The sequence below is a fragment of the Mucilaginibacter straminoryzae genome (assembly GCF_022953055.1).
Taxonomy (GTDB): domain Bacteria; phylum Bacteroidota; class Bacteroidia; order Sphingobacteriales; family Sphingobacteriaceae; genus Mucilaginibacter; species Mucilaginibacter straminoryzae.
Genome location: NZ_JALJEJ010000001.1, coordinates 519044 through 576714 on the forward strand (window position 1 = coordinate 519044; position 57671 = coordinate 576714).

General features: G+C 41.8%; 52 protein-coding genes, 1 tRNA gene and 1 pseudogene (2 of these 54 running past the window's edge). 39 read left to right on the top strand and 15 right to left on the bottom strand.

All coding sequences use genetic code 11. The features are described 5' to 3' along the window. The 3 genes in view from MUY27_RS02290 to MUY27_RS02300 are tightly spaced (at most 58 nt apart) and all read left to right on the top strand, a layout consistent with a single transcriptional unit that may run on beyond the window. Nucleotides 1–1974: the 3' portion of a BamA/TamA family outer membrane protein gene (locus MUY27_RS02290; protein ID WP_245128350.1), read on the top strand. It extends 561 nt beyond the left edge of the window; 1974 of the gene's 2535 nt are visible here — the last part of the coding sequence; its start codon lies beyond the left edge, outside the window; the stop codon is at nucleotides 1972–1974. Between the two features lie 58 nt (nucleotides 1975–2032). Continuing rightward, on the top strand, nucleotides 2033–2995 hold the full coding sequence (locus MUY27_RS02295) for a helix-turn-helix transcriptional regulator (protein WP_245128351.1): 963 nt from the start codon (nucleotides 2033–2035) through the stop codon (nucleotides 2993–2995). Between the two features lie 56 nt (nucleotides 2996–3051). Further along, a complete protein-coding gene (locus tag MUY27_RS02300) occupies nucleotides 3052–3582 on the top strand; it encodes a DinB family protein (RefSeq protein WP_245128352.1) in 531 nt (176 codons plus the stop codon). Nucleotides 3583–3612: 30 nt separating this feature from the next. Here MUY27_RS02300 and MUY27_RS02305 read toward each other — a convergent pair whose 3' ends face one another. Together MUY27_RS02305 and MUY27_RS02310 are read right to left on the bottom strand one after the other, a co-directional pair. Then, on the bottom strand, nucleotides 3613–4068 hold the full coding sequence (locus MUY27_RS02305; protein WP_245128353.1) for a 3-oxoacyl-ACP synthase: 456 nt from the start codon (nucleotides 4066–4068) through the stop codon (nucleotides 3613–3615). 100 nt (nucleotides 4069–4168) lie between these two features. Further along, nucleotides 4169–4477 (bottom strand): hypothetical protein, encoded by a 309-nt coding sequence (locus tag MUY27_RS02310; RefSeq protein WP_245128354.1) that lies wholly within the window; start codon nucleotides 4475–4477, stop codon nucleotides 4169–4171. A 113-nt stretch (nucleotides 4478–4590) separates the two neighbouring features. Between MUY27_RS02310 and MUY27_RS02315 the strand changes: the two genes are divergently transcribed. Then, complete coding sequence (locus MUY27_RS02315) at nucleotides 4591–4749, top strand: hypothetical protein (RefSeq protein ID WP_245128355.1); 159 nt, start codon at nucleotides 4591–4593, stop codon at nucleotides 4747–4749. Nucleotides 4750–4760: 11 nt separating this feature from the next. Here the strand turns inward: MUY27_RS02315 and MUY27_RS02320 are convergent, their stop codons facing one another. From MUY27_RS02320 to MUY27_RS02330, 3 genes are all read right to left on the bottom strand, one after another. Next, nucleotides 4761–4997 carry a hypothetical protein gene (locus MUY27_RS02320; RefSeq protein WP_245128356.1) on the bottom strand — a complete coding sequence of 79 codons (237 nt, stop codon included), beginning with the start codon at nucleotides 4995–4997 and terminating at the stop codon, nucleotides 4761–4763. Nucleotides 4998–5049: 52 nt separating this feature from the next. Next, nucleotides 5050–5511 carry a thioredoxin family protein gene (locus MUY27_RS02325; RefSeq protein ID WP_245128357.1) on the bottom strand — a complete coding sequence of 154 codons (462 nt, stop codon included), beginning with the start codon at nucleotides 5509–5511 and terminating at the stop codon, nucleotides 5050–5052. Between the two features lie 69 nt (nucleotides 5512–5580). Beyond that, nucleotides 5581–7602, bottom strand: a complete 2022-nt coding sequence (locus MUY27_RS02330) for a DUF6600 domain-containing protein (RefSeq protein ID WP_245128358.1) — start codon at nucleotides 7600–7602, stop codon at nucleotides 5581–5583. A gap of 168 nt (nucleotides 7603–7770) precedes the next feature. Here MUY27_RS02330 and MUY27_RS02335 point away from each other — a divergent pair, with 168 nt between their 5' ends. Continuing rightward, entirely contained in the window at nucleotides 7771–8733 is a 963-nt protein-coding gene (locus MUY27_RS02335) for an isopenicillin N synthase family dioxygenase (RefSeq protein ID WP_245128359.1), read from the top strand. A 79-nt stretch (nucleotides 8734–8812) separates the two neighbouring features. Here the strand turns inward: MUY27_RS02335 and MUY27_RS02340 are convergent, their stop codons facing one another. Next, nucleotides 8813–10426, bottom strand: a complete 1614-nt coding sequence (locus MUY27_RS02340) for an amidase (RefSeq protein WP_245128360.1) — start codon at nucleotides 10424–10426, stop codon at nucleotides 8813–8815. Between the two features lie 224 nt (nucleotides 10427–10650). Continuing rightward, nucleotides 10651–11370: a class I SAM-dependent methyltransferase gene (locus tag MUY27_RS02345; protein ID WP_245128361.1), complete on the bottom strand. Its 720-nt coding sequence runs from the start codon at nucleotides 11368–11370 to the stop codon at nucleotides 10651–10653. 117 nt (nucleotides 11371–11487) lie between these two features. On the opposite strand from MUY27_RS02345, the gene fabG reads away from it, so the two are divergent. From fabG to purN, 6 genes are all read left to right on the top strand, one after another. Continuing rightward, nucleotides 11488–12228: a 3-oxoacyl-[acyl-carrier-protein] reductase gene (fabG, locus tag MUY27_RS02350; RefSeq protein WP_245128362.1), complete on the top strand. Its 741-nt coding sequence runs from the start codon at nucleotides 11488–11490 to the stop codon at nucleotides 12226–12228. Nucleotides 12229–12255: 27 nt separating this feature from the next. Next, a complete protein-coding gene (locus MUY27_RS02355) occupies nucleotides 12256–12522 on the top strand; it encodes a DUF3253 domain-containing protein (RefSeq protein ID WP_338042643.1) in 267 nt (88 codons plus the stop codon). A gap of 76 nt (nucleotides 12523–12598) precedes the next feature. Continuing rightward, the gene (locus tag MUY27_RS02360; RefSeq protein ID WP_245128364.1) at nucleotides 12599–13075 is read left to right on the top strand and encodes a YybH family protein; all 477 of its coding nucleotides are present in this window, start codon (nucleotides 12599–12601) and stop codon (nucleotides 13073–13075) included. A 65-nt stretch (nucleotides 13076–13140) separates the two neighbouring features. Beyond that, a complete protein-coding gene (locus tag MUY27_RS02365; RefSeq protein ID WP_245128365.1) occupies nucleotides 13141–15231 on the top strand; it encodes a hypothetical protein in 2091 nt (696 codons plus the stop codon). Nucleotides 15232–15301: 70 nt separating this feature from the next. After that, nucleotides 15302–15793, top strand: a complete 492-nt coding sequence (locus MUY27_RS02370; protein WP_245128366.1) for a lipocalin family protein — start codon at nucleotides 15302–15304, stop codon at nucleotides 15791–15793. Between the two features lie 77 nt (nucleotides 15794–15870). Further along, entirely contained in the window at nucleotides 15871–16449 is a 579-nt protein-coding gene (purN, locus tag MUY27_RS02375) for a phosphoribosylglycinamide formyltransferase (RefSeq protein ID WP_245128367.1), read from the top strand. Here purN and MUY27_RS02380 read toward each other — a convergent pair. Then, nucleotides 16446–17543 carry a PAS domain S-box protein gene (locus tag MUY27_RS02380; protein WP_245128368.1) on the bottom strand — a complete coding sequence of 366 codons (1098 nt, stop codon included), beginning with the start codon at nucleotides 17541–17543 and terminating at the stop codon, nucleotides 16446–16448. The two genes, purN and MUY27_RS02380, sit on opposite strands and share 4 nt — an antisense overlap. 183 nt (nucleotides 17544–17726) lie before the next feature. Here MUY27_RS02380 and purH point away from each other — a divergent pair, with 183 nt between their 5' ends. The 6 genes from purH (at nucleotide 17727) to rodA (ending at nucleotide 25111) form a co-directional block, all read left to right on the top strand. After that, nucleotides 17727–19253: a bifunctional phosphoribosylaminoimidazolecarboxamide formyltransferase/IMP cyclohydrolase gene (purH, locus tag MUY27_RS02385; RefSeq protein ID WP_245128369.1), complete on the top strand. Its 1527-nt coding sequence runs from the start codon at nucleotides 17727–17729 to the stop codon at nucleotides 19251–19253. A gap of 109 nt (nucleotides 19254–19362) precedes the next feature. Then, nucleotides 19363–20385 carry a rod shape-determining protein gene (locus MUY27_RS02390; RefSeq protein WP_074487496.1) on the top strand — a complete coding sequence of 341 codons (1023 nt, stop codon included), beginning with the start codon at nucleotides 19363–19365 and terminating at the stop codon, nucleotides 20383–20385. A gap of 99 nt (nucleotides 20386–20484) precedes the next feature. After that, the gene (gene mreC, locus MUY27_RS02395; RefSeq protein WP_245128370.1) at nucleotides 20485–21333 is read left to right on the top strand and encodes a rod shape-determining protein MreC; all 849 of its coding nucleotides are present in this window, start codon (nucleotides 20485–20487) and stop codon (nucleotides 21331–21333) included. Then, the gene (locus tag MUY27_RS02400; RefSeq protein WP_245128371.1) at nucleotides 21311–21829 is read left to right on the top strand and encodes a rod shape-determining protein MreD; all 519 of its coding nucleotides are present in this window, start codon (nucleotides 21311–21313) and stop codon (nucleotides 21827–21829) included. Before mreC ends, MUY27_RS02400 begins: the two co-directional genes overlap by 23 nt. Next, a complete protein-coding gene (gene mrdA / locus MUY27_RS02405) occupies nucleotides 21826–23841 on the top strand; it encodes a penicillin-binding protein 2 (RefSeq protein ID WP_245128372.1) in 2016 nt (671 codons plus the stop codon). Before MUY27_RS02400 ends, mrdA begins: the two co-directional genes overlap by 4 nt. After that, nucleotides 23831–25111 (top strand): rod shape-determining protein RodA, encoded by a 1281-nt coding sequence (gene rodA, locus MUY27_RS02410; RefSeq protein ID WP_245128373.1) that lies wholly within the window; start codon nucleotides 23831–23833, stop codon nucleotides 25109–25111. The genes mrdA and rodA overlap by 11 nt, the downstream gene beginning before the upstream one ends. Here rodA and MUY27_RS02415 read toward each other — a convergent pair whose 3' ends face one another. After that, nucleotides 25112–26353, bottom strand: coding sequence for a hypothetical protein (locus tag MUY27_RS02415; protein ID WP_245128374.1), 1242 nt, complete (start codon nucleotides 26351–26353; stop codon nucleotides 25112–25114). It abuts the gene before it with no gap. A gap of 73 nt (nucleotides 26354–26426) precedes the next feature. On the opposite strand from MUY27_RS02415, the gene MUY27_RS02420 reads away from it, so the two are divergent. The 4 genes from MUY27_RS02420 to MUY27_RS02435 all read left to right on the top strand — a co-directional run bounded on the left by MUY27_RS02420 (nucleotide 26427) and on the right by MUY27_RS02435 (nucleotide 28536). Continuing rightward, complete coding sequence (locus MUY27_RS02420) at nucleotides 26427–27005, top strand: thymidine kinase (protein ID WP_245128375.1); 579 nt, start codon at nucleotides 26427–26429, stop codon at nucleotides 27003–27005. 252 nt (nucleotides 27006–27257) lie between these two features. Then, complete coding sequence (locus MUY27_RS02425; RefSeq protein ID WP_245128376.1) at nucleotides 27258–27548, top strand: putative quinol monooxygenase; 291 nt, start codon at nucleotides 27258–27260, stop codon at nucleotides 27546–27548. Between the two features lie 116 nt (nucleotides 27549–27664). Further along, nucleotides 27665–28039, top strand: coding sequence for a response regulator (locus MUY27_RS02430; RefSeq protein ID WP_245128377.1), 375 nt, complete (start codon nucleotides 27665–27667; stop codon nucleotides 28037–28039). A 59-nt stretch (nucleotides 28040–28098) separates the two neighbouring features. Then, the gene (locus MUY27_RS02435) at nucleotides 28099–28536 is read left to right on the top strand and encodes a DUF2147 domain-containing protein (protein ID WP_245128378.1); all 438 of its coding nucleotides are present in this window, start codon (nucleotides 28099–28101) and stop codon (nucleotides 28534–28536) included. Nucleotides 28537–28541: 5 nt separating this feature from the next. On the opposite strand, the gene MUY27_RS02440 is transcribed toward MUY27_RS02435, so the two are convergent. Further along, on the bottom strand, nucleotides 28542–29417 hold the full coding sequence (locus MUY27_RS02440) for a YitT family protein (RefSeq protein ID WP_245128379.1): 876 nt from the start codon (nucleotides 29415–29417) through the stop codon (nucleotides 28542–28544). An 86-nt stretch (nucleotides 29418–29503) separates the two neighbouring features. Here MUY27_RS02440 and MUY27_RS02445 point away from each other — a divergent pair, with 86 nt between their 5' ends. Both MUY27_RS02445 and MUY27_RS02450 read left to right on the top strand, forming a co-directional pair. Then, nucleotides 29504–30505 carry a WD40/YVTN/BNR-like repeat-containing protein gene (locus MUY27_RS02445; RefSeq protein ID WP_245128380.1) on the top strand — a complete coding sequence of 334 codons (1002 nt, stop codon included), beginning with the start codon at nucleotides 29504–29506 and terminating at the stop codon, nucleotides 30503–30505. Nucleotides 30506–30629: 124 nt separating this feature from the next. Continuing rightward, nucleotides 30630–30702: transfer RNA gene (locus MUY27_RS02450), tRNA-Lys, on the top strand. A 149-nt stretch (nucleotides 30703–30851) separates the two neighbouring features. Here the strand turns inward: MUY27_RS02450 and MUY27_RS02455 are convergent. Further along, nucleotides 30852–31073 (bottom strand): hypothetical protein, encoded by a 222-nt coding sequence (locus tag MUY27_RS02455; protein ID WP_245128381.1) that lies wholly within the window; start codon nucleotides 31071–31073, stop codon nucleotides 30852–30854. Between the two features lie 30 nt (nucleotides 31074–31103). Further along, nucleotides 31104–32576 carry a recombinase family protein gene (locus tag MUY27_RS02460; protein ID WP_245128382.1) on the bottom strand — a complete coding sequence of 491 codons (1473 nt, stop codon included), beginning with the start codon at nucleotides 32574–32576 and terminating at the stop codon, nucleotides 31104–31106. A gap of 432 nt (nucleotides 32577–33008) precedes the next feature. Between MUY27_RS02460 and MUY27_RS02465 the strand changes: the two genes are divergently transcribed. From MUY27_RS02465 to MUY27_RS02515, 11 genes and pseudogenes are all read left to right on the top strand, one after another. Further along, a complete protein-coding gene (locus MUY27_RS02465; RefSeq protein WP_245128383.1) occupies nucleotides 33009–33962 on the top strand; it encodes a DNA-methyltransferase in 954 nt (317 codons plus the stop codon). Beyond that, nucleotides 33959–35980 (top strand): ATP-binding protein, encoded by a 2022-nt coding sequence (locus tag MUY27_RS02470; RefSeq protein WP_245128384.1) that lies wholly within the window; start codon nucleotides 33959–33961, stop codon nucleotides 35978–35980. Before MUY27_RS02465 ends, MUY27_RS02470 begins: the two co-directional genes overlap by 4 nt. Continuing rightward, entirely contained in the window at nucleotides 35980–37323 is a 1344-nt protein-coding gene (locus MUY27_RS02475; protein WP_245128385.1) for a hypothetical protein, read from the top strand. Before MUY27_RS02470 ends, MUY27_RS02475 begins: the two co-directional genes overlap by 1 nt. After that, nucleotides 37320–39575: an AAA family ATPase gene (locus MUY27_RS02480; protein WP_245128386.1), complete on the top strand. Its 2256-nt coding sequence runs from the start codon at nucleotides 37320–37322 to the stop codon at nucleotides 39573–39575. Before MUY27_RS02475 ends, MUY27_RS02480 begins: the two co-directional genes overlap by 4 nt. Further along, on the top strand, nucleotides 39572–40453 hold the full coding sequence (locus MUY27_RS02485; protein WP_245128387.1) for a hypothetical protein: 882 nt from the start codon (nucleotides 39572–39574) through the stop codon (nucleotides 40451–40453). The genes MUY27_RS02480 and MUY27_RS02485 overlap by 4 nt, the downstream gene beginning before the upstream one ends. 130 nt (nucleotides 40454–40583) lie before the next feature. After that, on the top strand, nucleotides 40584–41828 hold the full coding sequence (locus tag MUY27_RS02490) for a hypothetical protein (protein ID WP_245128388.1): 1245 nt from the start codon (nucleotides 40584–40586) through the stop codon (nucleotides 41826–41828). A 65-nt stretch (nucleotides 41829–41893) separates the two neighbouring features. Further along, nucleotides 41894–44626 (top strand): tetratricopeptide repeat protein, encoded by a 2733-nt coding sequence (locus MUY27_RS02495; RefSeq protein WP_245128389.1) that lies wholly within the window; start codon nucleotides 41894–41896, stop codon nucleotides 44624–44626. 304 nt (nucleotides 44627–44930) lie between these two features. After that, entirely contained in the window at nucleotides 44931–45635 is a 705-nt protein-coding gene (locus MUY27_RS02500) for a phage integrase SAM-like domain and Arm DNA-binding domain-containing protein (protein WP_245128390.1), read from the top strand. A 90-nt stretch (nucleotides 45636–45725) separates the two neighbouring features. Continuing rightward, nucleotides 45726–49214 (top strand): ABC transporter permease, encoded by a 3489-nt coding sequence (locus MUY27_RS02505; protein WP_245128391.1) that lies wholly within the window; start codon nucleotides 45726–45728, stop codon nucleotides 49212–49214. Between the two features lie 73 nt (nucleotides 49215–49287). After that, entirely contained in the window at nucleotides 49288–49650 is a 363-nt protein-coding gene (locus tag MUY27_RS02510) for a hypothetical protein (RefSeq protein ID WP_245128392.1), read from the top strand. After that, nucleotides 49607–49873 (top strand): annotated as a pseudogene (locus MUY27_RS02515) (site-specific integrase); the annotation flags it as partial. The gene MUY27_RS02510 and the pseudogene MUY27_RS02515, both read left to right, overlap by 44 nt. Nucleotides 49874–50810: 937 nt before the next feature. Here the strand turns inward: MUY27_RS02515 and MUY27_RS02520 are convergent. The 3 genes from MUY27_RS02520 to MUY27_RS02530 form a co-directional block, all read right to left on the bottom strand. Beyond that, nucleotides 50811–51077, bottom strand: coding sequence for a helix-turn-helix domain-containing protein (locus MUY27_RS02520; RefSeq protein WP_245128393.1), 267 nt, complete (start codon nucleotides 51075–51077; stop codon nucleotides 50811–50813). 148 nt (nucleotides 51078–51225) lie between these two features. Beyond that, nucleotides 51226–51435 carry a hypothetical protein gene (locus MUY27_RS02525; protein WP_245128394.1) on the bottom strand — a complete coding sequence of 70 codons (210 nt, stop codon included), beginning with the start codon at nucleotides 51433–51435 and terminating at the stop codon, nucleotides 51226–51228. Nucleotides 51436–51444: 9 nt separating this feature from the next. Then, the gene (locus MUY27_RS02530; protein WP_245128395.1) at nucleotides 51445–51987 is read right to left on the bottom strand and encodes a hypothetical protein; all 543 of its coding nucleotides are present in this window, start codon (nucleotides 51985–51987) and stop codon (nucleotides 51445–51447) included. Nucleotides 51988–52278: 291 nt separating this feature from the next. Here MUY27_RS02530 and MUY27_RS02535 point away from each other — a divergent pair, with 291 nt between their 5' ends. The 5 genes from MUY27_RS02535 to MUY27_RS02550 all read left to right on the top strand — a co-directional run. Then, nucleotides 52279–53403: a Wzz/FepE/Etk N-terminal domain-containing protein gene (locus MUY27_RS02535; protein WP_245128396.1), complete on the top strand. Its 1125-nt coding sequence runs from the start codon at nucleotides 52279–52281 to the stop codon at nucleotides 53401–53403. A gap of 131 nt (nucleotides 53404–53534) precedes the next feature. Continuing rightward, entirely contained in the window at nucleotides 53535–55088 is a 1554-nt protein-coding gene (locus MUY27_RS02540; RefSeq protein WP_245128397.1) for a lipopolysaccharide biosynthesis protein, read from the top strand. Continuing rightward, complete coding sequence (locus MUY27_RS02545; RefSeq protein ID WP_245128398.1) at nucleotides 55085–56074, top strand: glycosyltransferase family 2 protein; 990 nt, start codon at nucleotides 55085–55087, stop codon at nucleotides 56072–56074. Before MUY27_RS02540 ends, MUY27_RS02545 begins: the two co-directional genes overlap by 4 nt. Before the next feature lie 98 nt (nucleotides 56075–56172). Continuing rightward, on the top strand, nucleotides 56173–57192 hold the full coding sequence (locus MUY27_RS20695) for an EpsG family protein (RefSeq protein ID WP_420846892.1): 1020 nt from the start codon (nucleotides 56173–56175) through the stop codon (nucleotides 57190–57192). Between the two features lie 3 nt (nucleotides 57193–57195). Next, on the top strand, nucleotides 57196–57671 hold the 5' portion of the coding sequence (locus MUY27_RS02550; RefSeq protein WP_245128399.1) for a glycosyltransferase family 2 protein. 343 nt of this gene lie beyond the right edge of the window; only the first 476 of its 819 coding nucleotides appear in the window; the start codon lies at nucleotides 57196–57198; its stop codon lies off the right edge, out of view.

Here is a 57671-nt window from a genome sequence, read left to right on the forward strand (position 1 = left end):
AAGGTAGAGGGCGATAATGATAACCGTTTCAATCAGCGAATGGTACTAAGAGCCCGCCTGCTGGATATGATCATCGGTGATTGGGACCGCCACGAAGACCAATGGCGCTGGGACAGGGAAAAGAATGATACCGGTATCGTATACCAGCCCATCCCGCGCGACAGGGACAAAGTATTTTATACCACTTCAGGCATATTTCCCTGGGTGCTGGCACACCAGAGCTTGAAATCACAGCTACAACCGTATAGGGGAGATATCCGTGCTATCAGTGAGTGGAACTTTAATGCGCGTTACTTCGATCGTTATTTTCTGACACAATTGAGCAAGGAAGACTGGGAACAGGAGATCCGTTTTGTGCAGCAAGCCTTGACGGATAACCTGATCGATTCGGCAATGAAACGCATGCCGGCGAATATCTATAAGCAGTCAACCTGGATCACCCCTTACATCAAACAACGACGCGATAACATTGAACGCGAGGGGCTGTCTTATTATAGCTTCCTGGCAGACCATGTTGATATCCCCGGTACGGATAAGCACGAACAGTTTGATGTAGACGAGCAGGCCGGGGGCAAGGTAGCGGTGACCATCCGTAAGATTAAAAAAGACGGTACGCCTGCCCAGGTAATCTACCAACGAACTTTTGATCCTAAGGAAACGAAAGAGATCCGCCTTTATGGTTTAGATGATGCCGATGTTTTCAGCGTAAAAGGCACTGAACCTTCGCCTATTAAAGTACGCATGATCGGTGGTGGCGGTGTAGATAGTTTTTACGTAGACAAGAACCTGAACAATAAAAGCAAGCTGTTTATTTACGACCGTAAGGACAAGAAAAATATTATTCCGGATGGTTCGCTGGCCCGCATCAGAACTTCACGCGATTCGGACGTGAACACTTTCGACCGCAAGAATTTTAAATATGACCAGACAGGGCCAATCGTATTGGCCAATTACAATACAGACGAAGGTCTGATCCTGATCGGTGGCATCATGAGCGAGCGCGAAGGCTTCCGGAAATCGCCCTATGCCAGCCATCAATCGTTGTTAGCCGGTTACTCGCTCGGCAGGCAATCGTTCATGATCAATTACAATGGCGATTTCAGACGGGTAATTGGTAACAATGACCTTAATATTAGTATTGTGTCGCGCGGGCCAAATAACGTAAGCAACTTTTTTGGTGTTGGAAACAATACCGTGTTCGACAGGAGCGAAGATGTCGGCATCACCTATTACCGCAACCACTACAACTTTGTAAATGCAGATGTACGCCTGTTTCATAATTACAACAGGTGGCAGCTAAGCGGTGGCGTTACCGGGCAGCTCTACTACAGCAGTGATTCTCCTAATAAAGGCCATTTTTTGTATACCTATGCACAGCAAAACCCTGATCAGAAAGTGTTTGATACCAAAGGTTACGCTGGTGTAATTCTGGGTGTGAAGTTTGACAGCCGGAACAATATCACCAATCCGGTAAGCGGCGTTTTCTGGAACACCACCGTGAATACCTCTACTGGTATAGCCAATGCCCATAATACCTATACACAGGTGGCAAGCGAGTTCAACTTCTACCTTAACCCCGACCGTGATTCTGTACTGATTGTAGCCAACCGTATCGGCGGGGGGACGATCATCGGCCACGCAGAATTCTTTCAGCAGATCAAGATCGGTGGTCCGCAAAATCTGAGAGGCTTCCATACTTTCAGGTTTATCGGTAAAACTGGTGTTTATGATAACCTTGAGTTGCGCCTGAAACTGTTCAACTTTACCTCTTACCTGTTTCCGGGAACGTTTGGTTTAATTGGCTTTAATGATATCGGCCGGGTATGGGTGCCCGATGAAAAATCTAACAAATGGCATGATGGTTACGGCGGCGGCTTCTTCCTGATCCCTGCCCGAACGCTGATTGTACAGGCTGCTGTAGGTTTTTCAACAGAAGGTGCGCTGCCTTATATCAGCCTCGGATACCGCTTTTAATTTATAACAGGTTTGCTTGCCTGCTTTTTCTTTAATTTGCAGAAACAGGCAATCCTAAATGAACCGCATCGACCGTATTTCTGCCATACTTATACAACTGCAATCCCGGCGGACGGTAAAAGCATCGGATATAGCAGAGCGTTTTGGAATTAGTTTACGCACCGTCTATCGCGATGTAAAAACGCTGGAAGAGGCGGGTGTGCCTATCATTGGCGAAGCTGGTGTAGGCTATTCGCTGGTTGAGGGGTACCGGTTGCCGCCGGTAATGTTTACACGCGAAGAAGCGGCAGCGTTTCTTACCGCAGAAAAGCTGGTAGATAAACTGACCGATGAAGCGAATAGCGCCAGCTACCGCTCAGCCATGTATAAGATAAAATCCGTATTGCGGAACAGCGACAAGGATTTTCTGGAAACCATTGATAACCGCATCGAAGTGATTCGTTCGCGGGGCGCAAGACATAAGCAGTTGCGGCTGAACCCGCTTCAGGATATCCTGCAGGCTATTGCCCACAAAAAGGTATTGCAAATTGTTTATCAGCCTGCTTACCGCGCCGAGGCCACCGAACGGGCGATTGAACCGGTAGGTGTGTTTTATCTGGATAATAACTGGCACCTGATTGCTTATTGCCGTTTAAGGAAGGATTACCGCGATTTTCGTTTCGATCGTCTGATGAGTATGGAATGTACTGATGAAATTTTTTCAGCATCGCATCCGCAGTTACAGGAACATATCCGTTGTATATTTAAAGATCAGCAGTTATTTAATGTGACGATAGAGGTGAAGAAAGAAGTGGCCATGTACCTGGGCGAGCAAAAGTATTATCACGGTTATGTAGGTGAAAGCATTATTGGCGATGTGATAGAAATGAAGTTTGTCTGCTGGTCTTTAGAAGGGTTTTCGCGTTGGTTTGTGATGTTTGCAGATATGGCGCGCATAGTAGAACCCGCGGAGTTGAATGAACGGATTCATACGCTGGTAAGAAAAATTTCAGAAAATTTAACTACCTCAAAATCCTGCTGACATAGGGCTGTCACTTGCGCGTAGTTGTTTTGTATCGTCATCAAAAACAAAACACTATGTCACAGATTAAAATTTTCACCGAAGAATTAGCAAACGAAGCTGTAACTACCCGCAAAATGCTGGGGCGTATCCCGTCTGATCAGTTTGCATGGCAGCCGCATCAACGCAGCATGACCATTAAACGCCTTGCCACTCACATTGGCGACCTGCCGGGATGGATACAAATGGTGCTCGATACAGACGAACTTGATTTTCAAAACACTACCTGGGCCGAACCTGATTTAAATACCACGGAAGAAGTGCTGGCTTTCTTTGAGGAGTCGCTTAAGAAGGCGAAGAAAAGCCTTAGCGAAGCTAACGAAGAAGAACTGGATAAGATATGGACGTTAAGAAGTGGCGAAGCTATTTACGACCGCTCGACAAAAGCGCAGGTGATCCGCATGTGCCTTAATCAAATCGTACATCACCGTGCGCAAATGGGCGTTTACCTTAGACTGTTAGACATCCCAATCCCTGGTAGCTATGGCCCAAGTGCCGATGAGCATGAAGACATGATTCCAAAAGAAGAGACCGAGGCAGCAAGCTAATCTTTTAAAATTTTGCAACAGGAGGATCTGTTACAGCACCTGCTTAATCTGGTATTGGTTGCCGTTAACGCTGAAAGATTCTCCTGTTTTTTTACCTCTCAGCTGTACACCTATCGGCGAGCTGATAGAAACGGCAAAATATTTCTGACTCTCAAGCGTCAACGTTCCGGCACTGACAGAGATATAGAAGTTCCCCTTATCGGTAACTACCAGGCTACCTGTATCCGCGCTGGTATTCGCACTGCCCGCGTTAATGCCATTCAGTATTACCAGTTGTTTATTGGCTTCGTTCAGCATCAGCATATTGCGGTCAGTCTCCTGCTGCATCATCTCGCGGCTGGTTTCATACTTATCTCCCGCGCTTGATTTAGTTTCATTTTCTGTCGCTTCCTGTATCTCTGCAAGCGCTAATTGTGCATTTTCTATACGCTGTTTAATAGCGTCGGTACAGAGCTTAAACAGGCGGGTTTTAGTTTCGGTGTTCATGGATTGAATAGTCGCTCTTTAACAAAATAAAGGTCGCAATGGTTTTGCTGTAACGGGTTACAGAACATGTTAAAAAGTAAGAGATAAATAGTGATAGCTATTATACCGCTATATCGCCGTGACGCGGATCTTCGGGCAGAATCTCCATATCCGGGCATTCAACATAGTTGGCATACCATTGTATGGCGCTCACCACATCTAAAGCATCTTCGGGGGTAATCCTTATGGTTTCGAAAGCATAAAGCTTGTTGTTAGCATAACCGTAAAGCTGTATTTCGTTAATATCGGGGACGAAGTTTTCATCGGTCAAACAGAAAACTTTAACCTTCAGATCAGTATCTCTGGAGTGGATAACATCTCTGCACGGATCTTTCGGATCGGTCGCCAGCAAATATACATTATGATCCATATGTTGGTTTAACAAAGCGTAATTAAGAAGGTTTAATATTAAATATATAATTGTAGCGGCTTAATATACTAAACAAATGGGGTGATGCTTTGTCTGGATTTAAGAAAGAGCTTATGAAGGGAATGATATTTATCCTGGCAGCACTGGTAGTTGCGCTAACCTGCTGTCACCAGGATCCGCATAATAAATTCGGTGGACCATCAAATCAGCCACAAGACACCGCCGCAAAAAAGCGTGATACCTCATCTGTCGGTACACGGACCGACAGGTAGTTGCACTGCGATTAATAATACATGTCGCTGGTATAATTTTTTCTTCTGCTGGCGAGGGTAAAAGTTCCACCCATAAAAAACAGGATGAGGCCGGTATGTACAGGCCAGCGGAAAGCAGTCGGATTGTTGTTTTTAATTAAGGCGACAGAGCTGTTGGCCGCTGTGTTTGGTTTAGCTGTATAGAAGAAGCTCCCGGCGATAATTAAAACTATCCCGATCATCATCAGGTAGATACATATCTTTCTCATAAGCTGTACTTGTTTTTAAAGCACAACACATAAGAGCGACAGCTGTTTTAAACTAACGTTTGGTTAACCCCTGTTGGCCGAATTTGATCAGGTCACTTGCGCCAATGTAACCTACCGTTCCGTAAACAGGTTTACCATCCGGGGTGCAGATAATTAAAGTTGGGTAAGCCTGTATATTCCACGCAGATGATAAGGCAGGGCCTTCGCCACGCTCCATATCTATCGCCACGTTTACAAAATTGGCGTTAAAAAAAGCTGCCGCCTTGTTGTTTTTAAACGTAGTGGCTTTAAGCATTTTGCACGGGCCGCACCAGGTAGCGTAGGCATCTACAAAAATATATTTATGCTTTGCCGTAGCCTGTTTTACGGCTTCTTTCCAGGAGTTTTCTATAAAATTAATCTGCGAATCTGGTCCTTTCACAGTTTTGCTGCCGGGGCCGAAACTGCAAAATGATAGGGCGAAAAATGCGAGCAGGATAAATATCCCACCTTTATAACGAGCAATGTTGTTCATGTTGGATTAAATAATGCATAAAAATAGCACATATCTTTTGAGGATATGTGCTATTCATAAAAACTATTCTTAGCGGTTGGGGCGTCCCGGTCTTTCGCGTTCTTGCTCCTGTTGCTGCTGACGTTGCTGTTGCTGCTGTTGCATTTGTTGTTGGCGCTGTTGCTCCATCTGCTGCTGGCGTTGCTGTTGTTGCTGTTGCATTTGTTGTTGGCGCTGTTGCTCCATCTGCTGCTGTTGTTGCTGCTGCATTTGTTGCTGGCGCTGTTGCTCCATCTGCTGCTGACGTTGCTGTTGTTGTTGCTGCATCTGTTGCTGGCGCTGTTGCTCCATCTGCTGCTGACGTTGCTGTTGTTGTTGCTGCTGCATTTGTTGCTGGCGCTGTTGATCCATCTGCTGCTGACGTTGCTGCTGCATTTGTTGTTGGCGCTGTTGATCCATCTGCTGCTGACGCTGCTGTTGTTGTTGCTGCTGTATTTGTTGCTGCTGTATTTGTTGCTGCTGTATTTGTTGCTGGCGTTGCTGATCCATTTGCTGCTGGCGTTGCTGACGCCATTGTTCGCGCTGCTGATCGGTAGGTTGGCTTTGTTGCTGGCCTTGCTGTTGCTGCTGCATTTGCTGCTGGCGTTGTTGACGCCATTGTTCGCGTTGCTGATCAGTAGGCTGACTTGGTTGCTGACCTTGCTGCATTTGCTGCTGACGTTGTTGACGCCATTGCTCGCGCTGCTGATCGGTAGGTTGGATGGATTGCTGGCCTTGCTGTTGCTGCATTTGCTGCTGGCGTTGTTGACGCCATTGCTCACGCTGTTGATCAGTAGGCTGGCTTGGCTGCTGACCTTGTTGACCTTGCTGCTGCTGTTGTATTTGTTGCTGGCGTTGTTGGCGCCATTGTTCGCGCTGCTGATCAGTAGGCTGGCCCTGTTGCTGGCCTTGCTGCTGTTGCATTTGCTGCTGGCGTTGTTGGCGCCATTGTTCGCGCTGCTGATCAGTAGGCTGGCCCTGTTGCTGGCCTTGCTGCTGTTGCATTTGCTGCTGGCGTTGTTGACGCCATTGCTCACGCTGCTGATCAGTAGATTGGCCGGATTGCTGGCCTTGCTGGCGCCATTGTTGTCCCTGTTGATTGTTAGGCATACCTTGCTGCTGAGGCTGGCCTGGATTACCAGGACGGGTTGGCCTGTCTATGGTCTTTACAAAAGGCCTGTTATTATTGTTGTTGTTATTATTTCTTGCCTCTTGTGCCAGCCGTTGCGCATTTTGATAGTTTATGCGACCAAAGTCACGGTCGCCTATCCTGTCGTTAGGGTGGGCATTACGGTAAGCATCAGCATCTACCACACGTATCGGGCGGGTAGGGGCATTGCGGTTCACCTGCGGGCGATAGATATTCAAGGCATCATTCCTTAACATCGGCCTCCCTGGGCGGCTGATATCATTAATGTGATACACGTTTACCGGGCCACGCACCACACGCTGAATGTCTTCCCTGCGCGGGCCGCACCAATACGGGCGGTTGTTCACCACGTAGGTATTGCGTATAATAGTAGTTCGGTTAATAATATTCACCACCCTTGGGCGCGGAACGTAATAATTGTAAATAGCCGGGCTGGTAATATAGGCGCGCGGAGCGAAGGTCCAGTAATAGTCTGGCACATCGAAACCGCCAAAGCTTACATCGATACTTACACCTGGGGTTAAAGGTGCCCAGCCGTAATATTCGCCGCCGCTTCTCCAGCTAACCCATGCCGGTCCCCACTCGTAGCCGGGTATCCATTCCCAGCCGTAGTAATCATCAAAACGCCAGCGGCCGTAGTGGAACGGCGCCCAGCCCCAGTCGTAATCAGATACCCAGGTATTACCGTAATCGGTAAGCACCCAGTGTCCATTGGTGGCATAGGGTTGAAAATCCTGGTCTACATCGGGCACCCAAACCGTACCGTACTGTGGGTCGTCAACCCAGGTGCCGTAAGGCTGTAATTCGTCATAAAACTCCTGGAAAGAAATGGTAGCGCCCTGCGCCTGCGTTTTATGTGGTATCGCCGCTACTAACAGCATAAGCAGTAAGCTGCGGCAGAAAAGTGAAATTAACTTCTTCATATATTTATGGTTTAAAGGCCTTTGCGAGGGGCCTTTATTGTTAGTTCGACTATATTTAAACAGAAGCGTTTAATCGATGGTTATGTTTGTGGATTTTGTGAGATTATGATGAGGAAGTGAAAATTTAATCAGATGTTTGCAGATAGTTTTAATTAAATTTTATTGGTTATGAGCACTATAAATATTCCAAGACTCGACCTTAATACCTATTTAAATGGTACACCGGAAGAGCGTAAACGCTTTTCTGACGATATAGGCCGCGCCTTTAATGAAACCGGTTTTGTTACCATCACCAACCACGGTTTAAGCAAAGAACTGATAGATAATTTATATAAGCAAGTAAAAGCTTTATTTGCACTACCGGAAGCTGTTAAACTAAAATACGAGAAGCCTGAACTGGCGGGCCAGCGTGGGTATACCAGCAAAGGCAAAGAAACGGCAAAAGGCTTTAAGGTGCCGGATCTGAAAGAGTTTTGGCAGATTGGTCAGACCGTTACCGATGGCGACCCTATTAAAGAACAATATCCGGACAATATTTATGTAGACGAACTGCCGGAGTTTAATAGCGTTACCCGCGAGATTTACCAGAAGCTTGAAACCGCCGGCACAAACCTGCTGCGTGCCATAGCGGTTTACCTGGGCTTACCCGAAAGCTATTTTGACGATAAGGTACATAATGGAAATTCTATCCTGCGTACACTGCATTACTTCCCGATTGAGGACCCTGATGCGCTGCCGCCAGATGCCGTTCGTGCCGGTGCGCATGAGGACATTAACCTGATCACCCTGTTGATCGGTGCCAGTGCTGACGGTTTGGAAGTACTTACCCGCGAAAATACCTGGTATGCTATAAAAGCCCATGGCGAAGATATTGTAGTGAACGTAGGCGATATGCTGCAGCGTTTAACTAACGGCAAGCTGAAATCTACCACTCACCGCGTGGTAAATCCGCCTAGAGAAGAAATGAAAAACTCACGTTTTTCTGTACCGTTCTTCCTGCACCCGAAATCAGACATGGATTTAACCAGCCTGGAGTCCTGCATAGATGAGCAGCATCCGAAGCAATTCAGCGACATGACAGCCGGCGAATACCTGGATGAGCGTCTTCGCGAGATTGGTTTGAAGAAGTAATCCCGAAAATTTCAAACAGAAAGGCTTCCCATCGACAGGAAGCCTTTCTGTTTTTATCGGGGTTTTTGATTAAAAAGTATCAAACCACAATAGGCGATTTAAATTGCGGCGCTTTTCTTTTTTTGCTGGCTTGCTCATAAGCGTAGGCCATTGCCAATAGTTGTGGTTCGTGCCAGGCGGTGCTGAAGAAAGACAGTCCCATCGGCAGATCGTGCCACTGGCCCATGGGTACGGTAATATGGGGGTATCTGGCCATTGCCGCTGGTGACGAAAACGAGAAACCATTATTGTAATCGCCGTTGATAAGGTCGATACAAACGGCGAAGCCATTCGTCGGGCCGATAATGGCATCCAGGTTATTTTCTTTCAGCATGTTGTCGATAATGGTCCGGCTTAACCCGTTCGACTTTTTTAATGCTTCCAGGTACTCCGCACTGTTCAGGTCGCCTTTTTGGTTCGCCATTTCCAACGTTTCCTGCTTGAAAAATGGCATCGCTTTCGCTTCGTTCTGACGGTTGAACGCAATCACATCATCCAGCGATTTCATTTTGGAGTTTGCTCCTTTTAAGTAATTATTTACGCCGTCTTTAAACTCATATAGCAATACCTGGAAAGATGCGTTGCCCGTTTGCTGACGAATCTCTTTCATCAGATCGACTTCCACTATAGTGGCGCCCTTGCTTTTCAGCACTTCTACAGCCTCTTTTAATAAGGCAACGGCAGCGGCACTTCCTTGTAACGCAGATTTTTCCAGCCCCAGGCGTTTGCCTTGTAATCCGTCAGTTTTCAGGTAAATGGTATAATCTTTTTTTGCTTTGCCTTCACTTTCCTGTGTTACCAGGTCTTGCGCATCCGTTCCGGTAAGTGCGCCTAATAATATGGCAGCATCTTTTACAGTGCGCGCCATCGGTCCGGCGGTATCCTGCGTTTTAGAAATCGGGATGATATGGCTTCGGCTCCATAAGCCGACTGTTGGTTTAATACCTACCAGGCCGTTAACAGATGATGGCGATACAATAGAACCATTAGTTTCCGTACCGATAGCAATAGCGCAAAGGCTGGCTGCTACGGCTGCACCCGAGCCGGAGCTTGATCCGCTAGGGTTGCGGTCTAACACATATGGGTTTTTAGTTTGGCCGCCACGGCTGCTCCACGCACTGGTTGAATGATTAGAGCGAAAGTTTGCCCATTCGCTCAGGTTGGTTTTGCCAAGAATTACAGCACCCGCATCGCGCAGTTTAGTTACGATAAAGGCATCCTTACTGTAAATGTTATCTGCGAGTGCCATGGCGCCTGCCGTGGTATGCATCCGGTCGCCGGTGCTGATGTTGTCTTTTATCAGTACGGGGATACCGTGGAGTGGGCCGCGTACTTTTCCGCTTGCGCGTTCTTTATCTAACTGGTCTGCCAGGATCAGCGCATCTGGGTTTAATTCTATTACGGCATTCAGCTTTGGCCCGGCTTTATCGATAGTCTGGATGCGCTTCAGGTACATTTCCACCAACTGGCGCGAGGTATACTTTTTATCGCGCATCAGTTGCTGCAGGTCGGTGATAGATTTTTCCGTCAGGTCGAATGCTGTCGCAGGGGCCGATACTGCATCATTTTCTGCTTTTGCGGCGTTTGTGTTAAATATGGAACCAATAGTCAGACTAGCTAAAGAGCTGGTTTGAAGGAATTTTCTTCTTTGCATGAATGATTAAAGTAGACGGCTTAATTTAGGAAAAAGGTTCGATTTGAATGACAGCCTTTGAAGTATATTGTTGCCAAACTACGGCCCTTGTTATCTCGAATGCAGTGAGAAATCTTCTTCTGGCAACAGGCATTTGGAAGGAGACTCTTCGCTTCGCTCTGAATGATAGCCTTTTTTAAATTCGTCTTGATTCCTGACTCTTGCTTCTACTCAGATTTTTGCCCCTATTTCCTCGCCCAAATCACTGCCCACATGATGTTCTTCCAGATCACATCAGTTAAGGCAAAACAGGCGCCTTCCAGTTGTTTTAAATGCCAGCCCACCGGTGCATGGTAATCATGCGCGTCCTGGTGGTCCATCCATAACTGCCAGTCGGCCTCGGTTGATCCCAGCTTCATTGCCTCCTCTTTCCACCGGCCAATGTGTTTCTGATAAATTTCGTCGGTGGCGCCTTTGGTCTGGTCTGCAAAAACAAATATCCCGTTTGGTTTCAACAAAGAATAAATCTTCGGATAAAGCCTTGCCTTATCCTCATCATTAATATGGTGGATGGCAATGCTGGAAATTATCAGGTCGAAAGATCCTTCAGGGAGGTCGAGGCGGGTGAAATCCTGCTGATGATAGTAAATGTTATTATGGCCTTCAAACCTTTTGCGGCATTCGTTCAGGATATCGGCAGAGATATCCAGCGCATGAATTTCTGCATTGGGGTAATGTTTCAGGGCGGCTTCGGTAAGGTTGCCTGTTCCGCAACCTAAATCCAAAATTCTTTTTGGCTGCAGATCATCCGGGATATAGTAGAACAGGTTATAAAAAATCTCGGTATAACGGGGTACGCACCGGCTGATCAGCTCGGTATAGCGGCTGCTCAACTGGTCGTAAAATGCTTCTACGGTTTGCATAAAGTGAATGTAGTCAGAAAGTCCGGAAGTCGGTAAGTCCAAAATTAAAATTTGACAAATTAGTTCGCCATCAGATTATTGCTTCCGGACTCGCGGTCTTTTCTAACTTTCGGACTAAAATGCCTATCTTCACCGCCCAAAATAGACATTTCGAAACTCATGAAACTATTAGAAGGAAAAACTGCTTTGGTTACCGGTGCTTCTAAAGGCATTGGCCGCATGATTGCGCAAAAATTTGCCGAGCACGGCGCCAACGTTGCGTTTACCTATTTATCGTCTGTAGAAAAAGGCCTAGCCCTGGAGCAGGAACTGCAGGCTTATGGCACAAAGGTAAAAGGTTACCGATCTGATGCCTCTAAATTTGACGAAGCTGATCAGCTGATCAATGATATTGTTGCCGATTTTGGTACCATAAACATCGTGGTAAACAATGCCGGTATCACTAAAGATAACCTATTGATGAGGATGACCGAAGAAGCATGGGACGAAGTGCTGAACGTAAACCTGAAATCAATCTTCAACGTTACCAAAGCTGCTTCTAAGATTATGATGAAGAACCGCCAGGGTGTGTTTATCAACATCAGCTCTGTTGTTGGTGTGGATGGTAACGCAGGGCAGGCTAACTACGCAGCTTCTAAAGCAGGTATCATCGGTTTCTCTAAATCAATGGCGAAAGAACTGGGTTCGCGTAATATCCGTACCAACGTAGTTGCACCGGGCTTCATCCGTACCGAAATGACTGACGTATTAGACCCTAAAGTGGTGGAAGGCTGGACAGCAGGCATCGCCCTGAGACGTGGTGGCGAAACTACCGAGGTGGCAGATGCTTGTGTATTCCTGGCATCAGACATGAGCTCATACATCACCGGGCAGGTACTGGTGGTTGACGGGGGAATGTAATCAGTTGCGAGTGGCGGGGAGCGAGGTGTGAGTAAAGAAGCACAAAACAAAAAAATTATTACTGAAACCATTATAGCAATGGCTACAGAAAGAGGGGCGGATAAATCTATCTGCCCCTCTGACATTGCAAGGGTTTTGTTTCCTGCCGACTGGCGCAAGCATATGGATGATGTCCGTACCGAAGCTTTCGAGTTAGAACGACAGGGTAAGGTGCTCATCACCCAGAAAGGGCAGCCGGTAGAGATCGAAAATATCAAAGGGCCTATCCGGATTAAGATTGTGGTAAGATGTTGATTTTTTGCTAATTATGTTTTCGGTTGTGATAATTTCTTAGGCAAATTTTCGTTTTGTCCTCATAACCTTAACAATCGTGAAAACTTTTCTTGCCTTATTATTTGCTGTTTTTACCTGTCTGAGTTTAAGAGCTCAAGACGTAAATGGATCAAATGCAGACAGCGGGTCTTTAGAACGGGCTACTGCAGCACTTCGCGAAGCTTTTGCCAAAGGCGATATTGCATTAGTAGTTAAGCTTCATCATCCGGATATAGTTAAATATTTCGGCGGAAAGAATGTGGTAACAGGCCGGGCCGAACTTGAAAAAGGGGTACGTGAATGGCTGACGAATTCGCATGTAGAATTTATTGAAAATAAAGTGGAAAGTACCTTTTTCAACAAGGGTACAGCTGTACAAACATCGATATTCACTATTCGTAACACGCCTAAATCTGGCGGCAAACCTACCATTGGCAGGGGACGTTCTATGGTTGTATATGTAAAAGATAGCAGCAGCCCAACTGGCTGGTTGTCGGTACGGGAAATTGTTCAGGAAGCACCCCCTGAAATCTGAACGTTATAGTGTGCCTTCACAATAAATTTCGCATTTTGCAGTCATCGTAGTACGCTTTACGTAACATGCTGCTTTTATTTACTGTAACCTGGGGAGCCGTTTCGGGCTGGTGGTCGGTGGCCTGCCTGCTGCTTGGCGTACTATATGCCTGGCTGATGTACAGGCAGCCTGTTTTATTCTCCGGGGGGTATCGCTGGCTGTTAGCTGTTTTTAGGGCATTAGCTGTCACCCTGATCGGGATACTACTCTTAGCCCCTTTGATCCAAACGGTAAAATACCAGCCGCAAAAGCCGCTCATTCTCATCGCACAGGATAATTCAGAATCCATAGGGCGCTTTCAGTCTAACCAGAATGATTTAGGTTTAACCGTAAACGGACTCGCTAAATTGAAAAGCCAGCTGGGTGACGATTATGACGTACGCGAATACCATTTCGGCACTAATTTACAGCCTGGGTTAACCCGCAGCTTCAACGGTAAGCAAACCAATATTTCTGCTGCACTGAAGCAACTGAATGAGCAGTTTGTGAACCAGAACATCGGCGCCATGGTGCTGGCGACAGACGGTATTTACAACCAGGGTACCGACCCGCAGTATGAGGCGCAAAATATCAAGGCCAGCATATATACAGTGCCGCTTGGCGATACCATTCCCCGTCGCGACCTTTTTATCACCAACATAAACTATAACAAAACGGCGCTTTTAGGGAATGATTTTGAGGTGGAGTTGCAGATAGGCGCTAATAAAAGTAGCGGTGAAACTGCAAGGCTAACGGTAACAGAAGATGGCAGAACGGTGCAAAGCCAGAACCAGCAGATCTTATCAGATGAATGGCAAAAGCGTATCAGGCTAAAGTTGAATGCCGATAAAAAAGGGCTAAGAAAATTTACTTTCAGTCTTGCTCCTTTGGCTAATGAGATCTCCACACAAAATAATACCCAAACCATTTATGTAGACGTAATTGATGCGCGTCAGAAAATACTGTTGGTTTATGGTAGCCCGCATCCGGATATCGGCGTTTTAAAACAAGCCATCGAACTTAACCGTAACTACGAGCTGAAGACCATACAGGCAGATGATGCGGCGAAAATAAAATGGGATGATTTTAATCTGTTCATCCTGCACCAGGTGACACTAAGCGCTAACGCTAATCTCTTTAAAGCTGTTACTGCTGCACGAATACCTGTTTGGTTTATGGCCGGTGCGCAGAGTAATCTATCTGATTTTAACCAGCAGCAGAATGTCGTCAGGATAGCTGCTACGCGACCGGATGTGCAGGAAGCCTTTGCCCTGCCCGATGCTGGCTTCAGTAGCTTTACATTAAGTGATTCCACCCGCCAGAAGCTGGGCGCGCTGCCTCCCTTGCTTACTGCGTTTGGCAGTTACCAGGCAAACCCGCAGGCAAATGTGTTATTCAGGCAAAAAATAGGGGCCATTGCTACTAATTACCCACTTCTGGCTTTTATGGATGCACGCGGTTGCCGCACTGCGGCGCTCACCGGGGAAGGGCTCTGGCGCTGGAACCTGAGCGAATTTCAGGCCTACGGCAATCATCATTCGGTAGAGGAGCTTGTTTCGCAGATCATCCAATATTTAACGGCGAATGCGAAGCGGCAACGGTTTAATGTTTTTACCGGCAAGAACGTATTTGATGAAAGCGAGCATGTGATCATCAATGCCGAATTGTATAATGAGGCGTTGGAACTGGTGAATACGCCTGATGTGAAACTGGAACTGAAAGATAGCAACGGTAAACGTTACAGTTATCTTTTTAGTCGCACCGGTGCAAGCTATCAACTGGATGCCGGTTCGCTGCCTGCCGGCGATTATACTTATACCGCTTCTACCCAATTGGGCGGACGTACCTTCGCTGCCAGCGGCCAGTTAAGTATTAAAGCGCTGGATGTGGAGTTGAGGCAAAGCACGGCCGACCATGCTTTGTTGCGTTCACTTGCTAAGCGTTCGGGGGGCGTGGTGGTTAAGCCTGCTCAAATAGATCGGTTGGCAGATCTGCTTCGAAAGAATGAAAATGTAAAAACCGTACTGAATGAAGACCGCAGCTATCGCGAGCTGATTGATGTGAAATGGGTATTCGCGATCATTCTGGCATTACTTAGCGCCGAGTGGTTCCTGCGTAAGCGAGAAGGGGAGATTTGAACCTGATAATGTTGACGCAAATAAAGCGTTAAACTCTTATTCTAATTATTAATTTTGCCGCTGTAACCGGATGAAAAGAAACCTGCTTTTATTGTTGTCGCTGATAGTGGTATTGGTTGTCTACAACTCCTGCAAAAAGGAAAGGCAGAGCTATCTTCCTACTTTACTTACTTCGTCAACATGGGAACTGGCATCTGTACAGGTAACCACTTACCAGGGATCTACCCAATTGGGTACGGCAACATTAAATACTAATTGCCAGCTAAAACAAACTTTTACTTTCAACCCAGATCAGAGCTGCAGTTACCAGAACTTCATCTGCCGGTCTGACATTGCCTCCGGCAAGTGGCAGTTTAGTGATGATAAGCTCACCCTGCAAGCCAATATGCTTTGTAAGGATACCGTGCCGGGTGGTAAGGATACCGTAGATGCGCCTTTTTTAAATGCAAGGATCGTTAATCTGGGGTCATACTCGCTGGTGCTGGAAACCGGTGATATCAACGAGTATTCTGGCAGTACAAAAAAGAGGGTGATCCGAAGATTTGCTTTTGTTCACCAGTAATTCATAATCATGCTATTACGCTTTAAAGTATAGCTCAAAATTTTATATTTGGAGAGTCCCACTAAATACTAGCTGATTTGAAAAAGAGAATAGCCATTTTTGCTTCAGGTTCTGGTTCAAACGCCCAGAAAATCATCGAACATTTTAAGCGCAGCCCGGTGGCAGAAGTGGTGCTGGTGCTGAGCAACAACCCGCAGGCTTATGTGTTGCAGCGGGCAGATAACTTCGAAATACCTTCGCACGTATTTAACCGGGAAGAGTTTTACCAGACAGATGGTGTGGTCAAACTACTGAAAAACCTGCAGGTAGACCTTATTATTTTAGCTGGTTTCCTTTGGCTGGTACCAGAATCGCTGTTAAAGGCATTTCCAAACCGTATTATTAACATCCACCCTTCGTTATTGCCTAAATACGGTGGTAAAGGTATGTATGGCGATAAAGTGCACCAGGCGGTGTTGGATAATAAAGAAGAAGAATCGGGCATAACCATCCATTTTGTGAATGAGCATTTTGACGAAGGCGAGGTGATCCATCAATCCAGGTTTAAAATAGAACCCGGCGATACGATAGAAGTGGTTAAATTTAAAGGGCAGCAGTTAGAGCATCATAACTTTCCACGGGTTGTAGAGGCGCTGCTTAGTAAGATCAAAAGTTAGTCTTTGTCTTCTTCGGTAAAAGCTACTATTTCCCTGATTTTTTCATCAAGCTCTGTCGTTATTTTTTCCATCAGTTGCAGGTCTTCTTTGGTAGCGCGGTATTTGTTCGCTTTAAAAAGCTCCATAAAACCTAATATGCCTGCTACCGGTTTACGCAGTTCGTGCGATTGGATATGAGCGATCTGTTTCAACGATTCGTTCTGTGCTAAGATTTTTTCTTCGTACCGTTTCGCCGATGTGATATCGGTGGCTTTATAGGATATACCGATGATTTCGCCGTCTGTATCATAACTGGGGTCAAAGCTGACGTGCCACCAGATCTTTTCACCGTTTCTGTATTGAACCTGCCTTTCGTAAGTAACAGGCGTACCGTTAAGCGCAATCTGGAAATCTTTTACAAAATCATTCAGGTAATGGCCCCGTAAAATCTCATTCACACCCATACCCGGGTGAATTTTAACCCCATTTACCCTTTTCAGAAATTTGTACATGTTTTTGTTGTAGGCCACCAGCCGTAAGTTCTGATCAATCAGCAATAGGCATGAGCCTGAACTTTCAAAGTACGAGCGCAGTTTGATCTCTGCATTCTTTGCTTCTATAAATTGTTGTTTCAGTACTTCGAGGCTAAACTCAAACTCCATGATCTGGATAATGCGTTTGGCTAAAACTGTAATTAAATGCCGTTGCGAGTCATCGATATCGCGCGCTACGGTATCGGCGATACACAAATACCCTAAAGTATAATTGTCATGCGTGATTAGCGGCGCTCCTGCATAAAACCTGATGTGGGGGTAGTCGGTTACAAGCGTGCTGGTAGAGAAAAACGGGTGTTGAGTGGCGTCCGGGATGACGGTGATTCCCTGGTGTTTGTCCAGGAAGTTACAAAAGAGCTTCGATTCCAGGTCATCGATTCTGCTGACGTCGATATTTGACTTCAGGTACCTGATTACACCATCGGTGGTAATAACAGCTGTCGGTACGCGGCATAATTCGGCTGCGAGTTCAACAATCTCCTGCAATTCATGGTCTTTGTTAATTTCGAGGTTTAGAAAACGATGAACGGCTTGTAATTTTTCCAGCTCTTTATTTTGCATCGGCTACTTCAAAGTATCTCTAATATCCGAAATTTGTTCGTCATATTTACAGATATCAGCGTCGGTTAAAATTTAGTTCATATGGTTTACCAGGTGTTTTAAATTTACCCATTATTTAGTAATTAAAACAGGGTTACTAATCCGTTAAAATTCACTACTTTTGCGGCTCGAAAAACAACCTCAATGAGTCAGCCCGTAAAAATCAAGAATGCTCTGATCTCCGTCTATTACAAAGATCACCTCGAGCCTGTAATTCAAGAACTTAAACGCCTTGGTGTAACGATATATTCCACAGGAGGAACAGAAACGTTTATAAAAAGTTTGGGCGCAGATGTGGTGGCGGTTGAAGATCTTACTTCCTATCCGTCTATCCTTGGCGGCCGGGTTAAAACGCTTCACCCAAAAGTATTCGGCGGTATTCTTTCACGCCGTTCCCTGGATCAGGATAAAGCGCAGCTGGCGCAATATGAGATCCCTGAGATTGACCTGGTGATTGTTGATTTGTATCCGTTTGAAGAAACGGTAGCATCAGGCGCAGGGCACGACGATGTGATCGAGAAAATCGATATCGGTGGTATTTCTTTGATCCGTGCAGCAGCTAAGAATTATAAGGATGTAGTAATTGTTTCTTCTAAGAATGATTATCCTGCTTTAGAAGCGTTATTAAAGACTAAAAACGGCGAAACTGATATTGAAGACCGCAAGCTGTTTGCAGCAAAAGCCTTCAATGTTTCGTCTAACTATGATACGGCAATTTTTAACTACTTTAACCAGGACGAGCAGATTCCTGCATTCAAGCAAAGCATTACGCATTGCCAAACTTTACGTTACGGCGAAAACCCGCACCAGAAAGGGGTGTTCTACGGTAACCTAGATGCCATGTTCACCAAGCTGAACGGTAAAGAGCTTTCATACAATAACTTGGTAGATGTGGACGCTGCAGTGGCATTGATCGATGAGTTTACCGACCCAACCATCGCCATTTTAAAGCATACCAATGCTTGTGGTGTAGCTACCCGCACCCATATTAAAGATGCCTGGGTAGATGCACTGGCTTGCGACCCGGTATCGGCTTTTGGCGGTGTAATTATCGCTAATGACGAGATCAACGAAGCCACAGCCGCAGAAATGACCAAGCTGTTCTTTGAGGTGTTGATCGCTCCGGCTTATACAGATGAGGCGTTAGCTATTCTGAAAGAGAAAAAGAACCGCATCATATTGATCCGTAACGGAGTAGAGCTTCCTGTTAAACAGTTCAAAACTTTATTGAACGGTGTGATTGAGCAGGATAAAGACCTGGTGATCGAAGGCCCTGCGCAGATGACCACCGTTACTAATCGCCAGCCGGATGAGCAGCAACTGCGCGACCTTTATTTTGCCAACAAAATTGTAAAGCACACCAAGTCTAACACGGTTGTCCTGGCTAAGAATGATCAGTTGCTGGCAAGTGGTGTAGGCCAAACCTCCCGCGTGGATGCGTTGCGCCAGGCCTTAGAGAAAGCAAAAAGCTTTGGCTTTGATGTAAACGGTGCGGTGATGGCTTCAGATGCTTTCTTCCCTTTCCCGGATTGTGTGGAGATTGCGGGCGATGCCGGTGTAGTTGCGGTTTTACAGCCAGGCGGTTCCATTAACGATCAAAAGTCTGTTGATATGGCTAACCAGAAAAATGTAGTAATGGTTACTACAGGGGTTCGCCACTTCAAACACTAATTTTATACCAACACAATAAACTACGTTTTTCGACGCTTTAAAAGGCAACGGATTGCAGTTATTGAGGATTTTTTTTAAACTTTGCAGATAGTTTCGAAACAACGGTTAAATGGGTTTATTTAATTTTTTTACGCAAGAAATTGCGATAGATTTAGGTACAGCAAATACCCTGATTATACATAATGATAAAGTAGTGGTTGATGAACCGTCAATCGTAGCTTTAGACAGACAAACCAATAAAGTAATAGCCATTGGCCGCCAGGCAATGCAGATGGAGGGTAAAACGCACGAGAAAATTCGTACGGTTCGCCCCTTGAAAGACGGTGTGATTGCCGACTTTGATGCTGCAGAGCACATGATCCGCGGGATGATCAAGATGATCAACAAAGGCAAAAGCTGGTTCTTCCCTTCTTTGCGTATGGTAATCTGTATCCCTTCGGGTATTACAGAGGTAGAGAAACGCGCCGTGCGCGACTCTGCCGAGATTGCCGGTGCTAAAGAGGTTTATCTGATCTATGAACCAATGGCTGCTGCGGTAGGTATTGGTATAGACGTGGAAGAGCCGATGGGAAACATGATCATCGATATCGGTGGTGGTACTACCGAGATTGCGGTTATTGCGCTTTCAGGTATCGTGTGCGACCAGTCTATTCGTGTAGCGGGTGATAACTTTGATGCAGATATTGTTCAGTATATCCGTCGTCAGCATAACATCATGATTGGTGACCGTACTGCCGAGAAGATCAAAATAGAAGTTGGTGCGGCATTGCCAGAACTGGCAGATCCACCGGCTGACTTTGCCGTACAAGGTCGCGATTTGATGACCGGCGTGCCGAAACAGATCACCGTATCTTATACCGAAATTGCACATTGCTTAGATAAGTCTATCTCTAAAATAGAAGAAGCGATTTTGAAAGCCCTGGAGATTACTCCGCCAGAGCTTTCTGCCGATATTTACCAAACCGGTATTTATTTAACCGGTGGTGGTGCATTGCTGCGCGGTTTAGATAAGCGTGTGGCTGCTAAAACCAAACTGCCGGTACACGTAGCGGAAGATCCGCTTCGTGCTGTAGTACGCGGAACCGGAACAGCATTGAAGAACATCGGAAACTTTAAATTTTTAATGCAATAATTGCGTTGTGAGTTGCGGGTTGTAAGTTGCGGGTGACCAGGGAAAACTACTAACCTTTTACTCGCAACTCGTAACTTTTAACACGAAACTGTAAACAGCATGCGTAACCTTTTGATATTTATCAGCAAGTACAACGCATTTTTTCTGTTCCTGATTTTCGAGGTTAGTGCATTAATTATCTACATCAAATACAATTCATTCCAGAAAGCAACTTTCGTTAACAGCTCTAACCAAGTTACCGGCAATATTTACGGGCGCATCAGTAAACTAAACCAGTACCTGCGCTTAAAAGATGTAAATGATAGCCTGGTACAGGAAAATGCGAGGCTGCGTGGGCAACTGGCTTCGGCTTTCTACGGCGATACCGCCACTAAGCACACCGTTACCGATACTGTTTATCACCAGCAATACACCTACATTGCAGCGAGGGTGATCAATAACTCGGTTAACCGCCCCAATAACTATATTACCATCAACAGGGGTACCGATGCCGGTATTGCCAAAGATATGGGGGTGATCTGCAGTGCAGGGATTGTTGGTATTGTGGTGAACGTTTCGCAACACTTTGCTACCATCCGCTCCTTTTTACATAAAGACACCAAGGTAAGCGCCATGCTGGGCGATACCAAAGATATCGGTTCCATGATCTGGAGTGAAGATTTAGGCCCTAACACCGGTTTGCTGATCGATATACAGAACCACGTAAAACCACACCTGGGCGAAACGGTGGTTACTTCAGGCTTTTCGTTGTGGCCTGCGGGTATTCCTATCGGTAAAATCAGTAACCTGAAAGCTAAAGGCGGCGGCTTTTTCCTGAATATGGAGGTGGCGCTGGCAGTAGATTACAGCAGGTTACAATACGTTTACGTGGTAAATAATAAACTGGCCCTTGAACAGGCCAATATGGAGGCACAGCAGAAAAAAGATGAGCAGGACAATAATAATTAACCTGATACGGTTTTTCGCCCTGGTTTTTCTGCAGGTATTCCTGCTGAAGAACCTGACGCTCTATAACCTGTCTACGCCCTATCCGTACATCACGTTTATTTTGCTGTTACCCTTTGAAACACCCAACCTGGTGCTTTTTGTTCTCTCGTTCATCCTGGGCTTAACCATCGATGCTTTTTACGATACGCCGGGGCTGCATGCCGCCACTTGTGTGATCTTGGCGGTGGTACGCGTGATCTTTATTAACCTTACCGTGCAGAAAGATGGTTTTGATAACGAGCCCGAACCTACATTGTCTGTCATGGGCTTCAGGTGGTTTTTTTTCTATGCCAGTATCCTGACGCTGTGCCACCATTTTTTCTTGTTCAACCTTGAAGTTTTCAGGTTTTCTGAAATACAATATACCTTACTCCGTTTTATATTTAGTTCGATATTTACAATAGTTTTAATGCTGATATCAGGCTTCTTATTTTTTAGAAGCAGAGAACGGAAATGAATAGTTTTTTTGCCCGACGATACGTTATTACCGGAATTTTTGTAGCGCTTTGTCTTGTACTGCTGGTGAGGTTGTTCTACATGCAGATCATGGACGATAAGTACCTGCTTGCTTCAAAAAGCAACGTAGTACGCCGTTATATTGTTTATCCGGCTCGTGGTCCGATCCTTGACCGGCATGGTAAGATCATGGTACAAAACGTGCCGGTGTTTGATATTACCGTACTTCCGCGCGAGGTAAAGCCTTTTGATACCACCTTGTTTTGTAAATTGCTGGGTATTGATAAAGAAGGTTTCGATAAGCGTTTTAACAAAGCAGTAAAATATTCGCCTTACCTGCAATCGGTTTTTGAAAAACAGGTTCCGCTGAATGTGTGGGCATCCTTCCAGGAGCGTTTGCCAGAGTTTCCCGGTTTTGACGTGCAGCGCCGTACCATGCGTACCTATCCGGATTCTACAGCGGCGCAGTTTTTAGGGTACATCGGTGAGGTAACCGATCGCGACATTGAAAAATCAGGGGGATTCTACCGTCCAGGCGATTATATAGGCCGTAGTGGCGTGGAACGTGCCTATGAAGACTTACTGCGCGGACAACGGGGGGTAAGAAACGTGCTGGTAGATTCACGTAACGTGCAGAAAGGCTCTTTTGCCAATGGTGCCTTTGATACTTCGGCTGTGGCTGGGGAACGGTTGATTTCTTCGCTGGATAGCAAGCTGCAAAAGCTGGGCGAGCAACTGATGAAAAATAAAGTGGGTAGTATCGTCGCGATTGAGCCTTCTACCGGCGAGATATTGGCTTTTGTAAGCAGTCCGACTTATGATCCTAACATAATGGTGGAAAAAGGTAAAGGGAATGTGATATCTGCCATGTACAATGATCCTTACAGTCCTTTCCTGGTTCGTCCGATACAGGCTTACTATTCTCCAGGTTCTTCGTTTAAGCCACTGGATGCTTTGATTGCCTTGCAGGAAGGGATCATCACACCACAGACTACCTTCTTTTGCCCGCACTATTACCAGGCAGGGAACCACCGTGTGGGTTGCGAACACTTTGATGGGGTGACAGATCTTCGAAAAGGGATTTCACAATCCTGCAATACCTATTTTTGTAACGTGTTCGACAGGCTAATCAATGCACACGGCCCGAAGAATACAGCCACCACCTATGGCGCATGGCGAGAGAAGGTGAATAATTTTGGTTTCGGTGTGAAGCTGGATGTCGATCTGCCGCATGAACGACGCGGTTTGGTACCTACCCCGCTTTACTACGATAACCGTTTTGGCAAGAACCACTGGCGGTCCAGCTCGGTGATCTCTTTAGCCATCGGGCAGGGCGAGTTGTTGGCTACGCCGCTACAAATGGCAAATATCGAATGTACCATTGCTAACAGGGGTTTCTACTTCAAACCGCACCTGATTAAAGCCATCGGCGATAAGAATGTGATTAAAAAGGAATTCACCGAGAAACATTACGTAGGCGTGGACAGTAATTACTTTCACCCGGTGATTGACGGTATGCAGGATGTGGTTGACCATGGTACGGCGGCGGACTCGCGTATTCCTGGTATAGTCATGTGCGGTAAAACCGGTACGGTGCAAAATCCGCATGGTAAAAACCACTCTGTATTTGTAGGTTTTGCTCCACGTGATAACCCTAAGATTGCGATTGCCGTGGTGGTAGAGAACGCCGGTTATGGTGCTTCATGGGCCGCGCCTATCGCCAGCTTTATGGTTGAAAAGTATTTAAAAGATTCTATTACCCGCAGGCCCTCAGGTATTGATCTGCACCGTTATATGAATGCAAATCTGTTGCCGCCTACACCTGCACAGATCAAAGCGCAGAAGCAACGTCAGGATAGTTTGCGCAGATTAATGAAAGATACCAGCCGCAAACGTACGGATACGTTGGAGAAGCCTCGAGTACAATTGAAATCTGCCGGTAACAACAATCGCCGCGATACCATGGCCAAGCTTTACGCTGCACGCTTAAAACGGAGGGAAGATGCGGAGTAGCAGCGCTAACCAGCGGGGATTTTTTTTCAACGTGGACTGGTTGACGGTATTGCTCTACCTGATCTTGGTAACCATCGGTTGGTTTAACATTCATTCGGCAGTTTTCGATCCAAAACATCCAGAGGTAATTGGATTTGATACCAACTACGGTAAGCAACTGGTATATATTATTGCCGGTGTGGTGCTCGCTATTGTGATCCTGCTGTTAGATAACCGCTTTTTCATCGCCTTTGCTTCTATATTTTATGCCATCACCATTATCCTGCTCATTGCAGTGTTAATTGTCGGGCGAAATGTGGGGGGTAACCAGGCGTGGATCCCGTTAGGCAGCTTCCGGCTGCAGCCGTCTGAGTTTGCTAAGGTGACGACATGCTTGTTACTGGCGCGATATCTTAGTGGTCCTAATATCCGAATTACCGAATGGAAATCCTTTTTAGCAGCAGGTGCCATTATCGGCGTACCAATGATGCTGATTATGCTGCAGCCGGATACAGGTTCTACACTGGTGTTCTGCTCGCTGATATTCGTGCTTTATCGCGAAGGTTTGTCGCCCTGGTTCCTGATTGTTATCGCGCTGATTATCGCCCTGTTCGTCCTCACTTTGTTGTTTAACCAGTTATACCTGATACTTAGCCTGGTGGTGCTGGGGCTGCTGGTCATCTGGATGTTTAAGCATTACCGGCAGGTGGTGTTTGCAGTGCTCATCGGGTTGGCCATATCCATCTCCTTTATCTTTAGTGTGAAATACATTTACGGCCACGTGCTGAAACAGCACCAGAAAGAGCGTATTGATATTTTACTTGGCCTTACTACAGACCTGAAGAAGAAGGGCTATAACGTTAACCAATCTAAAATTGCAATAGGCTCCGGTAAACTTTGGGGTAAGGGCTACCTGCAGGGTACCCAAACGCGCTATTCTTTCGTTCCTGCGCAGAGTACCGACTTTATTTTTTGTACCATAGGTGAAGAGTGGGGCTTTGCCGGATCGTTGACGTTAATTGGTATTTACCTTTTCCTGCTGCTGCGGTTGGTGGCTATAGCCGAGCGGCAGCGATCGCCGTTCTCGCGGATCTATGGTTATGGCGTAGCGTCGATATTGTTTTTCCACGTGATGATCAATATCGGCATGACTATCGGTATCGTCCCGGTAATTGGTATACCGCTGCCGCTAATCAGCTATGGCGGCTCATCACTCTGGAGCTTCACCATTTTATTGTTCATCCTGGTCAAGCTGGACTCGAACCGGATGGGGACAATATCGCCGGCTTAATTAAGCAAACCGGCGTTTTAAAAGCTCGTAAAATCGGTCTGCCGTTGCCTGTTTGGCGGCCCAGTTATTCTTTCCCACATAGTTATTGGTTAGGAAACGGCTGGCTTCGTCAAAGTTGTTAAAGCGGTTCAATATCTCTATTGCTTCGCTGTAGGCCAAGCTGTACCCGTTAAACAGGTCGCGTACGAACAGCATTTTATCGTTGAGGGATATCGCAGATTTTAAATCTTTAATCGGGGCTTGGGAAGAAGAGGTAGTTGTTGCTTCGGCGGGTTTATTACCCGATAACTGCGCCGATATACGCTCATTAAGTGTTAACGGCCTTTGCGGTTCTTCTGCCGGTGGATAGGCCGTGTGCGATACGTTCTTAGCCCTTGGAAACTCAGATGCAGGTTCTGCCACAGGCTCAGGTTTAATTTCTTCTGCCGGTGGAAGAATCGTCGGGCGATTTTGTATTGCTTCAACAGGTTCCTCTTCCGGCCATGCCGCAGATTCATTTAAGTTCAGTTCATGACGAATCACTTCCGGTTCTGCCTGGCGGGTGAACGAAAAGGTATCGTTGCCTTTACTTTCAAAAAGATTTATTTCGGGTACCGGCTTATCTTCTACAGGTTGAACGGGCGAAGCCACTGGTTCTTCTGCAGGTAATGCCGTTTCTGATGCAACTGGCTGTTCTTCCGGGTGCTTGTTCAGTATAAAGAAGCTTTCCTGTTCTTCTGTTGTGCTATTTTCCTGGTGTGCAGGCTCTTCATCATGTGGATACACTGGCTCTACATAAATCGGTTCTGCTGGCTTCAGGTCGAAGTGAAACTCGTTAGATGCAGTTAAAGGTTCTTCAGCAACGGGTTCTTCAACAATTTCTTCTTCTTGTTCTGCCGGTTCGGGGTCCCGTATGGGTTCCGGTTCGCTCATCACTGCTGCAGGTTGTGTTTCTACAGGTGGCAGCGTGTAAACGGTTTCGGCTGGTGCTGTTTCCGGTGCAGGTAAAATAAAAGTGGCTTCTGTTCCTTCGCTTACCGTCGGCAATGCCTTTTCTTCTTCATGTACCGGCAGGGCTTTTGTAATGTGTGCATTTAATTTTCTCAGTATCTCGAGATGGTCGGTCAGGAAATTTGCATTGGCTGCAAATAACTCCAGTTCCAGGTCATTTAATGCATCTTGTTGGGTTTTCAGATAATCGTACTGCTCGTTCAGTTCCTGTAAAATTCCACCTATTTTTCTAAAAACATCCTGTTGCCTCATAAGCTGTGTTGGGAAAATTGCTTATCAAAAGTAGGATTTAATTCTGATATTAGCAGGCTCTAATTGGTGATAGATGCTGTTCAGCGAAGATGTTTTCAGAAGAAAAAGTGAGTTAGGCGGAAGCATAGAAGTGATCTGCGGGTCTATGTTTTCAGGTAAAACCGAAGAGCTGATCAGGCGGATGAAACGCGCGCAGATTGCCCGCTTGCGGGTGGAGATCTTCAAGCCGAAAACAGACGTCCGTTACGATGAAACCAACGTGGTATCGCACAACCAGAACGCCATACCGTCTGTCCCTGTAGAACACTCCTCGTCTTTATTGTTGCTGATCACCGATAACGTTGATGTAGTGGGAATTGACGAAGCCCAGTTTTTTGACGATGAGTTACCCAATGTTTGCAACGCACTGGCCAACCGCGGTATCCGCGTGATTGTAGCCGGCTTGGATATGGATTTTAAAGGCCAGCCCTTTGGCCCTATGCCGGCAATAATGGCCATGGCAGAGTCTGTTACCAAAGTTTATGCTGTTTGCGTTCAGTGCGGCAACCCTGCTTTATATTCTTATCGCCTGGTGCCGGATAGCGGCAAAATTCTCCTCGGCGAAAAGGAAAGCTACGAGCCCCGCTGCCGGGTTTGCTTCAACAAAGGTTAAATTGGTCTAACCGGAGATCGCTCTAACCGGCAAATAATCCTCTCTGAAAGATAGTGCTTTAAATTCCCTCTCCTTTTGATTGGTTAGGAGGAGGTCACTTGCTGGATTTCGCATATAAAAAGCATATTACAGACCTAATGTTTTGAGCACTTTTATGCTAGGAAAAAAGTGGCTGTAACAATACTGTAATATTTCTATCCCAACGAACAAAAAACGCTGTTTCCACGTTATTTCGATATAAATAAACCGGTTATGAGCGTGAAAGTAATCAATGTTTTACAGTGCGCATCTGATGCAGAAGAGACCTTTGAACAGGAGTTGAAAAAACTGGTTGACATTTCTCTGCATGAAGAAGGGTGTTTGGCTTACGAGATCTACCAACCCAAGGACAAGCGCGGCGAATACGTAATGATCGAAGAGTGGCAGAACGAAGATGCGCTCAGCAATCATAAGGGGTCGTCCCATTACCGGCATTTCATCAGGGTTTCGCCTGTGCTGCAAAACAGTCCGGCCGAAGTTAAGGAACTGGTGAGGCTGGTGTAATTTAATATAGGCTTATGAGTAGTTCTGATAAACAAAAGCAATGGTTTAGCTGTTTATAAGCCTATACTGTCATTGGTGCAGTATGCTGATTTGTGGTTTATTTCCGATGCGATAGTATGATGCCAAAGAAAATACTGGTTATAGAGGACGATAAAGATATTCGTGATACCATCATGTTTACCCTTCAACGGCGGGGTTATGAGGTAATTGCGTCTGAGAATGCGAAGATACTGAAGACGGTTAAGGATATTGACCCTGACCTGATTCTGCTGGATAATTGGCTGAGCGATTGGAAAAGCGATGCCAACGGACAGCAGTTAAGCAAAGAGTTGAAGAGCAGCCAGGCAACGGCACACATACCTGTAGTGATCATATCTGCGGTAAGCAATATCAGGGAGATCAGCGAAGCGGCGCTTGCCGACGGTTACCTGAAAAAACCTTTTGAACTGGAAGAATTGATCGGTGTGGCAGAAAGGTTTGTTCGCAAGTAAACCGACCACGCGTTTCCATTAGTCAAAAAGAGTATCTTCGTAACCACCAATTTAAAATTATGATAAAGAGACTATTTCTGACTGCTATAGTTGCGTGCATTTCTTTCGCGGTAGTACATGCCCAAAATGCTGACGGTGTATTGGGTAAATGGATTAATTCTACGGGCGAAGGCCAGATCCAGATCTATAAAAAAGGCGCTAAATACTTCGGTAAGCTTTCGTGGATTAAAACCCCGAATGACGAAAACGGAAAGCCTAAGGAAGATACCCATAATCCTGACGCTTCTTTACGTAACCGCCCTTTACTTGGCCTGGAAATACTAAAAGATTTTGTTTACGATGGGGATAACGTTTATAACGACGGTACCATCTACGACCCTAAAAACGGCAAGACCTACAGCTGCAAGATGACCCTAGACGGCAAAAAGCTGCGCATGCGCGGATATATCGGCATTTCGCTGATCGGTCGTACCGAAGTCTGGACACGGGTTGAATAAATAATTTAGTGAGGAAGCGGCTGGCGCTTGATCAGTCCTCCCTTTACTTCTGACACCGTATGCGTAGTAATAAATGCCGCGCTATCTATCCGCTGAACAGCGCTAACCAATCTGGGTACATCCAAACGGGTAATCACCGTGAAGATGATATCAATCTCTTTCTCTTCAATATCATTTCGCCCGAAACCACGCTCGCCTTTGTAAACGGTTACGCCTCGTTTCAATTGACGGGTGATCACCTGCTTAACCAGGTCGCTTTTTGCCGACACAATAGTTACGGCGGTATATTCATCTATACCCTGGATAATATAGTTAATGGTTTCTGATGCTGCGAGGTAGGTAAGGATAGAATACAAAGCAGATTCAATCCCCAAAAAGAATGCTGCTACGCCAAAGATCAGGATGTTAATGAGCAGGATGATCTGCCCGATAGATAAAACCGATTTTGGATTGATATAAACGGCAAGCAGTTCGGTACCATCAATCACGCATCCGCCGCGCATCACCAGGCCAATCCCCGCGCCGAGGAAGAAACCGCCGAACACAGCAGTCAGCAGCTTATCGTTAGTTACGTGCGGAAAATTTACAAAGTATAAGACCAGCGACAGTGTAAGGATAGCGAAAAGCGTTTTTATAGCGAACAGTTTGTTAACGCGGCGGTAGCCCAGCCATATAAAGGGAATATTAATGATGGCAATCAAAACAGAAATGGGCCAGTCTGTCAGCGAGCTGATCAGCAGCGATATACCTGTAACACCACCATCAATAAAATCATTCGGGATTAAAAAGCCCTTTAGGCCGAAAGAGGCGCACAAGATACCTGTTGCAACAAATACCAGGCGCATGAATTCTCTGCGTTGTTGTCCGTTTTTCTTATTCATAGGCTAAAAGCAGGGGTATCGGGCAAAAGATAGCAATTTTATTGCCGAAGCGCGGATTGAAATCTATAACATTAGATTTGTATGATATGGCACGTTTATATTTCTTCTTGCTTGTCTTGCTGTTTGCGATAAATTGTTCTGCTCAGAAAATTGAAGTGATTGAACAGGGAATTCACACTAATATCAGGGGGATGTCTGTACTGAACGATAGGGTAGCTTGGGTGAGTGGTAGCAATGGTTATGTCGGATGCTCGGCTAACGGAGGGAAAACCTGGCGGTGGCAACAGGTAAAGGGTTATGAAAAAAGCGACTTCAGGGATATTGAAGCTTTTTCAGAAAAGGAAGCCGTGATCATCAGTTCGGGTACACCTGCGTTGATCCTGAGAACGACTGACGGCGGCGCTACCTGGAAAGCATGTTACCGGAATGAAGATAAAGCTTACTTTCTGGATGCAATGGATTTTAAGGATAGCAAGCACGGATACGTTCTGGGCGACCCTATTGACGGAAAGTTTATGCTGTTAGAAACCACCGACGGCGGAACTACTTGGAATGAGTTCGCTCATCGCCCCGATGCAGTAGATGGCGAGGCTGCCTTTGCGGCAAGCGGCACCTGCTTTAGAATTACGGGTAAGTCTCAACTGATCATTGTTACCGGGGGAAAGGCGACGCGAGTGCTCACCCTTCAAAAGGCTGCTGATCATTGGCATGCCGATAACCTGGGTGTAAAGACAGTTAAAGAAAGTAAAGGCGCATTTTCTGTAAATGAAACCGGTACTATAGTAGTCGGCGGAGATTATGCAAGTGATAAACAGACGGAAGAAACTGCTTTTACACGTGTGGAAAATAGTAGTGGCTGGATAGAAAGCAAAGTTTTACCAGCAGGGTTTCAATCGTGCGTTACCAATATTAGCAAAGACATAGTGCTTTCCACGGGAACTTCCGGAACAAATATCAGTACAGATGGTGGTATTAGCTGGAAGCAGATAGTTAAAGAGAGTTTTAACGTTTGTGCGAAGGCAAAGCGCGGAAAACTTGTTTTACTGGCCGGAGCAAACGGGCGGATAGCATTATTTAAACTTTATTAAGCTGATAATAAAGGGGTAATAAAAACTTTTAAAATATTTCTATTTTTGATTTGCAGGGTATTTTAAATAACTCTATATTTGCACCACTTTAAAGGAAACGGTTAAACGTTCTAAACAAAGTGATGATTCCGTAGCTCAGCCGGTAGAGCATAACACTTTTAATGTTGGGGTCCTGGGTTCGAGTCCCAGCGGGATCACTTAAGGAGACGATCAAATTTGATTGTCTCCTTTTTTGTTTTAGTAAACTCTCTGTGCTTCAGTAATTTAAGTCCATGATATGCGATGGTGGAATGGTTCGATATTTTACATGCTGTCACTTACCTATCAATATAACCAATATTAATTGCTATAAAATAGGTTCAGATAACGGTTCTGTGTTCGATTTCCCTTTCGGGCTACTATCTGAATTTTCATATACTTTGGCAAACAAATAAAGAAAATCCAGAATCACCTTGGCTTCATCTGCGTTTGCATTGATACCATTATTTTTTAAAACTTTCATGGCTAGTTCAATGGAAACTTTGCGATCCGAAAAGATTGCGGGTTTATTATAGGAAACTTGTTGCATGTTTAGACGGTTAGTTAATACAATTCAGCTTTATGCACAATTGGTAGTTATCAAACAAATAGCTTGATTAATTTGCAATGCGTTTAGTTGTTTAGTGGCGGGGTTGATGGAAACAGGTGTAAATAAATCTATGATGTGACGTTTACCTGCTATGTCTTGATTCTGATACAGTTGAAAGATACTAGTTTGTTGCAGTTTTAGCTCTCTATCAATCATAGGCGCTCGAAAATTGATTATCCTTTCGTTTACAACAGATAACTGACCGTGTAAGGCATCCAGTAGATTTTTGTATTCCTTTTTCAAATCATTAAAGTCATCAATGTCAATCTTATCCTGGATAAAATGTCTTCTTACTTTTGCAAGTAAAATTTCTTGTTTTGAAATTTCTTCAAGAATTTCCTTCCGTTCATTAGTGCACTTCTTTTCCTCAGTTAATATATTTTCATCCTTCAAAATTAGATTAAGCAAATCATATACTTCTGGCCTTAATAAAATCTTATTTAAGCTGTCTTCGTATTCCTTATCCAAATAATCAGCCCTGACACGGCCTTTGCATTTGCTAACTAAACAGTGGTAATAACGATATTTAGCATGTCTGCCAGAAGATATACTTGCTGTAAAGCGCCGGCCACAGAAAGGACATGTTAGAAATCCTCGTAGTAAAAAAACAGGTTTCGTTTTTTGCCTAAAAGGATTCTTCGTGCGTCGGCTATTCAGTATTTGTTGCACATCTTGAAATAGCCGCTGTGAAATTAGAGGCTCATGAATGCCAACTACGGTTTCTGATTCTTCATTTTTTGTTGCTGGAACGGATACCAAACCGCAATAAAAAGGGTTACGTAAAGCCTTCCAAAAATTATTCCTGCCACACTTCAATCCCTTAAGATTAGCCATTTTTCTTACTTGGCTGATCGTAGATCTTCCCTTTGAATACTCTTTAAAAGACCACGCTATAAATGTAGCTTCGGGTTGCTTTGGTACAATAACCTTTCTGCCATCTGTTGCGCTAAAATTCATATATCCGATCGGTGCCTTAGCTGGCCATCGGCCCATCTTTCTTGCTCGCCGCATTCCGTCAGATGTATTCTTGCCTCGTCGATTGTTCTCGGCTTCAGGAATAGATAAATAAACAGCAAGCATCACTATACTTTCAGGAATATCAAAGTCAATTGGTTGATCGATAGCCATTGCCTGTGTGTTAAGCCCTCGTAATATCCCAATCATCTGGTAGGCATATTCAATACTGCGGCTAAAGCGATCCCATTTGATAAACAAGATATTCTCTGATGGTCTGTACTTGTTTTTCTTTATTGTTTTAATTAGTCTTTTCCATTCTGGTCGATTAAAGTTTTTAGCTGAAAAATCTTCCCGGAAAATTCCTTCAACCTTAATCTGGTTCATCTCGCAATGCTTTAGAAGGCGGTCTTCTTGCTCAATAAGCGAAAACCCTTTCTTCTTTTGTTCATCAGTACTTACTCTGACATATAAATAGGCTGATTTCATAATAATTGATTATTATAATTCGATAATAGAAAATCTTATTGCTCAATATCATACCAATTCGAAAAGGGAAAGAATCCAAAAACATTGTAAACTATCGACGCATATCAAAGCTGATATTGTTTGTTGAATACATTGGTTATCTGCGAGATTGGCATTCTTGTCCAGAATAGGAGATATGAAATATTTAAAATTTAATTTAAAATTCTTAATTTGCCGTTTCCTTAACCTTAAATCCAATATGCTAATTATCATTTTACAATCTCCAATTTCTATCTAGTTGTGATATTTATTTTTCGAAAATAAATTTATAAAACAGCCCGCCTCTTTTAATTGATTACCTCCATTGTAAAGCTGGCGTTAGATTGAAATTATAGTTATTTAAGTCCCTCAATTAAAATGTCCAAGCCCAAGATATATAAGTCCAGACAAGGAATGTTGATCCAAGGAAACTCCATTGAGTTACTTAAGAGCAATGAAGAAATATCGGAACTAAAGGGGAAGGTGAATTTGATAATAACATCCCCTCCATTTCCATTAAATAACAAGAAACAATATGGTAATGAGAAGGGCGAAGAGTATCAGAAATGGTTTACAGAATTGGCACCAGTATTTTCAGATTTATTAACCAATGATGGATCACTTGTTATTGAGATTGGTAATGCATGGGAACCGGAAAGGCCTGTGCAATCTTTATTACATTTGGAATGTTTGTTCGGCTTAGTTAAGCACCCTGATGCCAATTTGCGGCTAATACAGGAGTTTATATGCTATAACCCATCTAAACTACCTTCTCCTGCTCAGTGGGTCACTGTAAATAGATTAAGAACAGTGGATAGCTACACTCACGTATGGTGGCTGGCAAAAACAGACTTTCCCAAAGCTGACAATAGTAGAGTGCTCCGACCATATAGCAAGAGTATGAAACAGCTATTGAAAAAGCAAAAATATAATGCTGGTAAACGTCCATCGGAACATCAAATTAGCGAAACAGGTTTTTTGACAGATCATGGGGGAAGTATAGCTCACAATTTTTTTGAGATGGAGGTTATTGACGAACAACGTGAAGTTCGATTACCACACAGTGTTTTGAGCTTTTCCAACACGAACTCTAATGATTATTTTCTAAAAAAATGCCGAGAGAAAAAGGTTATTCCACATCCGGCGAGGATGTCTGGAGGTCTAATAAATTTCTTTACTCAGTTTCTTACTGATGAAGGGGATTTAGTACTAGATCCGTTTTCAGGTAGTAACACAACTGGCTATTGCGCTGAAAAACTAAACAGGAAATGGGTTTCCTTTGAGATAAAGGAGGAATATGTAAAACAGGCAATTATCCGATTTAGCGAACCAGATATTAATTCGCCTTTAACCAAACTTAAATCATGAGTACTATCGATAAGATAAAAGATATTATGGCTATTGATCCTTTAGTTCAAGGGAAACAGGAAGAGCTTTTCGTTGGTCATCCTTTTTCATTAGACTACAATAAAGCCAATATCCTTGTTTGTGATGACGATAAAGAGAGAGTCAAAGGTATTTCGCAAGGAACATTTTTGTTAGCTTTTTACGATAACGAAGAAACGGTTGAAGAGGCAATTCTATTGAGAGCACTAGCTCCTGCAAAATTACCGACAGATAGTGCTATGATTAGCTCCATGATTGAATATTATAAAGATAATTTACCAACTTCAGGTAAAACATCTAAGCTGGATGATTTCACACGATATGAGTTCAGTTTTTCTGGATTGGAGTGCCGAGTATTGGGGACATTTTATAGAAACGGGAAGAAAGTTGAATTCGGAGCTGATTTAGAAAATTTCTACTCAGCACATCATTACAGCGTTTATAAAGTCAATAAAGCTGTTCTTCAATTTATCGTCAATCAAAGAGACTCTTCAGATATTATTCCGGGGAATGATAATGAGTTCTCAATAGGGCATGTAAGGTACAGTTCCAGTTTACGATTTCAAAGTAAGGATATTAATAACGATGCGGAAGTTTTTATTCATCCTGCCGATTTATTAGGTAAGCGTACAGCTTTGTTTGGTATGACTAGGACCGGTAAATCAAATACGGTGAAGAAAGTTATTGAAGCTACCGTTCAAATATCATCAAAATCAAAACAAAAATTGGCTGAGATAAATGAAGGTAAGCTTGAAGAACATTTGCAAAGCTTTGACCCTCAAGGAGCTCCAAAGTTTCCCGTAGGCCAGATAATTTTTGATGTAAATGGGGAGTATGCTAACGCGAACCTTCAGGATGGGAACGCTATATCAGATAGATATGAAAACGATGTAACCAGATATAGTGTATTACATAAAGTAGGATTTATAGTGATGAAGGTAAATTTTTACAAACAAATCCAATCAGGATTTGAATTGGTAAAAAGCTTCCTTTATGATGAAAATGGTGATTATGTCAAAAGTCTATTGGCTATAGACCTAACGGAACCGGATTCGTCTGATAAAAGTGCTCATATTAGATGGGAGAGAAAGATTGCAGCTTATTTATGTTGCTTACACGCAGCAAAATTCCCCTTGCCACCTGATATGGAAACAATAAGATTCTCCGGCAATGATGAACTGAATAAACTGGTATGGAGTGAAGGAACGCTGAATCCCAATAATGGAATTTCTTTTGATAATGCGATTAACTGGTTTACTACAATTTGGGATAATTATAACACGCATAAACATTTTACAGATTACCGTACGAAAAAGGGTCGTGAATGGGCTGACGAAGACTTGAAAGCACTTCTTGTCTTTTTAACAAGAAAACGCACACCTGGAGGAGCGGCTAATGTCAGTGGTTATCAAAAGCTGCGTGGTATAGTCGAACAACATACAAGTACAGGAACAAAGGCTTTTGAAGAAGAGATTATTGAGAAACTAAGGGCGGGCAAAATTGTGATTATTGACCTATCACAAGGGAATCCTAAGATACAAGAGCTTTATTCAGAAATCTTGTGTCAGAAGATATTTAATCATTCTATGAATAGGTTTGTTAGCAATTTCCCAAATAATTTTATTCAATTCTATTTTGAAGAAGCGCACAACCTTTTTCCAAAGAAGGACGATAAAGATCTGAGTCAAATTTATAATCGTATTGCCAAGGAAGGAGCCAAACTGAATTTAGGAATGATCTATGCCACTCAAGAGGTCAGTTCTATTAGTGCTAACATATTGAAAAACACTCAAAATTGGTTTATTGCCCATTTAAATAATGATGATGAAATCAAAGAACTAAGAAAGTATTATGATTTTGATGATTTCGCTGATGCATTAATCCGGTTCAGTGCGAAAAATGATAAAGGGTTCGTAAGAATGAAAACCTATTCGAATCCTTTTGTTGTCCCTGTTCAAATCAATAAGTTTTCGATAGAGACATCTAAAAAGGATAATTAATGGCATACAGCAGCAGAACAGGCAAACGCCCGGATGAATTAGCCAGCAAATCCTCTCACTCGTATATCATCAATGATAAGGAGGTACAGGATTTTTTGAACGGTTGTACTTATCCCAAGTCCGTAGAGGAGGTAGAATTGGATAGGGCATTAGTTCTTCAGGTTCAATACCCTGAAGAAAATCCCATCGAGCATATTATTGCAATGGATGGAGGCTATTCTACCATACCTGTAAAAAAGACTTTTCCATCATCATTGATCACGTTTTTTCAGTTTGGAGAACTATTACTAAATACCAAGGACTTAGATGAAATAACCGAGATGCCGTTTATTTCAAGAACATCTATGTCGAAATTAAAAGAACTGGAACGACGTAAGCTTGTACTTCCTACCAAAAATGTATCTTATCAGTCTGCGTTAACGCTAACCCATTCTGTGCGTAAAAGCATTTACGAGTTTTTTAGACATAAAGATAATGATGGTAATAATCTACTCAGTACACTATACTGGCTTGTCTACGAGCTTTATGCTACGCCTGTCAATACCTATAGTTTATCAAGATGTCCATATTGCAACGAACCGAACGTTCCGTTGAATAGGACAGATTTCAATAGTAACTATGTATCAAATTCTTGTCAAATTTGTAACAAAGAAATTTATCTGACTGACTTGTTTAGGTTCCATGAAGTTGTAGATGATGAACTAGGAGCCGGTGGAATTTTAGGCTATCTCACCAATGTTATAGAACAGATGAATATTATCCATACGATAAAATTCATTAAAGAGAATAAATCAGAATTGCTTAACAAATTCCTATTTATAAAAGATGGCCCTCTTGCTTTCTTTGGTCAAACTGCAAATATGCATGAACCTGTAAGAAAGTTGTGTAACTATCTTTTCGATAAGCACAATTTATTTCTAGCGGGGTTGGAAAAATCCGGTGCATTTGTCGAACACGCTGATGAAATAAAAGATCTTTTGAAACCAGGTGAGGTATTACTCTTAAACAATAGACATATTTATTCATATATTCTGCCCGGTCCCGCAGATACTCCTGATCCATATGCCCATACCTCATACTATAGCTCTAAGATCATATTTAAATCGAGAGATAGTAGGATGTATGTAATCACACTCCCTGTTGAAACCGAAAATATTGTATTAAATCCACAGAAGTCTGATTTTAAAAACTTGGATACTGTCTTGTGGAATATCGAAAAATTGAGGTGTGATATGTACGATAACGCTATCGTCCCAGTAGCATTAGCCAATAAACTTATATCCTTATCAAGCCACCCAAGCGCTATTATATTAGAGAAGTTCGCAAAAACTCATACCAGATGATTTATGTAGACAGATCCGTTGTTTCTCATCCAGAAGTATTTTATTCAAACGAGATAGCCATTGCCAGAAGGCGACTGGAGGAATTTTATACTCGGACTAGAGAATCCAGAGCACAGGAGAAATATACTAGACCTTTTGAGCCCGAACTTAGAAACAAGTTCTTAAAAGCTTTAAGAGAAGTTTTTAATGGTAAATGTGCCTATTGTGAATCTTCTGTTCCCTTAGATATTGCTAAATCTGAATATGACCACTTTCGTCCTAAGAACGGAGCCAGGGGATTAGAGAAAGAATTTTCAAATGATCATTACTGGTGGCTTACTTATGAGTGGAATAATCTCTACTACTGCTGTCCAAACTGTAATCAATATAAGTCAAGTTGGTTTCCTGTAGATGGGCCTCGTGCCGAAATAGGCGCAGGCTACGCGGATATTATTTCCCAAGAAGTCTCACTATTGATTGACCCTTGTAATGACCGTCCCGAAGATCATTTGACATATAATGATTGGGGAGAAATTGACTTTCTTACGGTAAAGGGTACAACGACTATTGAACTATTAAAATTAAATCGGACCGATCTTGTTCAAGCCAGGAAAAAGGTATTGGAGGAGCTTAAAGATCAATGGATACTTTTCCTATCCCTTTTTTCGAATGCTTCTCAAAACATGGTACAGATAAATAGAATTACCCAGATATGGGGTGATATTTTTAATAATCCGGAATCAAATCGTCCCTATTTGGGCATTCAAAGGCAAATGCTGACCAAATGGCTTAAAGAGAAAGAGATTCATGATTATTTATTTAACAGGGATTTCAAAGTCTTTCTGGACACTGAAATAAAAAAGGGTGAACCCATAAATTTTTCAGTTTCAGAAATCGAAAAATTTGCAAACAAAATTGAGCTTACTCCTGAGGCAAAAGAAAGGATAAATGAGGAATTAAAGCTAGATGATATTAGACATATTTATGTTGAAAAAATAGAGCTAAAAAACTTCAAATGTTTTACACATCTATTATTGGATTTCAGGCATAATAGTGGAATTGAAGAAAGCAAGATAAAGAATGCAAATCCGCGAACGGAGCCCTGGGTTTTATTTTTAGGCGAGAATGGTGTGGGTAAAAGTTCTCTGTTAAAAGCTCTGGCTATTGGATTAACAGGAAAAGAATATTTGGCTGAATTAGGTATAACCGGAAAGGAGATCCTTAAGCACGGTGCAACAGAGGGATTGATCAGAATACATTTGGTAGGAGCAATAAGGCCTATCGAAGTTCACTTTACTAGGAGTGAAATTACTTCAACAGTTTATCAGCCTGTTGTGAATATATTGGCTTATAATTCCATTCGTCTTAAGCCCAAAATAGGTAAAATGGTTCCCGAGAAAAACGAATTCTACGGTGCCAAAGTCAGAAATCTTTTTGACTATACTTCTTCGCTTATTGACGCGGATAATTGGCTGGCTACGTTAAACAAAGATGTCTTCGATCGTGCGGCTTTGACATTAAAGGACTTGATGCTTCTTGACCAAAATGATGTTATTGAGATAGAAGAATATCAGGCAATTTTAAGACGTGGCGATGAAAAGTTCTATATAGATGAATTAAGCGATGGCTATAAATCCATTTTTTATCTTGCTGTAGATATAATGGCAACATTGGCTGGCGAAAATGTGACATTTGATTTAGCAGAAGGAATGGTCTTAATTGATGAAATAGGAACACATCTTCATCCCAGGTGGAGGATGGAGGTTGTGGGCCGATTAAGAAAAGCCTTTCCTAAAATCAAGTTCGTAGTTACCACACATGAACCGCTTTGTTTGCGTGGTTTAGTCGCAGGAGAAGCAGTAGTATTAACCAAAAATGAGGACAAGGAAATTATTGCTTTGTCAGATCTGCCAGATCCCAGCGAGCTTCGTATCGATCAAATCCTTACTTCAGATTTTTTTGGGCTCAAGAGCACCATTGATCCGGAAACAGAAAAGCTGTTTGATGAGTATTATGCAATATTAGCTCTAGATGATCAGGATAGAACTGATGAACAAAAAAGACGTATCCTTGAACTCAGTGCTCTTATTCCAAGGATTAAGCATCTTGGTGACAATCTCAGGGAAGAGTTGGCCTATTACGTCATCGATGAATTGTTGGCAAAAAAAACCAGAGAAAAAGGTTTAAAAATCAAAGAAGATTTAAAAGCCCAGGCGGTCAAACAAGTAGCCAGCATATGGAATACCATTGAAGGCAAAACGAACATTCAATGATAAAGATTGACAGAAACACGGTTCCTAGACCTACTGTACTAGATGGGAAAGGGAAAGCAGAGACAATAAATGCTATCGCTTACTATACCCCGTACGATGATACCAAAGACGCATTTAAGTTTAAAGTGTATTCAGACCCTGAGGTAAAAAATGCTTTGATTGAATTATTCAAAGGGAAATGTGCATATTGTGAAAGTACATTTTTACATGTCTATTCCGGCGATGTGGAACATTTTCGTCCTAAAGGAGAAATAGAAGAAGCTGTGCCTGATAAAAAGCCAGGTTACTACTGGTTAGCTGCTGATTGGGACAACCTATTACTCTCTTGCAGAAATTGCAATCAAAAATTAGCACATTCAGTATACGGCGCGTCTGGAAAGAAGACTATGGGAAAAATGAATCAATTTCCATTGTCTGACACAAGCAGGTATGTCCGTAAACACGATCATCCTAATGGTGTGAGTGATGAAGAAACATACAGACTATTACTGAACCCTTGTATAGATAATCCAGAATTGCATCTCGAATATGGTGATGAAGGAGTAATTCGCCCTAAAAGAGGTGCCAACAACATTCTAAGTCCTAAAGGGAAAACTTCTATTGAAGTTTATGTTTTGCAGCGTGTGCCTTTAGTCCAATCAAGAGAGAAGGTTTTGATAGACATTCAGGCCCAAATACAAAGGGTAATCGAGGCTACCCAAAATTTCAATAAGTTTTTAGATGACCCAGATCCAGCTTTAAGGTTTTATTTCGAAAAAATACTTAAACGGGAATTGGAAAGACTTAAGAAATTTTTGAGTTTAGATGAGCAATATGTGGGGATGGCCAGACAAATAATCGGAAAATTTCTCGCCTTAAATTTTGGAATCAAATTGTGACTTTATCTGAAATGAATTGAGAAATAAACACATACCTGACGTAAAGCTACCGGTAAATAAGTCAATAAAGTGTTTCAACGATAAAATGGGATTGTAAGAGTATTTTGTCAATTATATCAATGATAAATAAATGAAGCTTAACTTTCTTGAAAGTGGCATTGACTCTCTAAAAAAAGGATTTGAAAATCTTACTGCTTACGAAAACCTTCAATTTAATAATGATCTCATAAGGAAAAAGAAGCAAAGATACTATCATCTTAAAGATGCAATACTATTTATACAGCATGGCGTTGAGATTCTCTTTAAACAAATTATCGTTAAACATAGTGAGTATTTGCTTTTTACAAGCATTGACGAAAATGTAAAGAAGGCTTTTCGAGAAAAAAAGGAAAAAAATCTTAAGAGCATATTTGAAAGTGAAGTAAAGCATAAGATACACACTGTCTCTTTTACAGAATCCATAGAGCGTATTAAAATTCTTCCGCAAATTCATTTTGGGAAGCAATTTGAAGAAAAAGTTAGAGCGTTAGAAACTTATCGAAACGTTATAATGCATTCTGAGCCATACTTAGATGAAAGCAAAATCAACCAAACATTTGATGGCCTTGCCAACATGCTTGACGTGTTTTTTTATCAGAACTTGGGTAAGGCTTATAGGACGATAAGTGGGTATGGCGATTTTGTAAGAAGTTTTGAGAACTTTCAGAATGCACTTAAAAAGAACAACCAGCACTTGAAAGCTGAAGCTCTGCGAGTGTTCATGGATGCATTTAATGCTTCAGAGCTTTCAATGGGAGCCAAAGAATTAAAGAGGTTTACGGATGTAGATTGCTGCGCGAAGTTTATGGACGTATTGTTTGATTCATCTTTAATTTTCGGTATAGATATTTATAATGGTTATTGTGCGGGCCGAACGGTAATTCGGAGAGAAAATAAAGAGATGTTTAAAATCATAGCAGAAGACAAGTTGTTTTTTTGCGAATTCAAATTTAAAAGCCTTATAGTTTATCTCCCTGATATGGCGAATCAAAGTTCTCCAATTATTTTTGTTGAATGTGATTCATTTATTGAACGGGACTCGAAATTCAAAAACGCAGTTGCGCCTGATTTTCATAACATATTGCATGTAGATTATTATCGCTTAAATGATGGCTCTATACTTACTGGAGAGGATCAAATGGAAGCCTTTCATGAATCAGAAAGCTGCGTTGAATACGAAAGTGTTATCAGATTTTACTCATCTGGAATATTGTGCTTAATGAATGTTCAAGGGCTTGAGTATAACTACGGATTAAAACGACTAATTGAAGTTAATAGGTTCATTGATGGAAAAGATTTTGAAGTTGGAATCCGTGACCATTTGGACAACTTTTGACAAAAAGGTGTAGACGAAACAGATTGTGGTCTTATTATTAAGACTAGTTACTTTTCTATATATTAATGGCTAAACAACCTCAAAGGCTCTCCCCATCATCAGAGACAATAAAGAAGCTTTTATTGCGCTCAGGAAATGAATGTGCCTTTCCTGGATGTACCGAAGTATTGTTTAACGATAAGAATAAGCTTGTTGCAGAATGCTGCCATATCGAAGCTGCGTTGCCAGGCGGCGAAAGGTATAACCCTAATCAATCCGATGAAGCTTGTCGTTCATACGATAACTTGCTTTTTTTGTGTCATAAACATCACGTGGAAACAGATGATGTTTCTTTATTTCCAGTTGATGCATTAAAGAAAATCAAAAAAGATCATGAAAGTAGGTTTAGCGAAAAACCATTCGCTATAAGTGATAATTACATTGAGCAAGTAATTAAATCATTTGAAGAAATATTAGAAACTATCAAAGACACATCGGCACGTGTCAAACGCATTGACGAAAATCTATCAGATCTTTTAAAGGCCCAAGTGAAGGCTGAGAAAGAAAAAATTCAACCGAAGGAACATTTTGGTCCTCCGTTTATAGTCGAATTCAATGGTAGAAGCCAAGAATTAGAAAAGCTACATGTTGCATACAATCAATTCAATACTTTTTTAATATGCGGGGTTTCAGGAATAGGAAAGTCTTCAGTAACAGCTCAATTCTTAGCAAATAATAAAACGCACAAGGTACTCTGGGTCGATTGTGAGATTATTAGGACAAAAGAATCATTCCATGAATGTTTAGCAAGATTTATTAATCAAGAATTTGATGACGGCTCAATAATAGAGATATTGTCTGTCCCTGATGATAACGTTATACGAAGAAGTATCTTAAATTCATTACAACGTAACTCATGTTGTATTGTATTTGACGGTTTTGACAATATTGATTGTGAGCTCATTAAAATTCTCAAAACATTCAATGAATATCTAAGCAGCTCTAAAATCTTCTTAACTTCTAAGTTTAATATTGAAACAATAAGTTGGAAAAATCCGGTATATAAAGAAATTTTAGGTGGAGTAGATTTCAATACGTTTGTGTCAATGTTTAAAAGTCACATCCATTATCAAATAAGCGTTGATAGTTTAACTCGATTATTTCACTTACTCAATGGACACCCCTTTTTAATTAAGTTATCATTCTCCGTTTTACAGTATTTACCAATTGAGAATTTTATTAATCAACTATCCAATCAAGCGTCAATAGAGATTAGCCAATATGTCAAGCAGAAAGCATTTGAACTATTAAGCAGTGAGGAATTTGCTTTATTAGTACGACTATCCCGTTTAAGTATACCTTTTAGATTCAAAATCGGCGAATATATTTCTGATTTAGAATTCTATCAAATCTTTAAAAAATTAAAAGACAAATTTTTTATTGATGACCTTCCGAATTCTTTTTTTGTTATTCCAGAATACATAAGATCTCACATCCCAATTAAAGAAAACGAGGAAGAAGCTTTAGACCTCAGCAAATCTTATGTTCAATACTTACAATCTATAAAAGATGACCTCCAATATTTCGAAGGAAATGCATTGATTTTTCATGCTATTGATGCTGGCCTTTTGGATACAGCGCAAACTGAAGCATTCAGATTTTTGTCCGAGTTAATGAATAGCGGCAGGTTTAACCTTGCGTATAGAGTAGCATTTGACTTAGAAAGAAATACAAAATCCAGTAATTGGAGTTTTATCTATTACGTTCAAGGAAGAGTTAGGAGATTCCAAGGGAACTACGAGCAAGCTTTAGAAAAATACGATCGGGGAATCGCAACATACGATAAAACAGCACTTGTTGCTATTGTTAATCTACAATTTGAGAGAGCAAGCATTCTTACATATTTATCCAAGGAATTAAATAATCCAGAACTTCTTGACGAGGCGAAACGGACTTACCAGCTATTATCTGTTTCAGAAGATGCTACAATGTCATTGCAATGCCAATTAAGTCTTTTTTCTATGAAGTTGTCTGAGAATAACTACGAGGAAGTAATTAATAAAATAGAAGATCTTATTATCACCATAAATCTTGATAGTATTCGAATCAATGTTCAAGCTGGACTGTGGCAAATGCTTGGAGATGCCTATAGTAAAGCTGAGGATTATCCAAATGCATTTCAGGCATTTGATAAGAGTATTGATTTATATAAAGAAGCTATTGTCAAATTTGGCATGAATACCATAGATGGATTATACCATTTATATGAAAGTTACGGCTGGGCCTTTGCGAATGCCCTGGATTATTCGGGAGCATCTGAAATGTTTGGTCTTTGCGTTGGATTATGTGAGATATTTGACCTTGGCTTAAATATGGAAAATGCGCTCTTTGATTATGGATTTCATTTGGTGATGAATAATCAATTTAGTGAAGCGGTAAACATACTTCAAACGCATTATTCGTTTGTTGTAGATAATTGTCTGATAGAGGACGTCGATATGCCTTTGATTCATGGTACGCTTAGCTTCGCGAAATGGTATAGTGGTGCTCTTATCGAAGCTGTAGAATTACTAGGGCTCTATATTCTTTCCTCTTATAAAAGGCAGGTTCGCCCAGTAATCTCCATAATGGAAGAAGACGGATTGATGGAAGCCTTTGATCCTCTAATTTTTTTCAAGAAACGGATGTATATATTAATTATCCCATCGGGAAAGACACATAAAGATTTTCAACAATGGATTAACATTGTTGTCGAAAGACGACCAGAATTAACCGAGCCTTTAAGTCATTTTTCGCAGTTTAAGAAAGAAGATAGCTGATACAATATCACTGCTTTATCTCTGCCAACAACTTCAAATCCTCCATTAAATGGTTCGAGTTTTGTACCAAGGGGATCACAAAATCCGTAAAAAGAGAGATAAAGCCTTTAGAAATAAAGGCTTTTCTTGTTTTAAACGCTCTCAAAGCACTTTTTTCATTCAGTCAGGGTCAAAACAATTTAAGCCGTTCGGTATACCCCTCGGTGTACTACTAAAAAAGCGGAAATTAGTATACCGAATTTATCATCAGTAGTTCAATTTGGGGTTGTGGTGGGGCCATGGTTTAACCTCAAATACTGGCTAAATGAAAGTAAATCAGGAACTTTCAATTTTGTTTTGGCTTTGGAAAGCCAAGCAAACATCGGACGGCGCGATCCCAATCTATGTACGCGTAACCGTCAACGGATTAAGAGATCAGTTCTCCTCCGGCAAAAAAATAATGGCAGAATACTGGAATGAAGAAACCGGGTTTGCTGTCAAAGCGTGTAAGGATGCGGCATCCATCAATGCCTATATCACGCTCACCACGAAAGAATTAGAAAAGTGCTATAACCGCCTTTGTGAAGAGCACGAGGAAGTGACGGCCAAAATGCTGAAAGCAGCTTATCTGTATAAGCCTGAGCCGAAGCCAACCCTCATGGATGCCTTTAAAGTCCATAACGAGGAATTTGCGGAGCGCGTAAACAAAGGAAAAGGCACCAAAGGCACTTTGGGCCGCTACGAGCGGCTAAAAGGAAAAGTAGAAGCCTATCTGAAAAAGAAGTTTAAGGCGTCCGATATTCAGCTCGACCATATCCAGTATTCCTTCGCATCCGGCTTTTTCCATTACCTGCTCATGCAAGACGTCGATGAAAACACCGCGATGAAATATGTCAAGACCCTGAAGCAGGTCATGACTAAAGCGGTCAATGAAGGCATGATTGCGCAAAACACGATCAACAATTTTAAATGCACCTATAAAGACCCTGACCGTGATTACTTGGAGATGGACGAGATCATCCGTATCTAAACCGCACAGCCGGCGTCCGGTTTTGTTACAGATTTCGGTAAACCGAATAATGTATTTGCCTATTTTTCAAGATATTAACAATTTGGAACAATGATTGATCCCCTCACTTCGTTGAATGCTCCTCTGTTCCATATCAGTCTTTTTGACCTGGCATCGATGGGAACCTTCTTTGTTGGGCTGGCGTTTGCACTGCTCCTGGTATTCGTTAAAAAGTCCGACAAAAGCGCCAACCTGTTTCTGGCTTTGGCTCTTGCCGTCATCGTGTTGAAGACCGGCGGAATTACGCCGCTTCTACTGCCAGCACTGGGGCCGTCACTATATCTTTATGTCGGGCGGCTAACCTTTCCTAACCAGCGATTCCGCCAAAAAGATCTGCTTCATTTTTGCTCTTTACCGACGGTGTATTGGATGCCGTCCTGGCTGATCCTGATATCAGTTATCATTTATTTGTACATGTCGTCTCGGTTGATAGAGCGCTGCTATGGCCAGCTGCAAGTGGTACTGATGGACCGGCCACGTTTCGCCTTCCGGCACTTGAAAAAAATGTTGCTTTTGATGAGCGCATGTTGCCTTCTGGCCTTCTTCGATGCAATCTTCTATTTTGCGATAGCCAGCCTATTGATCGGAATGGCAGTAACAGCTATCCTGAAAATGGATGATGATCGCCGGTTGACCACGCCAATTACGGACAGGTTTGCTGTAAGGGAAAAAGGCCGAAGGTTAAATGCAACCGTGGCCGCGAATCGGTTCTACGAAGATCCCGACCTGACATTGACCACCTTGGCCGTGAAACTGATAATGCACCCGCACGACCTGTCACGGATCATTAACTTAGGACTGGAAAAGAACTTTAGTGATTTTATCAATGAATTCCGGGTGCGCGAGATTGCCAGAAAAATGAGGGACCCGGCTTTTGATCGTATCAAACTGCTCGGTATTGCGTACGAGTCGGGGTTTAACTCCCAAAGAACTTTCAACCGGGTTTTTAAAGAAATGACGGGCAAAACCCCGGCGGAATACAAAAGAATGCTGGAAAAAGAATTGCCAATTGATAAGTTGGCTACTCAGCCGCGATTACGCCCTGTAATATTGCGTCCGGAAAGCCCGCCAGTCTGGGCTAAAGAGAAATTAAACTGCAATTATATGTTTAAAGATTATTTCAAAACAGCAGTCCGCAGCATACGGAGCAACAAAGTTTATAGTGCACTAAATATTGTCGGACTTGCCATCGGTATTGCCTGTGCAGGATTGATATTCCTTTGGGTCGGAGATGAGATGACTTATGACAGCACCAATATCAAAAAAGACCGATTGTACGAGGTAAAGATCAATGCCGATTTTAGTGGCAATAAATTTGTAATGGGATCGACGCCGCGTGTGATGGGTAAAACGATCAAGGCAGAATTGCCTGGCATCGCCAATGTTTGCCGTATCTCGGACGGCGATGTGAAAGCCTTATTCAAGATCGGCGATAAATCCTTTTATGCGAACGGCCGTTATGCCGATCCGGCGCTGTTCAGTATGTTTACACTGCCATTCGTTCATGGCAATATCGAAAATGCTTTTACCCATCTGCGTTCAGTCGTCCTGACGGAAAAGACTGCTCGACGATTCTTTGGTAATGACGGTGACGTGCTTGGTAAAACTATCCGCGTTGACAATAAAAATGACTACGTGGTTACCGGTGTATTAAAGGATATCCCCAAAAATTCAACATTGCAGGCCGATTGGTTTATACCGTATGAAACGTTGTCGCATGATGTAAATATAGTGGCAGGAAACGATCTGCAAGATCATGTATGGAACAGTTACGGGCCTTTTACTTATGTCGAGCTGGAGCCAAATGCAAATATCGATACAATGAATGCCCGGCTTTTGAATTTCATCCACGGTAAAGATGCTACGCAAAAAAACACTGCGTTTTTGTACCCGATGACGCGCTGGCATTTGTACGATCAGTTTACCAATGGTAAAGAGAATAGCAGTGGCCGTATCAGCCAGGTGAGGCTGCTTTCGGTTATTGCATGGATAATTTTACTAATCGCATGCATTAACTTTATGAACCTTGCAACCGCACGAAGCGAAAAACGTGCTAAAGAGATAGGCGTGCGTAAAGTGTTAGGTTCAGGAAGAAACCGGCTGATAGGACAGTTTATGGCTGAATCATTTTTAATGTCCGCTATGGCTGCGGCGATCGCCGTAGGTATAGTCGCGATCTCGCTGCCTGCATTCAACACACTGGTTGAAAAAGATCTGAACATAGGGCTGAGTGATCCGGCGCACTTTTTGGTGTTAGGACTGATCACGGTTATCTGTGGTTTACTGGCTGGAAGTTACCCATCACTATATTTGTCTTCATTCGATCCGGTAAAGGTCTTGAAAGGATTAAAGATCAAAAGTGGTACAGCTACGCTGATCCGCAAGGGTTTAGTGATTTTACAGTTTAGCGTTGCAATAGTTTTTATCATCAGTACAATCATTATATATCAGCAAATTCAGCATGTAAAATCGCGTGATCTCGGTTTCAATAAAAACAACCTGGTCGAGATCGATATGCAACACCCTGTTGGCCGGACTTTTTCGGTCATCAAACAGCAATTAATGAATACGGGGGTAGTTTCCAATGCCGCGATGACCGATCACGTAGCTTTATATGGCGGAAATACGGATAACAGCTTCAAATGGGATGGCAAGGGGGCGAATGATAATTTCGATATCGCTTTCCGAAATGTAACACCGGAATTTATGTCGACTGCCGGGATGCACATTATTGAAGGGCGGGATTTCGGGGACGAGGCGGCTGATACGACCAGTGTTATCGTAACGCAGTCGCTGGCGAAAAGGATCGATAAGAATGGCGTGGTCGGAAAGATTATACAGTCGCCGCGCGGGGTGAATGAAGGACTTTTTAAAAATCTGAGAATAGTCGGAGTAGTGCAAGACTATGTTATGGGCAATATCTACGATCATGCAGGCACTCCCGTCATATTTATTTGTCATTCATCAGCCAATTTCGATCGTACCTTGTCACAGTTTGATGACCACTTGGTTTACGTCCGGATAAAGGACAATAAGGCATCGCAGCAAACTTTAGTAACAATCACCTCGATCGTCCAAAGGAATAATTCTGATTTCCCTTTCCAGTACCGTTTCGTTGACGATCAGTTCAACGAGGCGTTTAAGGGCGAAATACAGACAAGCCGTATCTCGGGCATTTTTGCAACGTTGGCAATTATAATTTCTTGCCTTGGCCTTTTCAGTTTAGCTGCATATACCGCAGAAAGAAGGATCAAAGAGATCGGGATTCGCAAGGTTTTGGGTGCCTCGGTTTCAGGCCTGGCCGGTTTGTTGTCGAAAGACTTTTTACAGCTGGTAGGAATTTCATGCCTGGTTGCTTTTCCGGTAGCGTGGTATATTATGCACAATTGGCTGCAGAATTATGAGTACCGCGTCCATATACACTGGTGGATATTCGCCGCAGCGGGTGTTTCTGCTATTACGATTGCACTGGCAACGGTAAGTTTCCAGGCAGTGAAAGCGGCTTTGGCAAACCCGGTAAAAAGTTTGCGAAGCGAATAACAAGTATTACAAGCAATCAATTGTTCAATTATTCTCGGCAGCTTTCAGGCTGCCTTTTTTATTCTCTTTTGTGATGAAAATCCTATTCTTGATTTGGCTAATCCCCAGCCTTTTTTTGTTTTCAGCAAGGCTTCACGCCCAATCCATCATCAAAGATGATGCGGTCGATAACCAAAACCAGCGAATGGTCTTCCTGCAATGGGACCAAAACAAGTTTTATCCCAAACCCGGCTTTTTAAGTCTGAACCCATATTACTGGCTGGTCTGGGGACTTTTCGACTCGAATTATCACAAAACCGACATCCGGCCTTTGAGCGCGACCGGACAGCAAACGCAAAGGCTGGCTTTGGTAGCCACGATGAACGGCATCGATAACCGCTACAAGCTGCAAGGTATTCCCGTCGATTACCAATCAGAAGGTGAACGCCTACCTTAAAGAAATAGCCGATTGCTTAGGTATACAAAAGGAATTAACCTTCCATTGCGCACGGCATACCTTTGCTACCACAGTTACGCTGACTAATGGCGTGCCTATTGAAACGGTAAGTAAAATGCTTGGCCACCGTAGCCTCCGAACTACCCAGATTTACGCCAAAGTGCTAGATAAAAAGGTTAGCGACGATATGGCTGTTTTGAAGAAAAAGTATAGCAACGGGTAAGGCTTTCAATCCTTTCTTACCACACTCCCGGCCCATTCATCGCGTAAACAACCAAAAGCTGTTAGCTAATAAGCCGTCAACAGCGGGCAAGCACTGAACCAATTAACACTGCCCGCTCTGTACACTGTTGACGGCTTATTGGCGTAGCTAGCTTTGTGGCTGCGGTGCAATGCCGGATGTACGGTAAAAGCAGCGGTGTTATGATATACTGTTTAGCTGATTATTTTGATGATTGAGATATAAAGGCTGTCTCTACCGAAGCGAAGAGAATCAAAGTTTCTCCGCGCTAACCATCGCTCCCTTGTTATGTGCTTTTCTCGCCCGCTCTTCAATCAGCAGTCGTTCCGTTGAGTTAGTGAACCATCAAAATTCTGCTTCGGCTGATCGTTTTTTTAGGTCTGCCCAACGCCTGTTTCTCGATTAAATTGTTTTTTCTGCTATTGATGCCATCAGCTAACTCCTTCCAAATTTTTCCTAATTATCGAACAACGGGAGCGAGTTCCGGATCATCCCGCCAGGGTGTATCTGGGTTTTTGTATAGCAAAAACATTAACTCGCTCCTTATGGATTGCACAGTTTTTATTAGTAAAATACTTATGGCTGCTAACAGCTAAACTGTCTTGTCAATTATCTGTTGACTTGCTTCATGCTGTAATCCAACAGGCTACCGTCGGCGAGTTACAGGATGTCTTGTAAGACATATAGTCAAACTCGTCCACTTCCATGATGATTTAATGTAAGTAGCAGTGGAGCCATCGGCTGTGGGCCCCATGAGAGTCTTGCGGATAATAGCAAAAGGACTGGCAAAGCACTTCGCTGCCGATGCACATAAAATCTGGTCAACAGCTGACATGCGTTGCATTCAGTTGCTCATCCTTGCTTATACAGTGCAACAGTTTTACATAACCAATAAGCGTCGGTGTTAAAATAGCCGCCCTCATTTGACGCCTCCTTCCGGCAGCTTGTTGATATCTTCCTGCTTGTAATACACAATACTACCTATCTTTGTATAACGAAGCGTACCATTGATCCGCAGGTTCTGTAAGGTACCTGGAGAAATCTTCAGCAGCTTTCGCACGTCATTGCTTTTTAGCCATTGCTTTGAAACGCCGTGCCCGTTGAGTTGTACAAGTTTTTTGATCTTTGTTAGAAGCCTACTTTCAAACTTCCTTAAATCTTCTTTGGTGATGATCTCTAAATTCATTCTGCCCTCCGTGTTTTGGATTAATATTAAACCGGTTCGCGGGAACGATCATTTGGATTCCCTTGAACGCAATGGCTCAAAAGTCGGGGGCAAAAGGGCGAAATGAAGGACCAATGATAGCGTTTGGTCAGATTTGAAGGGTAAAATTCTATTCCCTGTCTTTTGGAACTATTTTGAAAAGCTTGTCTTCTTCAGCAATATCGATGTACTTGGCTGGTTTGTCATCCTTATTTGCCGGGAAGTAATTATGTGCGGTATCGAAAGAGATGTCTTTATCACCATGTTTGAAGTACTTAGCAATCATTTTATACCAGGGGCTTTGACCTTGTGAGCGGGCAAGTTTATTGTCATTAAGCATTTTCAAATCCTAAATTTGGTGTATCAAATGCATGAACGCAGCTAAGCCGCCTTTGCTCAATACGATCTTTTCACTGGCATCATATTTAGTTGCTTCTTTCAAATGTGCTTCCAGCATTTCAATCTTGGCGTTTAACCTATCTATCTCCCGGTCTTTCTCGGCTATTACTGATTCAATGGGCTCAAGTTTATGCCAGCGGTCGACGGTTTTTAGAAAATTTAAAAATGCTTCCAGCTTCTTGACACTCGCCATATGTTCAGGATAGCTGGACGAAAACGGATCTTTCTTTTTATAATAATCAATGCGATTGATGACAATGTCTATCACATGACTAAAATACCGTTCTTCCTGATCCGGAAAGCTTATTGAAAAGTAATCAAAATGGAAGTAGTAATAGGGACCGTATTCTTCTTCTTCCAGGTCGTAAAGCTTTTTCAAAAAGAAGTTGTCAGCCAAGCTCTTGTTCTGAATAACTGCATTGCCTATTTCGAACCGGTGCGGTGAAAAATCAAATGGGTTGCGGAATTTGAAGTAGAGGCTCTGGGTCGGCATAGGAAAGGCTTTATTTTAATTATCATTCTTAAATTGTCGTACTAAAGCTTATTTGTCGAAAATTAACAAATCAGGTAAAAATTAAGTTTTACTTCTGATTCTTTATGGTAAAAGCTACCTTGGTCAATCTTCATTAAGGTGTAAGAAGACATAAATTGATAACAAATGGAAGTGAATTATAATAAGGAATTTAGCCAGTAACAGGATGTACTGCTAAGCTTTACTTTTCGGAAATAGAACTGGAGCGACAGAAAAAAATTTATCTTTGCAGAATTTATCAGTAAGCTATATATGCACAATATTAATGGCGTTGAGAATTCAGATAATAATTCAAAGGAAGAGATTACGTTGAGAGCGCTAATCCTGAAGTTGCATGAGTGGAGAAATTATCTGTTTGGTAAGTGGAGGTATATACTGATTTTTAGCCTATTAGGTGCTGCCATTGGATTTACTTATGCATTTTTTCAAAAGCCGGTCTATACAGCTACGACTACGTTTGTACTTGAAGCTAGTGAATCGGGTAATGGTTTGATGAGCCAGTATGCGGGATTAGCGTCTATGGCCGGTATTGATCTAGGTGATCGGGGAGGTGGTATTTTTAGTGGCGATAATATCATTGAACTATATAAATCTCGAAAGATGTTAGAAAAAACATTATTAACCCCAGTAGTAATTAATGGTCAGCGTCAAACCTTAATACAATGCTATATCAACTTCAATGAACTTAAAGACAGTTGGAAAGACAGACCACAATTACTTGCGTTAAATTTCGACAATACAAACAACAAATCCATCAAGTTTAATCAAACAGCAAGACTTAGAGACAGTGTTTTAGGATGGACAGTTGATGAAATTAGGAGAAATTGTCTTACTGTTGACAAATTAGACAAAAAACTAAGCATTATTAAAGTTGACGTCAAATCAAAAGATGAAGATTTTTCAAAACGTTTTAATGAAGAACTTGTAAAAAATGTAAACCAATTTTATACTCAAACCAAAACGAAAAAATCTCTTGACAATGTATCTATTCTACAGCATAAAGTTGATTCTGTTAAAAATGTAATGAACGGGGCTATATATTCGGCTGTTGCAGCAATAGATGCCACTCCTAACTTAAATCCTACAAAACAAGTTCAGAGGAATGTTCCTAGTCAAAAAGCTCAATTTACAGCGGAAGCTAATAAGGCTATATTAAGCAATCTGATGCAAAGTTTAGAGCTTGGAAAGATTAGTTTATTGAAGGAGACACCTTTAATTCAACCTGTGGACACGCCAGTATATCCTCTAAAAAAAGAAAAGTTTGGACTCTTAAAAGGATTGATTTTAGGGGGAATAGGTTTGGGGTTCATAACTTGTTTATTTCTCGTTTTCAGGAGGTTATATATACTAACAATTATTGAGGACGGCTTAATATAATTTTTTCGTAATTGAAAAGCAAAAATAGCAGATTGACTTCAGTGTTAAAAAATAGCATTTCAATAAGATATTTCATTAGCGCTTTTGTTGGAATTATTCAGAACACATAGAAAATTTAACTTGGGAAAGTAGTGGATAGGAATTCAAGAATATTTAATAGTTTTAGAAATGCAAGAGTAGCAGTTGTTTTTTATTTCATTAACTTACTAATTCAGTTTTTCTATCGTAAAATTTTTCTAAATCATCTTGGTTCTGAAGTACTGGGTTTAAATACCACTGCTATGAATTTATTGCAGTTTTTAAACATTGCAGAACTTGGTGTAGGAGCCGCCGTAAGCTATTCGCTTTATTCTCCCTTATCAAAAAAAGATCATGCTAGTATAAATGAAATAATTTCTGTGCAAGGGTATTTGTATACTCGGATTGGTGTGGTCGTAATGGTTGCCGGGCTTATATTGATGTTATTTTTTCCTATGATTTTTTCAGATATGAGTATTCCTATGTGGTATGCCTATTCAACATTTGGGGTGCTGTTCTTGTCATCTTTGTCAAGTTACTTCTTCAGCTATCAGCAAATTCTTTTCATATCCGATCAAAAAGAGTATCAATTAAACTATATTCTTCAAGGGGCTAAGTTCTTAAAAATCGTTTTACAATTAATTTCTATTAACTTTTTTAGTCACGGGTATATTTTTTGGATTTTTTGGGAATTACTATCAATAATTGTAATAACGTGGGGAATCAATTATAAATTGAATAAAGAGTATTCATGGTTGGATGTAAGTTATATAAAAGGCAAAGCGGCGCTTGCAAAGCATTCTGAAATAACATTAAAAACTAAGCAGTTGTTTGCTCATAAATTAGCCGGTTTTGCATTAACTGAAGTTACTCCACTAGTTATTTTTGCTTTTACAAATCTATCATTTGTTGCAAAATATGGGAATTACTTATTAGTTATAGCAGGAGTCACTGCTTTACTAGGGGCAATATTCAATAGTGTAAATGCAAGTGTCGGAAATTTAGTTTCAGAAGGTAATAGTTTAAAAATAGAGGCAATATTCGAAGAGTTGTTTACAGTAAGGTTCTTATTAGCGGTTATTTCCTGTTATTCAATTTACAAACTTACGCCTATTTTCATAACGTTATGGTTAGGTACAAATTATCTGTTAGATCCGTCCGTACTCCTCTTACTGGTAATACTAATGTTTATAAACATTACAAGATTAACGGTCGATTCTTTTTTAAATGCATATGGCTTATTTAAAGACATATTTGCGCCAATATTGGAGTTAATATTGAATGTTTCTCTCTCTATTTCTTTGGGTAAGTTTTTTGGTGTGAAAGGGGTACTGGCAGGTGTTATATTAAGTAATATTTTGATCGTGTTATGTTGGAAGCCATTTTTTTTATTCAGAAATGGAATTAAAACAAATCCAGTGAAGTATTTTCAGATGTACTTTAAGCAAGTTTTAGTATCGGTTCTTGTAATTACTATTTGTGAGTATGCGATTAGCTACCTAAGTTTCACTTCTAATATTTCCTTGGTGAACTTCATAACATTTGGCTTCTTAGTCGCTGTTACAATTACATTACTTATGATATTGTCATTTTCGCTCCTTACAAAAGGCCTGCCCCTGTTTATTACTAGATTAAAAAAAATAATTATAGCCAAACAACCAGCATGAAGGAGAATTTGGAATACTTTATAAAAGGTAATTTTGTTCATCGAGAACTTCAAAGTCAAACATTATTTAAAAATACAGTAACAAGGTATATCGCATACTTTATACAGTATCCATTCATACATCTCCTGATTTTTCTAAACAACATTTTAAAAAAGAAAAAGACTCATTATAGGCATACAATATCAATTTGTTGCATCTTTAAAAATGAATCAGAATTTCTTGACGAGTGGATAAAGTTTCATTTAGTAATCGGCATAGATCATTTCTACCTATATAATAATAATTCTGACGATGATTATATTGGTATTTTGCAACCTTATATAGATAAAGGAGTTGTTGATTTATTTGATTGGCCGCACAAACATTCTCAAATGCAGGCATATGAACATTGCTACAAGAATTTTAATAATGATACTCATTGGTTAACATTCATCGATATTGACGAGTTTATTTGCCCCATTTCTACTAACAATATTAAAGGTTGGTTATCAAATTATAAAAAGTACCCTGGAGTTGCTGTATATTGGAAACAATTTGGTTCTAGCGGAAAGATGAAACACGACCATAATAAACTAGTTATTGAACAATATACCCAATGTTGGCCTAAGTACAGCACATTCACAAAAATGTTTTGTAATATGAAGTTCTCATTTAAGCCTTTTGAAAATCCTCATAAGATGAATGCAAAAATTTTGGGGTTTAATATTCCTCCAATTAACCAGTTTAAAAAACTCATCAATTTTGGTATAAACAGGATATCAAAGAATAGTAAAACGAATATTCAAATTAATCATTATTGGGGTAAAGCTTACGATTGTTTTGTGAAAAATAAAATAAATAAAACTGACGTATATCACGAGGATGACTTTAACCAGTCCTTGCTGCGCAATAATTTACTGAAATCCCATGAAAGCTTATGCAAAGAACGCGATTTTGAAATACAAAAGTTTTTATTGTTTACTAAATTATATAATAATAAATATTAATGATATATTATATCATCCCTTTTATTGTAGTAATTTATGGGTCAGTGAGGTACGATATTTTTCAAATTAAAGATATAGCAAAGCCGCTGATCTTTTGGATGTTGTATTTTTATCTTGTTTTATTAATTGGCTTAAGATATATGGTTGGAGGGGATAGTTATTTTTATAAGTTGTATTTCGATAGCATTCCTACTTCAAATGCTATTAACATTTCTTGGGATGCGGAGTACCAACCTTTTTTCTCTTTATTTGCCTACATCACTAAAATTATATACCCTAGTTTTACCAGTTTTCAAATTTTTCATTCTATTATCATCAATACGGTTTTATTCTGTTTCATAATTAAAAATTCCCGATACCGCTATTTTACACTGTTTTTATGCTTGTTGATGTTTTACATAAATTTCACAGTTGAAATATTGAGAGAATCCTTAGCAATTATGGTTTTTATAATAAATTATAAAAGCTTTGAAACTAATAAATGGTTTAGGTATTACATCGGCGTTTTTTTTGCTATCATGTTTCACCTTTCAGCAGTATTTTTGATAATTCTGCCTTTCTTTAAAATATTAAAGCTGAACAGGACATATATTTTAATTTTAATTGCCTCATTTTTAATTCTTGGCCAATTGACTTACCTCTTCACATTCTTAGAAAATGTTGATAAGATCGGAAAAAAAGTTAATGATTATTCAGAGGCAGGTTATGGTTGGAAATCGACACTTTTGTTTTTTATTACTCGGACATTAATTCCTGTTGGATTGTTAATGTGGGCAAAAGTAAAATTTCACATGAAAATACACTATGAGGCTTTAATCTGCGTTTTCGGTTTACTCGGCGTACTCTCAGTATTCAACACCATAATATTTACCCGGTTCACTAATTATCTGTTTGCGTTTTATTGTATCTCGTTATCGGATGTTTTAATGCCGTTTTTTCAACAAAAGTCCATGAATTTGACTAAGTCTTTTGTCACCTCGACCGTTGTTGTAATAATTCTGTGTTATGGGTATATTTCGTTCTATTGGCCCGTTAAATATTACGAAAAATGGATTCCATATTACTCCATTTTTAGTTCTGAAGCCAAGGATCAAAAATTCATTAATAGGAATTACTAGACTATGATTGCGATTTTGTTATCAACTTATAACGGAGAAAAATATTTACCTCAACAACTGGATAGTCTACTAACTCAAACATATAAAGACTTTACTCTTCATATAAGAGATGATGGTTCCACAGATGGCACTTTAGCGGTTTTGAATTATTATAAAGAAAGGTATCCAAACGTCCAACTCTATTTAAGTTGTAAGCAGGACAATAAAGGCGTATCTTCCAGTTTTATGTGGCTATTAAAAAACGTGGAAGCAGACTACTATATGTTTTGTGATCAAGATGATGTTTGGCTACCTAGTAAAATCCAGCTTTCAATAGATGCTATGAAGGCAGAAGAAATAAGATCTGGTAATTTGCCTATTTTATTGCATTCAGATCTTATAGTTTCTGACGTCAATTTAAATATAGTTTCCAAGTCTTTATGGGAGAACAATAAGTCAAGTCCATCAATCATCGCCAGAAAATACTTAAAGCTTGTTAA

Coding starts and splice junctions, on each gene's coding strand:
- rodA (WP_245128373.1), top strand. CDS start 23,831: ATGCGGAGTAGCAGCGCTAACCAGCGGGGATTTTTTTTCAACGTGGAC.
- MUY27_RS02335 (WP_245128359.1), top strand. CDS start 7,771: ATGAGCACTATAAATATTCCAAGACTCGACCTTAATACCTATTTAAAT.
- MUY27_RS20695 (WP_420846892.1), top strand. CDS start 56,173: ATGTTGTATTTTTATCTTGTTTTATTAATTGGCTTAAGATATATGGTT.
- MUY27_RS02480 (WP_245128386.1), top strand. CDS start 37,320: ATGATTTATGTAGACAGATCCGTTGTTTCTCATCCAGAAGTATTTTAT.
- MUY27_RS02430 (WP_245128377.1), top strand. CDS start 27,665: ATGATGCCAAAGAAAATACTGGTTATAGAGGACGATAAAGATATTCGT.
- MUY27_RS02325 (WP_245128357.1), bottom strand. CDS start 5,511: ATGAACAACATTGCTCGTTATAAAGGTGGGATATTTATCCTGCTCGCA.
- MUY27_RS02460 (WP_245128382.1), bottom strand. CDS start 32,576: ATGAAATCAGCCTATTTATATGTCAGAGTAAGTACTGATGAACAAAAG.
- MUY27_RS02380 (WP_245128368.1), bottom strand. CDS start 17,543: ATGCAAAATAAAGAGCTGGAAAAATTACAAGCCGTTCATCGTTTTCTA.
- MUY27_RS02295 (WP_245128351.1), top strand. CDS start 2,033: ATGAACCGCATCGACCGTATTTCTGCCATACTTATACAACTGCAATCC.
- MUY27_RS02365 (WP_245128365.1), top strand. CDS start 13,141: ATGCTGCTTTTATTTACTGTAACCTGGGGAGCCGTTTCGGGCTGGTGG.
- MUY27_RS02320 (WP_245128356.1), bottom strand. CDS start 4,997: ATGAGAAAGATATGTATCTACCTGATGATGATCGGGATAGTTTTAATT.
- MUY27_RS02530 (WP_245128395.1), bottom strand. CDS start 51,987: ATGCCGACCCAGAGCCTCTACTTCAAATTCCGCAACCCATTTGATTTT.
- MUY27_RS02440 (WP_245128379.1), bottom strand. CDS start 29,417: ATGAATAAGAAAAACGGACAACAACGCAGAGAATTCATGCGCCTGGTA.
- MUY27_RS02400 (WP_245128371.1), top strand. CDS start 21,311: ATGAGCAGGACAATAATAATTAACCTGATACGGTTTTTCGCCCTGGTT.
- MUY27_RS02415 (WP_245128374.1), bottom strand. CDS start 26,353: ATGAGGCAACAGGATGTTTTTAGAAAAATAGGTGGAATTTTACAGGAA.
- MUY27_RS02500 (WP_245128390.1), top strand. CDS start 44,931: ATGAAAGTAAATCAGGAACTTTCAATTTTGTTTTGGCTTTGGAAAGCC.
- MUY27_RS02420 (WP_245128375.1), top strand. CDS start 26,427: ATGCTGTTCAGCGAAGATGTTTTCAGAAGAAAAAGTGAGTTAGGCGGA.
- MUY27_RS02505 (WP_245128391.1), top strand. CDS start 45,726: ATGATTGATCCCCTCACTTCGTTGAATGCTCCTCTGTTCCATATCAGT.
- MUY27_RS02485 (WP_245128387.1), top strand. CDS start 39,572: ATGATAAAGATTGACAGAAACACGGTTCCTAGACCTACTGTACTAGAT.
- MUY27_RS02510 (WP_245128392.1), top strand. CDS start 49,288: ATGAAAATCCTATTCTTGATTTGGCTAATCCCCAGCCTTTTTTTGTTT.
- MUY27_RS02525 (WP_245128394.1), bottom strand. CDS start 51,435: ATGCTTAATGACAATAAACTTGCCCGCTCACAAGGTCAAAGCCCCTGG.
- MUY27_RS02340 (WP_245128360.1), bottom strand. CDS start 10,426: ATGCAAAGAAGAAAATTCCTTCAAACCAGCTCTTTAGCTAGTCTGACT.
- MUY27_RS02455 (WP_245128381.1), bottom strand. CDS start 31,073: ATGCAACAAGTTTCCTATAATAAACCCGCAATCTTTTCGGATCGCAAA.
- MUY27_RS02465 (WP_245128383.1), top strand. CDS start 33,009: ATGTTGATCCAAGGAAACTCCATTGAGTTACTTAAGAGCAATGAAGAA.
- MUY27_RS02490 (WP_245128388.1), top strand. CDS start 40,584: ATGAAGCTTAACTTTCTTGAAAGTGGCATTGACTCTCTAAAAAAAGGA.
- fabG (WP_245128362.1), top strand. CDS start 11,488: ATGAAACTATTAGAAGGAAAAACTGCTTTGGTTACCGGTGCTTCTAAA.
- MUY27_RS02390 (WP_074487496.1), top strand. CDS start 19,363: ATGGGTTTATTTAATTTTTTTACGCAAGAAATTGCGATAGATTTAGGT.
- MUY27_RS02370 (WP_245128366.1), top strand. CDS start 15,302: ATGAAAAGAAACCTGCTTTTATTGTTGTCGCTGATAGTGGTATTGGTT.
- MUY27_RS02545 (WP_245128398.1), top strand. CDS start 55,085: ATGAAGGAGAATTTGGAATACTTTATAAAAGGTAATTTTGTTCATCGA.
- MUY27_RS02315 (WP_245128355.1), top strand. CDS start 4,591: ATGAAGGGAATGATATTTATCCTGGCAGCACTGGTAGTTGCGCTAACC.
- MUY27_RS02475 (WP_245128385.1), top strand. CDS start 35,980: ATGGCATACAGCAGCAGAACAGGCAAACGCCCGGATGAATTAGCCAGC.
- MUY27_RS02470 (WP_245128384.1), top strand. CDS start 33,959: ATGAGTACTATCGATAAGATAAAAGATATTATGGCTATTGATCCTTTA.
- MUY27_RS02300 (WP_245128352.1), top strand. CDS start 3,052: ATGTCACAGATTAAAATTTTCACCGAAGAATTAGCAAACGAAGCTGTA.
- mreC (WP_245128370.1), top strand. CDS start 20,485: ATGCGTAACCTTTTGATATTTATCAGCAAGTACAACGCATTTTTTCTG.
- MUY27_RS02425 (WP_245128376.1), top strand. CDS start 27,258: ATGAGCGTGAAAGTAATCAATGTTTTACAGTGCGCATCTGATGCAGAA.
- MUY27_RS02535 (WP_245128396.1), top strand. CDS start 52,279: ATGCACAATATTAATGGCGTTGAGAATTCAGATAATAATTCAAAGGAA.
- MUY27_RS02520 (WP_245128393.1), bottom strand. CDS start 51,077: ATGAATTTAGAGATCATCACCAAAGAAGATTTAAGGAAGTTTGAAAGT.
- mrdA (WP_245128372.1), top strand. CDS start 21,826: ATGAATAGTTTTTTTGCCCGACGATACGTTATTACCGGAATTTTTGTA.
- MUY27_RS02435 (WP_245128378.1), top strand. CDS start 28,099: ATGATAAAGAGACTATTTCTGACTGCTATAGTTGCGTGCATTTCTTTC.
- MUY27_RS02330 (WP_245128358.1), bottom strand. CDS start 7,602: ATGAAGAAGTTAATTTCACTTTTCTGCCGCAGCTTACTGCTTATGCTG.
- MUY27_RS02445 (WP_245128380.1), top strand. CDS start 29,504: ATGGCACGTTTATATTTCTTCTTGCTTGTCTTGCTGTTTGCGATAAAT.
- MUY27_RS02495 (WP_245128389.1), top strand. CDS start 41,894: ATGGCTAAACAACCTCAAAGGCTCTCCCCATCATCAGAGACAATAAAG.
- MUY27_RS02305 (WP_245128353.1), bottom strand. CDS start 4,068: ATGAACACCGAAACTAAAACCCGCCTGTTTAAGCTCTGTACCGACGCT.
- purH (WP_245128369.1), top strand. CDS start 17,727: ATGAGTCAGCCCGTAAAAATCAAGAATGCTCTGATCTCCGTCTATTAC.
- MUY27_RS02310 (WP_245128354.1), bottom strand. CDS start 4,477: ATGGATCATAATGTATATTTGCTGGCGACCGATCCGAAAGATCCGTGC.